This is a genomic window from Microlunatus aurantiacus (assembly GCF_039536605.1).
Classification (GTDB): domain Bacteria; phylum Actinomycetota; class Actinomycetes; order Propionibacteriales; family Propionibacteriaceae; genus Microlunatus; species Microlunatus aurantiacus.
The window spans coordinates 75,715-133,385 of the sequence record NZ_BAAAYX010000026.1; the positions used below are offsets into that span (position 1 = coordinate 75,715).

Consider the following 57,671-nt stretch of genomic DNA (forward strand, 5'->3'; position numbering starts at 1 on the left):
TTCCTCACCCCTGATCAACGGAGACCAGATGGTGTCAACGATCTCCGCACCCGCCACCTCGAGGGGCGTCTCCAAGCCCCGCCCCGGGCGGAAGCGGAAAAGCCCCTACCCGCTGTGGTTCTACCTGCCGGCCGCCATCATCTTCGGCGTGCTGTTCGCCGTGCCGACGTTCGCGTCGTTCTACTTCTCCCTCACCCGTTGGACGCTGTTCGACACCGAGTTCATCGGTCTGGACAACTTCCGCCAGTTCTTCAACGAGCCCTTCCTCGTCCGGGGGTTCATCAACACGTTCATCTACGGCTTCCTCACCTCGGCCGCCAAGGTGGTCCTGGGTCTGCTGCTGGGGGTGTTGCTCACCTCCCAGATCGTGGCTCGCGGCTACCTCCGGTCGGTGGTGTTCTTCCCGGTGCTGGTCTCCACGATCGGCATCGGCCTCACGTTCAAGATCTTGATGGATCCCTTCGACGGGGTGATCAACCAGGCTCTCGCGGTCTTCGGCATCGCCGGTCCGGCCTGGCTCACCGATCCTGCGCTGGCGCTCTACAGCGTCGCGCTGATCGACATCTGGAAAGGCGTCGGGATTGCCACCCTGATCTACATCGCGGGGCTCGTCGGGATCCCGCAGGAGTACTACGAGGCGGCCCGCGTCGACGGCGCCTCTGGTTGGCAGAACTTCTGGCACATCACCCTGCCGCTCGTGATGCCGGCGACCGCGACGGTGATCCTGCTGTCGCTCATCGGCGGGCTGCGGTCCTTCGAGCTCATCTGGGCCACGACCGGGGGCGGACCCGGCTTCAGCAGCGACGTGATCGGCTCGTTGATCTACAAGAACTACCAGGCCGGCTACTACGGTCTGTCCACCGCCGGCAACGTCATCTTGTTCGTGGTGGTGACGGCGATCGTGATCCCGGTTCAGTGGTTCCTGAGCCGGCGGGAGGTGCGGCGCTGATGAAGAGGAAGAAGCTCATCGGTTGGATCGTGGGCGTCGTGGCGGTGGTCGCGTCGGTGATCGTGTTCCTGGTCCCGTTCGCCTTCATCGTGCTCACCGCGGCCAAGACCGGTCCGGAGGCCGCCAAGTTCGACTTCAGCTGGCCCACCAGCTGGCACTTGTGGGAGAACATCCAGACGGTCCTGACCGTCCGCCAGTTCGTCGTGCTGCGGGCCTTCATCAACAGCACCACCCTGACCGTGGCCAGCGTGACGATCATGGTCGTGCTGGCCGCCATGGTCGGCTACGTGCTGCAGCGACGCCGCTCGCGGATCAACCCGCTGGTCAACCTGCTCGTGATGGCCGGCCTCATCGTGCCGCCGGCCATCGTGCCCACCATCTGGGTGCTGCAGGAGCTGGGCCTGTTCAAGCAGATGATCGGGATGATCCTGGTGAACGTGGCCTTCGGTCTGTCGTTCTGCATCCTGCTGTTCCGTGCCTTCGTCGCCTCGATCCCGAGGGAGCTGGACGAAGCGGCGACCGTGGACGGCGCGGGTCCGATCCGGCTGTTCTTCTCGGTCATCCTGCCGCTGCTCAAGCCGGTGGTGATCACCGTGATCGTGGTGCAGGCGGTGGCCATCTTCAACGACTTCACCGGACCGCTCTACTTCCTGCCCGGCAACGAGAACGTGACCGTGCAGCTCACCCTGTACAACTTCCAGGGCCAGATGCTGAGTCAGTGGCACCTGCTGTTCACCAACATCTTGTTGATCACGGTCCCGCCGCTGGTGATGTACATCTTCTTCAACCGCCAGATCGTGGCCGGCATGACGTCGGGAGCCGTCAAGGGCTGAGAAGCGCACCAACCCGCTTCCCGTTGCGAGCGGCCGTGCAGCGAAGCGCCCGGCCCGCCCGAACTCACCGACGCCCCCCTTCGCTCGTCCACGCACCCTCTGCACGGGTTGCGTGAGATAGCGAAAGGGGGCGTCACCGGTTACTGAGGGAAGCGGGGGAACTCGTCGTCGGGGAGCACCTGGCCGACGGTGAGGTCGAGGTCGTCGGTGCAGACGTGGCGGGCACCGCTGAAGCGGGTCTCGGCGTCGACGTAGATGTTCACCATCGCGTAGCGGAACTCGTCGGTGTCGTTGGGGTTCGCCGTGTGCGCGAGGTAGCCGTTGTGGAAGGTGCAGTCCCCCGCCCGCAGCGGCACGGTCACCCGCTGCTCGTAGGCCAGGTCCGGCGCCGCGGCGAACATGTCGTGGGCGTCGGTCAGGTCGATGGCCCGCAAGTCGTTGCGCTGGTGGCTGCCCGGGATGAACGTCATGCAGCCTCGCTCGACCGGCACGTCGACCAGCGCCACCCAGGCCGACAGCTGGTGCCGCCCGCCGGTGTGCGGCCAGTACGGCGAGTCCTGGTGGAACTCGGTGGCTGTGTGGTTGTGCGGCTTCTTGATCAACAGCTGGTCGTGCCACAGCCGGACGTCGGTCCCGGCCAGCTGGGCGGCGTAGTCGGCCAGACCCGGGTGCAGGGTCAGCTCGCGCAGGGTGACGTCGGACTTCCACACCTGGACGATCTGTCGGAACATCTGGTTGTCGGCGTCCAGCGAGCTGATCTCGTCGTACGCCCGGGCGGCCGCGGAGCGGTAGCGCTCGACCTCCTCGGGGCTGAGCACGCCCCTCAGGTGGATGAAGCCGTTGTCGCGGTAACCGGCGACCTCGTTTTCGGTGAGGGTGCGGGGGGCGACGCGGGTGGACTCGCCGATGAGCTGGGCCTGCATGCTGGGGTCTCCTTCGGGTCGAAGCGTGGACCGGCCGGGACCGGACAGGCCTTCATGCTCGCCCGCACCGGTCTCCGGCGACTAGGCTCAGGCCTCTCCACTCCTAGCACGATCCTGCTGAGGCCCTCATGGACCGTCTACGCCGCCGCCAGGTGTTCGGGCCGGACGGCTATCCGGTCGCCGCGGCTGTCATCGCCCTCGACGGACCCGTCGCCACCCACACCCACGACTTCCTGGAGCTGGCCGTGCTGCTGGAGGGTCGGGTCACGTACGCCACCCCGGACGGTGACCGGCCGCTGGAAGCCGGAGCGGTGATGGCGGTCCGCCCCGGCGACTGGCACGGCTACGCCGATCAGCACGACCCGGCGGTGATCGCCAACCTCTATCTCGGGCCGGAGCTGCTGCACGGCGAGCTGCGCTGGCTGCTCGAGGTCGGCGACCTCGGGCGGTTCCTGCTGCGCGGCGGGGTGGCTGTCGACGGCCTGGACGATCCCGGTCGCCACCGCGTACGGGAGCGCGTCGACGAGCTGAGCCGGGTGCGGGCGCAGCCGAGCCGAGCGAGCGCGGTGCTGGCAGTCGGTCTGACCTGCGCGGTCCTCGGCGAGCTCGGGGAGATCCGGTTGGACGAGGACCACCGGCCGGCACTCAGCCCGATAGTGCGTTCGGTGCTGCTGCTGATCGGACGCCGGCCTGCGCACCCGTGGACGATGGCGGAGCTCGCGACCGAGGTCGGTGCCTCGGTGTCCCACCTGCACCGCGAGTTCCGCGGTCAGCTCGGACTGACCCCGATGGCCTGGCTGGCCCGGAACCGGGCCGAGCTCGCCGCCTCGCTGCTGCTGCAGACCGACCGCCCGGTGGGGTGGGTGGGCGCCCAGGTGGGTTGGCCCGACCCCAACTACTTCAGCCGCTGCTTCCGCCGCGCGTACGGGATCAGTCCGTCGACGTACCGCCGGTGGAACACCATCAGCCCGGCCGCTCCCGGTGCCCTGACGCCCCCTTTCACTCACTGACGCACCCACTGCAGAGGGGGCGCGGGCACGCGAAGGGGGCGTCAGCGGGTGGGTGGGACGTGGCTGGTCACCAGAACTCGGGCGGGACCGTGCCGTTCAACCAGGCCAGCTCGTTGTCGGAGATGAACCGGGACAGCTGCAGGTCGAACTGCTCCGGGGGGCCGAGCCAGGCGTCGATGGCCTCCAGCAGGTGCTGACCGACTGCGGCGCTCGGCGCGTTCACCACGTGCCGCCAGGTCGTCTCGAAGCGGGGCGGGAGCTCCAGCTCCGCCAGCGCGGCCGTCAGGTACTTCTGACCGCTGAAGAACCGCCGGTGCTGGGCCAGGGCGATGCGGCCGGCGGCCAGGGCCAGGTGCACCCCCGCATGCTGCACCAGGAACCGGTCACCCAGCTGGTCGCCCTGCTTGAGGAAGTAGCCGCCGTACAGCCGCGCCTGCGCGCGGTAGGCGGTCACCCGACGGGACCAGACCTCGTCGGGCAGGGTGACCACGGCCGCCACCTGGTCGGCGATGCCGCCGATCTTGTCCAACATGACCCGGGCCCCGACGAAGGACGCCCGGGTCGGGTCATCGCCGTCCGCGACCGCGGCGGTCAGGTAGCCGGGGCTGGCCAGCTTGATGTCGACGTAGCCACCCGGGTAGGTGACCCCGTCCTGGCTGACGGCCGCGATCCTGCCGGCCGAGCGGGCCTGGGCGTACGCCTCGTCGGTGACGACCAGATAGAGGTCGACGTCGGAGTCCTCCCGCTCGGTGCCGCGCGCCACCGAACCGACGACCACCACCCCGAGCACCTCGGGACGGTCCCGAACCGTCTCCACGTAACCCTCGGCCGTCGCCTCGTGGTGCTGCACCGATCGCCTCCTCGTCCGCACGCTGAAACGTTCTACCCGGGGTCAAACTAGCGGCCCGTCCGGCAGCGTCAAAGGCCCCGCCGCCCGGCGACAGCGACGGACGGGTCCACTACCGTGGCCGGGTGACCAGCTACGTCGACGACTACTCCCCGGGCTCCGGCCGCCGCACTCCCGCCCGCGCCTGGCTGCACAGCGACGCTCCCGAGCTGAACCTGGACGGGGACTGGCGTTTCCGGCTGCTGCCGTCCCACCTGGGCCTGGACGACGCCGTCGCCGATCCACAGCTGGACGACGCCGACTGGTCCGAGCTGGCGGTGCCGTCGCACTGGGTGCTGGCCGGTGACGGGGCGTACGGCAAGCCGATCTACACCAACGTGATCTACCCGTTCCCGGTCGATCCTCCGCACATCCCCGACGAGAACCCGACGGGTGAGTACCGACGCCGGTTCGACCGGCCGGACTGGGCGCCGCGCGGCGACGGCGCTGCGCAGGTCCTGCTGCGGTTCGACGGCGTCGAGTCGGTCTACCGGGTCTGGCTGAACGGCACCGAGGTCGGGGTCGGCAAGGGCAGCCGGCTGGTCCAGGAGTTCGACGTCACCGAGCTGCTCGTCGACGGCGAGAACGTGCTGGTGGTGCGGGTGCACCAGTGGTCCTCGATGAGCTACATCGAGGACCAGGACCAGTGGTGGCTGCCCGGCATCTTCCGCTCGGTCACCCTGCTCTCTCGCCCGGTCGGCAGCCTGGACGACGTCTGGTTGCAGACCGCGTACGCCGACGGCACCGGCACCATCCGGCTGAGCGGACGCGCCACCGACGCCGCTTTCCCTGTGGTGGTGAGGATCCCCGAGCTGTCGTACGAGCAGTCGTTCGACTCACCCGACGCGCTCGGCGAGGTGATCACGATCGGCGGGGTCGAGCCGTGGAGCGCTGAGGTGCCGCGGTTGTACGACGTCGAGATCGCTGCCGCGGGCGAGACGATCCGGCTGCGGACCGGCTTCCGCACGGTGGAGATCGTCGGTGACCGGTTCCTGGTCAACGGCCGCCAGGTGATCTTCCGCGGGATGAACCGGCACGAGACCCACCCCGTACGCGGCCGGGTGTTCGACGCCGAGCACGCCCGGGCGGACATGATCATGATGAAGCAGCACAACGTGAACGCCATCCGGACCAGCCACTACCCACCGCACCCGGAGGTGCTGACCCTGGCCGACGAGCTCGGCTTCTGGGTGATCGACGAGTGCGACCTGGAGACCCACGGGTTCGTGTTCTCCGGCTGGGCGAAGAACCCGAGCGACGACGTGGCCTGGCGGGACGCGTACCTTGACCGGATCGAGCGGACCGTCGAGCGGGACAAGAACCACCCGAGCATCGTGATCTGGTCGCTGGGCAACGAGGCCGGCACCGGCGTCAACCTGGCGGCCATGGCGCAGTGGGTGCGAGGACGCGACCCGGAGCGTCCGGTGCACTACGAGGGCGACTACACCGGCGCCTACACCGACATCTACTCCCGCATGTACCCGAATCTGATGGAGACCGAGGCGATCGGTGGCGAGCACGGGGCGCTGCTGGAGTGCGGTCCGGCCGAGGCGCGCCGGGTGCGCAGCAAGCCGTTCCTGATGTGCGAGTACGTCCACGCGATGGGCAACGGCCCCGGCGCCATCGCCGAGTACGACGACCTCACCGAACGGTACGGCCGGCTGCACGGCGGTTTCGTCTGGGAGTGGCGTGATCATGGTCTGCTGACCCGCGCCGCCGACGGCACCCCGTACTACGGCTACGGCGGCGACTTCGGCGAGGTGGTGCACGACGGGAACTTCGTGATGGACGGCATGGTGCTGCCCGACGACTCCCCCACTCCCGGTCTCGCCGAGTTCGCCGCGGTCAGCCAGCCGGTGATCTTGACCCTGGACGGGTCGACCCTGGTGGTCCGCAGCCGGTTCCACTCCGCCGACACCCGTCACCTGCAGTTCGTGGCCCGGCGCGAGCTCGACGGCCGGATGGTCGAGGAGAGCGTGCTGGTGGTGCCGACGGTCCCGGCGGGTGGAGAGTCGTCGCTGGTGCTGCCGGACGAGCTGCTGGTCCCGGCCGGAGCGGGCGAGACCTGGCTGACGGTCGCCGCCGAGCTGGTGGCCGACACCGCCTGGGGACCCGCCGGGCACGTGGTGGCCTGCGCGCAGTTCGACCGCAGCCGACCGCCCTCGACCTCCACCCCCGTCGCGGCGACCGGCCGGGTCACCCGGACCGCGGACGAGCTGACGGTGGGTCCGAGTGTCTTCGCCGCCGCGACGGGGCGGCTCCGGCGGCTGCACGGGCTGCCGGTGGAGGGACCCCAGCTGGAGCTGTGGCGCGGTCCGACCGACAACGACCGGTCCGACCAGCGCGGGTCGTTCGAGCTCGGTGACCCGGACGCCACCGCCGGCGAGGGCGCTCCGGGTCCGTCGTCGGAGCAGCGGTGGCGGGACCGCGGACTGGACCGGCTGAGCCACCGGCTGCTGTCACTCAGCGACGACGACAGCTGTCTGGTCGTTCGGGTGCGGAGCGCCGCGGCCGCCGGCACGTTGTTCGTCGACACCACCTGCACCTGGACCGCCCTGACCGACGGCGGGCTCGCGCTCCGGGTCGAGATCAACCCGTCACCGGCCTGGGACTGCACCTGGCCCCGGGTAGGGGTCCGCTTCGACCTGCCGACCGACGTCGACCGGGCCGCCTGGTTCGGGACGGGACCGCACGAGTCCTATCCCGACACCGACCACGCCGCCCGGGTCAGCCGCTTCGCGGCCGGCATCGACGAGCTGAACGTGGCGTACTCCCGGCCGCAGGAGACCGGTCACCGGGCCGCGGTCCGCGAGCTCGAGCTGTTCGACGGCTCGGGCCCTCGACTCCGGCTGCGCTCGCTGGCCGGTCCGCACGGTCACCGGCCGGGCTTCACGCTCGCGCACCACACGCCGCAGGACCTCGACCGGAGCCCGCACCCGTACGAGCTGCCGACGCCGACGCACAGCCACCTGTTCCTGGACGCCGCCGTGCACGGTGTGGGTTCACGGGCCTGCGGCATCGACGTCCTGCCCGAGCACGCGCTCTGGCCGGGCGCCTTCCGCTTCGACGTCGTCTTCTCCGACCCGACCACCTGACTCACCTCGGTGGGTGGGGACCGCACCGCCGAGGCCGGGCTGGGTGGCCCGGGACGACCTGCCGCGCGAGCCGAGCGGGCAGACCGGAGACGGTGTGGTGAGGCAGAAGAGGCCGACTACCCGGTCTCGAAGTAGGAGGTGTCCAGGAACGCCTTGACCGCCGACTCCGGCACTCGGAAGCTGCGTCCGAAGCGGACGGCCTCCAGCTCGCCGGAGTGGATCAGGCGGTAGACCGACATCTTGGAGACGCGCATGACGGCCGCCACCTCGGCCACGGTGTAGAACCGCACACCGGTCAGTCGCCCCTGCAGCGAGGCCACTTCTTCTGGCTTGCCCTTGTCGACCATGGCCGGCCCCCATCCCCCTACGGTCGGCGCCGACGAGGGTCGGTGCACGTGATGGTGTGAGAGTAGTGGCAGTTGGTACTCGTGGGAAGATCTCACAGGAAATTCATCGCGACACGCCCCGCGCGTCTCGTTGACGAACCTCGATTCGCGACGCACACTACGCCGGCGGCGGGTCGCGAAGGACCGATTCGGACCGCCCTCCCCACCCGTCGTGCTAGAGACCCGGGTCGAGTCCGAGCTCGGGGAAGACCGCTCGACGGGTGGCCAGGATCGCCTGGTCGAGCCGGCTGGTGGGGCTGAAGCCGAGGTCGAAATCGGTGTAGTCGATCTCCACCCCGTCGGTCATGGCGACGGGCGCGTACGGCCCCAGGGGCTCGCGCCACGCCGGCGGTGTCTCCGTCTCCGGGGCGAGCGGCTGGCCCGCGACGATCGCGAGCAGGTGGGTCCAGGCGCGCGGCACCACGTTGGTGATCGCGTACCCGCCGCCACCGGTCGACACCCACCGACCCTCACAGAACCGGTCGGCCAGATCGGCCAGGGCGAGGTAGGAGGCCCTCTGCCCGTCCACGGTGAGCTCGAGATCGGCCAGCGGGTCGTGCTGGTGGGAGTCGCAGCCGTGCTGGGTGACCAGGATCTGCGGAGCGAAGGCCTCCAGCACCTGCGGGACCACCGCGTGGAAGGCCCGCAGCCAACCCGAGTCGCCCGTCCCGGCGGGGAGCGCGACGTTGACCGCCGAGCCGATCGCGTCCGGCCCGCCCGTCTCCGACGGGTAGCCGGTGCCGGGGAAGAGCACCGCCGGTGTCTCGTGCAGGCTCACCGTGAGCACCCGGGGGTCGTGGTAGAAGATCTGCTGCACCCCGTCGCCGTGGTGCACGTCCACGTCCACGTACGCGATCCGCTCGGCGCCGTTGGCCAGCAGCCAGCTGATGGCCACCGCGACGTCGTTGTAGACGCAGAACCCGCTGGTGGCCCGCGGCATGGCGTGGTGCAGCCCGCCGCTGATGTTGCAGGCCCGTCGCACCTCGCCCTGCCACACCCCGCGTGCGGCCTCGGTGGTCGCCATGGCGATCGTGCCCGACACCTCGTGCATCCGCGGGAAGATCGGGTTGTCGGTGGTGCCCAGCCCGTAGGCCAGGTTCTCCACGTTGGCCTTGACCGCGTCCACGTAGTCCCGGTCGTGGACCGCGAGGATGACGTCGTCGTCGACGGCCGGCGGCGGCACGACCTCGAGCAGGTCGAGCACACCCAGCTGCCGAGCCAGATCGATGGTGTGCCGGACCCGGCCCGGACCCATCGCGTGGTCGACGCCGAAGTCGTACCTGGTCAGCTCCTCGGAGTGGACCAGCCGCCCGCTCATCGCGGGGCCGCCGGGGTCCCGGCGGTCGATCGCGCCGCTTCGGCCAGCGACCGGCTGCGATCGCGCGCCGCCTCCATGGCACCGAGGAAGGCCGCCCGCACCTTGTGGTCCTCCAGCACCCTGATGGCGGCGGCGGTGGTCCCACCCGGAGAGGTGACGCGTTCGCGCAGCACGGTGGGGTGCTCGCCCGTCTCCCGCAGCATGGTGGCCGAACCGAGCATCGTCTGCACCACCAGCTCGGTGGAGATGTCCCGCGGCAGGCCCAGGTGCACGCCGGCCTCGATCATCGCCTCCACCACGAAGAAGAGATACGCCGGACCGGAGCCCGAGATGGCCGTGACCGCGTCCTGGTAGCGCTCGGGCACGGTGACGACACGACCTGTGGCCGAGAGGATCTCGGTCACGTGATCGAGGTGATGGGGTTGCGCGTAGGTGCCCGGGGAGATGGCCGCCATCCCCTGGTCGACCAGCGCGGGGGTGTTCGGCATCACGCGCACCACGGGGGTCTCTCCCCCCAGACCTGCTTCGATCGAGGCGGTGTCCACACCGGCGGCGAGCGAGACGACGAGGGTGCCGGCCCGCAGCGAGCCGCGGATCTCGCCCAGCAGCTCGCTCATGTCCTGGGGCTTGACCACCAGGATCACGGTGTCGGCCGACGCCGCCGCCTCGTCGTTCTCCAGCATGGTGATGCCGTAGCGCTCCGTCAGATCCGCCTGCCGCTCCGGTCGGCGGTCGGTGGCGACGATGCGCGCGACGTCCCAGCCGGCGCGAACGAGCCCGGAGAGCACGGTCTCCCCCATCACCCCGGCGCCGAGGATGGCCAGCACCGGTGCCCCGGTTGCGGCCGGGGACTGCTGCCGGTCGTCGCTGACCTGCTCGCCCATCGCGGTCAGGCCTGCCGGTCGCTGACCAGCTGCGAGATGACGAGCTCCGCGATCTGGACCGCGTTGAGGGCGGCGCCCTTGCGCAGGTTGTCGTTGCTGATGAACAGCACCAGCCCCCGACCGTCGGGCACGGACTGGTCGGTGCGGATCCGTCCGACGAAGCTGGGGTCCTGCCCGGCCGCGTCCAGCGGTGTGGGGACGTCGAGCAGCGCGACCCCGGGAGCCTCGGCGAGCAGCGCCGTGGCCTGCTCGGGGCTGATCGGCTCGGCGAACTCCGCGTGGATGGCCAGCGAGTGACCGGTGAAGACCGGCACCCGCACGCAGGTGCCGGCGACCAGCAGGTCGGGCAGGTGCAGGATCTTGCGCGACTCGTTGCGCAGCTTCTGCTCCTCGTCGGTTTCACCGCTGCCGTCGTCGACGACGGAGCCGGCGAGCGGCAGCACGTTGTAGGCGATGTTCTTGACGTACGTCACCGGCTCGGGGAACGCCACCGAACCACCGTCGAAGGCGAGCCCGGCAGCCTCGTCGACGACCGCCTTCACCTGGCTGTCGAGCTCCTCGACCCCGGCGCCGCCGGAGCCGGAGACGGCCTGGTAGGTGGCCACGGTGAGCCGGGTCAGTCGGGCCCGGTCGTGCAACGGCTTCAGCACCGGCATGGCCGCCATGGTCGTGCAGTTGGGGTTGGCGATGATGCCCTTGGGCGGCCGCAGCGCGTCGTCGGGGTTGACCTCGCTGACCACCAGCGGGACCTCGGGGTCCATCCGCCAGGCCGAGGAGTTGTCGATCACGATCGCCCCAGCGGCCGCCACCTGGGGCGCCGTGGCCAGCGAAGCGGTCTTGCCGTTGGAGAACAGGGCGAGGTCGAGTCCGGTGAAGTCCGCCGTGGCGGTGTCCTCGACCACGACCTCGGTGCCGGCGAACTCGATCGTCCGGCCGGCGGACCGGGCGGAGGCGAAGAACCTGATCTCGGTGAAGGGGAACGCACGCTCCGCCAGCAACGTCCGCATGACGCCGCCGACCTGACCGGTCGCTCCGAAAACTCCTACGCGCATGGGGTCAGACTACGGCCCCGCCGCCCGGCGCGGTTCCGACTTCCGCGCCCTGGGCCGGGCCCGGAAGGCGGTCGGCCAGAAGTGCGGAGAACTCGTCGGCCCAGGTGAGCTTGCGCACCAGCTCGGCCCGACCCTCGGCCGTGCGCCGTCGACAGTGCTCGACGAAGGCCAGCGCCGACGCGTCGCCGGGCTCCTCGGCGAGCACGCGGAACGCGTCGAGCAGCTGCCGCATCTCCTCCAGGCTGAAGTCCAGCGGCTTCATCCGCCGGATCAGCAGCAGCCGCTCGAGGTCGGTCTCCGTGTAGAGGCGGAAGCCGCCGCTGGAGCGGTGCGACGGGGTCACCAGACCCTTCTCCTCCCAGTGGTGCAGGGTGCGGACCGACAGCCCGAGCCGGTCGGCGACCACCCCGACCTGCATCCCCTCCGACGTCACTGCCCGGCTCCCAGCCGACCCGAGAGCCGATCGTGCCAGTCCTGGCTCGGCCCGTTCAGCCCGACGATGCTCACGCTCTTCCCGTGCTGCCGGTACTTCTGCTCGATGGCGTCCAGCGCGGCGACCGTCGACGAGTCGTAGATCTGCGACTGCGACAGGTCGATGATCACCTCGGCCGGGTCGCCGACGTAGTCGAACTGGTAGACGAGGTCGTTGCTGGAGGCGAAGAAGAGGGGGCCGCGGACCGCGTACACCCGGGTGTTCTCGTCGGGGTGCGCGATGTCGACCACCTCGGTGAAGTGGGCCACCCGACGGGCGAAGAACAGGGTCGCCACCAGGACGCCGACGATCACCCCGTACGCGAGGTTGTGGGTGACCACGGTGACCGCCACGGTGCACAGCATGATCATCGTGGCACTGAGCGGCATCCGCCGCAGGGTACGGGGATCGACGCTGTGCCAGTCGAACGTGCCCACCGACACCATGATCATCACCGCGACCAGGGCGGCCATCGGGATCAGCGCCACCACGTCACCCAGCCCGACGACCAGGATGAGCAGGAACAACCCGGCCAGGAAGGTGGAGATCCGGGTGCGGGCGCCGGAGACCTTCACGTTGATCATGGTCTGGCCGATCATGGCGCAGCCGCCCATGCCGCCGAACAGACCCGTGACCAGGTTCGCCACTCCCTGGCCCCAGCCCTCCCGGGTCTTGTCGGAGTGGGTGTCGGTGATGTCGTCGACCAGCTTGGCCGTCATCAGCGACTCCAGCAGCCCGACCAGGGCCATCGCGATCGCGTACGGTCCGACGATCCGCAGCGTCTCCACGGTCAGCGGCACCTGCGGCCAGAACAGGGTCGGGAGGCTGTCGGGCAGCGCACCCTGGTCGCCCACGGTCGGGACCGTCACCCCGACGACCAGGGCGAAGCCGGTGAGCAGCACGATCGCCACCAGCGGGGCGGGCACCACCGAGGTCAGCCGGGGCAGCAGCACGATCACCGCGAGGCCGACGGCCACCATCGGGTAGACCAACCAGGGCACGCCGATCAGGTGCGGGACCTGGCTGGTGAAGATCAGGATGGCCAGCGCGTTGACGAAGCCGACCATCACGCTGCGCGGGATGAACCGCATCAGCTTGGCCACCCCGAGCAGGCCGAGGGCGATCTGCACCAGTCCCGCCAGCAGCACCGCCGCCACCAGGTAGTCCACGCCGTGCGCGCGGGTGAGCGGCGCCACCACCAGCGCGATCGCCCCGGTGGCGGCGGAGATCATGGCCGGCCGGCCGCCGGTGAAGGCGATGGTGACCGCCATGGTGAAGGACGCGAACAGCCCCACCCGCGGGTCGACGCCCGCGATGATCGAGAAGGAGATGGCCTCCGGGATGAGGGCCAGGGCGACCACGAGTCCGGCGAGCACCTCGGTCCGCAGCCGACGCGGTGAGCGGAGGGCTGCCAGCACCGACGTGACCGGGGTGGCAGTCAGCGCAGCGGGACGGGTTTCGGACACGGGCATGAGCACCTGGCTTCGTGGTGGGGAAGGTAGCGGTCTGGCGGGTCAGCCGGGGCCGGTGAGCGAGACGTCGGCAGTGGCCCCTCCGCGCCGGTTGCAACTCTACCCTCACGTAAGGGTTGGGTTGAGACAGCGGTCGGTCGGCGAAGATGGGCCGGTGAACAGCTCCGACCCGGTCTCGCCGGTACGCCCTCGGCTGGGGCTCGAGGTGCTCGTGGTGCTGGCCATCTCGCTCGGCCAGTCCGGGGTCTACTCGGTGCTCCGGATCATCGAGCGGATGACCCGGGGGGTCCAGCTCAACCAGCAGACCTCGACGCTGAACGCCTCGGTCACCCCTGACCGCCCGTGGCTCGACCTGATCTACCAGGTCGTCGGCATCGGCTTCGCGGTGGTGCCCGCGCTGCTGGCCCTCTACCTGCTCGGACTGACCGATCGGCCGGCCGGCCGCCGGATCGGCTTCGACCTGACCCGACCGCGCTTCGACGCCTGGTTCGGCACGATGATCGCCGCCTGCATCGGCATCCCGGGGCTGGGGCTCTACCTGGTGGCCAAGGCGCTCGGGGTCAACACCCAGGTGCAGGCGTCGGGGCTGACCGACCACTGGTGGACCATCCCGGTGCTCGTCGTGGCCGCGGCCCAGAACGCGGTGCTCGAGGAGGTCGTGATGATCGGCTACCTGTTCACCCGACTCGACCGGCTGGGCTGGCGGCTGCCAGCTGTCGTGCTGGTCAGCGCGGTGGTGCGCGGTTCCTACCACCTCTACCAGGGCTGGGGCGGGTTCGCCGGGAACCTGATCATGGGCGTGATGTTCGGGCTGATCTACCTGCGCTGGAAGCGGGTGATGCCGCTGGTCGTGGCCCACACGCTGCTCGACGTCGCGGCCTTCGTGGGCTACGCGCTGCTGGCGCCCCACGTCTCGTGGCTGTGAGGCACGGATCGTGTGAGTTCAGGGTCTGAGACGAGCCCTGATCTCACACGTTGACGACCGGAGGGCGATCACTTTCTCGATATCAGGCTGTGGGCGAAGAACCGCATGTTCGAGGGCTTCTCGGCCAGCCGACGCACCAGGTAGCCGTACCAGTCGGTGCCGTAGGGGACGTAGACGCGGACCCGGTGCCCGAGCCAGGCCAGCCGGGCCTGCTCGCTGGGTCTGATCCCGTAGAGCATCTGCAGCTCGAAGCTGTCCTTGGCCCGGTGCTCCCGCTCGGCCAGGGCCACCGCGATCTCCACCAGCCGGGGATCGTGGGTGGCCACCATCGGGTAGCCGTCGCCGGACATCAGGATCTTCAGGCAGCGGACGTAGGCCCGGTCGATCTCGGCTGGATCGGTGTGCGCCACCGACTCCGGCTCGGCGTAGGCGCCCTTGCACAGCCGGACCCGGGAGCCCGCGCCGGCGAGCGCCTCGCAGTCGGCCTCGGTCCGGAAGAGGTAGGCCTGCAGGACCGCACCGACCCAGGGGTAGTCGCGCCGCAGCTCGGCGACGATGCCCAGAGTGGAGTCGGTGGTGGTGTGGTCCTCCATGTCGACGGTGACAGTGGTGCCGACCTCGAGAGCCGCCTCGCAGATCAGCTGCGCGTTCTCGGTGGCGATCTTCTCACCGTGCGCGCCCAGCAGCTGTCCGATCGCGGACAGCTTCACCGACACCTCTGCGGTGGCGGCCAGACCGGCCTCGGACAGGCGCGCGAGCAGGTCGAGGTAGGCGTCGGTCGTCGCGCCGGCCTGCTCCCGCTTGGTGGTGTCCTCACCCAGGTGGTCGATGGTGACGGTCAGTCCGGCGTCCGCCAGGGCGCGGGTCGCCCGCAAGGCGTCGTCGGTGGTCTCGCCGGCCACGTAGCGGTCGACGACCCGACGGGTCACCGGCGCGTGCGTGACCGTGGACTTCATCACCTTGCTGCGGGAGATCTTCAGCAGGGCCTCACGAAGGACCGGCACCTCGCGCTCCTCTCCCCCTGGCCGGGGCCGCCCCGGTGCACCTCGACCCTAGCCTCCGCCCCGCCGACCGGGTTCAGACCGTGTCGTCGCTCCCACCGGTCAGGGCGTCCGCCACACCCGCACCGTCGACCGCGTACGTCGGGTGCAGCGGCGTGGCGAGGTGCAGCCGGGTGAAGGCCAGCGACTCCGCCAGATCGGCTTCGCGCTGGGCCCGGGTGTCGGCCTTGCGGGTGTTCACCTCGAGCACGACGTGCCCGTCGAAGTCGGTCCGAGCCAGGTGCTCCAGCAGCTTGTCGGCCCGCTGGTCGCCACGGCCGGGCACCATGTGCTCGTCCTTGGCCGAGCCGCTGCCGTCGGTCAGGTGCACGTGGCGGAGTCGGTCCCCCCACGACCGGGCGAGGTCGAGCGACTGCTGGTTGGCCGTGGAGGCGTGCGAGAGGTCAAGGGTCAAGGTGTCGTAGTCGAGCTCGGTCGGGTCCCAGCCCGGCATGTACGCCTTGAGCTCCCCGCCGGGGGTCCGCCACGGGTACATGTTCTCCACGGCGAAGGTGATGCCGGTCTCCTCGGCCAGCCGCCGCACACCGGCCACGAAGCCGCGGGCGTACTCCCGCTGCCAGCGGAACGGCGGGTGCACCACGACGACGTCGCAGTCCAGCCGGCGGGCCGCCTCGGCCGAGCGCTCGAGCTTCGCCCACGGGTCGGTGCCCCAGACGCGCTGGGTGATCAGCAGACACGGCGAGTGCACCGACAGCACCGGGACCTGGTGGTAGTCGCGCAGCTTCTCGACCGCGTCGATGTCGGCGGCCACCGGGTCGATACCGACCATGAGCTCGACCCCGTCGTAGCCGAGCCGGCGGGCCAGCTCGAACGCACTGGAGGTGGTCTCGGGGTAGACCGAGGAGGTCGACAGACCGACCTTCGCGGCCGGCACCCTCACGGCGCGCTCGTCGGCATCGGACACGCCCCACAGCGTAGCCCCGAGACCCCACAGGACCCACGGACTCACGCGTAGGCTCTGCGCGTGCCCGAGGTGAAGCTGCCGTTCCCGCGTGCGTACGTGGAGTTCAGCGATCCTGGCGACGGCGAGACGGTGTACCGCTGCGACCTCACCTGGCTGACCTCCCGCTGGACCTGCATCTTCGGCAGCGGCTGCCAGGGCATCTACGCCGACCGGCCCGACGACGGGTGCTGCACCCTCGGCGCCCACTTCGCGGACGCCGACGACGAGAAGCGGGTCCGCAGGTCGGTCCGCCGCCTGACCGGCGAGCAGTGGCAGTACAAGAAGGCGGCCAAGAAGGACGGCTGGGTCGAGCTGGAGGGCCCCGACACCGTCGCCGAGGGCGAGGAGCCCGCCCGCAAGACCCGGGTGGTCGACGGGGCCTGCATCTTCTTGAACCGCCCGGACTTCCCCGCCGGCGGCGGCTGCGCGCTGCACCTGCTCGCCCTGCAGGAAGGTCGCAGCTTCGTGGAGACCAAGCCCGACGTCTGCTGGCAGCTGCCGCTGCGGCGTCAGTTCCGGACCGTGACCCGGGGCGACCAGACCACCTACACCGAGGTCACTCTCGGGGAGTACGTGCGCGAGGGCTGGGGTGCCGGGGGCCATGACCTCGACTGGTACTGCACCTCCAACACCGAAGCCCACATCGGCTCGCAGCCGGTCTACCTGGCCAACCGCGACGAGCTGGTGGAGCTGATGGGCGCCGGGGCGTACGCCACGTTGGCCGACCTGTGCGCGGAGTTCGACCAGACCCCCGGGACCCTGCTGCGTCATCCCGCGACGGTCCGGGCGTCCGCGACCCGCCGCTGACCTGCGGACGTGTCTGGTCCGGGGCAGGAGAAAAGGCCCCCGCCGGTGGCGCGCCCGTGAAGGGCACCACAATGGGGCCATGCGCCTGGACCACCTGTCGTACGCAGCCGGTCCCGACGGCGCCCGCAGCACCGCCGGGGAGCTGGGTCGGCTGCTGGGTTCGGAGTTCGTCGACGGCGGCTTCCACCCCCGGTTCGGCACCCGCAACTTCACGCTCGCGCTGGCCGGTGGCCGCTACCTGGAGGTGGTCGAGGTGCTCGATCACCCGGCGGCCGACAAGGCGGTCTTCGGTCAGGTCGTCCGGGCCCGCTCGGCCGAGGGCGGCGGCTGGCTCGGCTGGGTCGTCGCCACCGAGGACCTGGCCGAGGTCGAGACGAGGATCGGGCGTCAGGCGATCGAGGGACACCGGCACCTGCCCGACGGCACCCGGCTGGAGTGGCGCCAGCTCGGCGTGCGCGGCCTGCAGAGCGATCCCCAGCTGCCGTTCTTCGTCCAGTGGCGCAGTGACGCCGGCATCCACCCCTCGGTGGGCGGCGGCGACATCGACCTGCTCGGCGTGGAGATCGCCGGCTCCCAGCAGCGGGTGGAGGAGTGGCTGGGCGGGTCGGCGGACAAGGCGCTGGCCGACATCCCGATCCAGTGGGTCGCTCCACGAGGCCAGCCAGGGCTGATCGCGGCCACGTTCGGCACGCCCAACGGAGTCGTCCGGGTCTAGGCAACCTGCCCACCCGATCGACCCAGGCGACGGGCAATCTGCACAGGCTGCCCGGGCGGGTCGAGGGCGCGAGCCAGGAAGCGGTCCGGGACCTAGCCTCGGTGCATGGCGCTCCGCATCCGTCCTGAGGCCGCCGGTCTGCCGGTCTACCGACCCGGCCGTCGACCGCCGCTCGTCGACGGGCTGCCGGCCCACAAGCTCTCCAGCAACGAGAACCCCTATCCGCCGCTGCCGGGGGTCCTGGCCGCCGCGACGCAGGCCTGCACCGAGCTGAACCGCTACCCCGACATCGCCGCGACGACCCTGACCCGGGTGCTGGCCGAGCGACTGGGCGTCGACCCGGACCGGCTGGCCTTCGGGACCGGCTCGGTGGCCGTCCTCTTCCACCTGCTCAACGTGCTCGGCCGTCCGGGCGCCGAGGTGGTGTACGCGTTCCGCAGCTTCGAGGCCTACCCGATCGCCACCCAGCTCAGCGGCGCGACCGGCGTCCCGGTGCCGCTGACCGAGACGTACGAGCACGATCTGGAGGCGATGCTGAGGGCGATCGGACCGGCGACGGTGGCCGTGCTGCTCTGCACGCCGAACAACCCGACCGGTCCGGCGCTGCGGCAGAGCGACGTCGAGGCGTTCCTCGAGCGGGTGCCGGAGCACGTGGCGGTGGTCGTGGACGAGGCGTACGTGGAGTTCGTCGAGGACCCGGCCGCCGTGAACGGGCTGTCGCTGCTCGACCGACCCAACGTGGTCCTGCTGCGGACGTTCTCCAAGGCGTACGGGCTGGCCGGGCTGCGCATCGGCTACGCCGTGGCCGCGCCGGAGCTGGCCGCCGTGCTGCGCGCCGCGGCGAACCCGTTCGGGGTGACGACCATCGCCCAGGCCGCCGCCCTGGCCTCGCTGGCGGCGGAGGACGCCCTGCGGGAGCGGGTCGATGAGCTGGTGCTGCGCCGAACGGCGATGGTGAAGACCCTCCGCGACCACGGCCACGACGTCCCGGACGCCCAGGGCAACTTCGTCTGGCTGCCTGCGGGTCCCCAGACGCAGGCCTGGACCGACACGTTCGCCGACGCCGGGGTGATGGTCCGCCCGTACGCCACCCCCGGTCCGCACGGGGAACCGGGCCGCTTCGACGGCCTCCGCATCACCGTCGGCGATCCGGAGGCCAACAACCTCGCGCTCGAGATCGCCACACAGCTGACCTGACGTTCCTCACCCCCGGCGGCACGCTGCTCGGGTTTGTCGGCTCTGCTTGGTCTATAGATCGAGCAGAACCCACGAACCCGAGCAGTCTCGATAGTCGTCCGCTGGGAGCAGCGAACGAGGAGAACACTGTCGGTGGGGGGTCGTACGGTTCCGGTCATGGCCAAGACGCAGACCCGACCCTCGCACCGGTGCACCGAGTGCGGCTGGACCACCGTCCGCTGGGTCGGCCGCTGCGGGGAGTGCCAGGCCTGGGGCAGCGTGGTCGAGGTCGGCGCCCCGCGGTTGGCCGAGGTCAAGGCCGCCACCCCGACCCGGCGGGCCACCCGGATCAAGGACGTCGACGCCGATGCGGCGGCACGGGTCCGGACCGGGGTCGGTGAGCTGGACCGGGTGCTCGGCGACGGCCTGGTGCCCGGAGCGGTCGTGCTGCTGGCCGGGGAGCCCGGGGTCGGCAAGTCGACCCTGCTGCTGGAGGTGGCGGCGCAGTGGGCCAAGGTCGGCCGCACCACGCTGTACGTGACCGGCGAGGAGTCGGCCGCCCAGGTGCGGCTGCGCGCCGGCCGGACCGATGCGCTGGCCGACGACCTGTTCCTGGCCGCCGAGACCGATCTGGGCACCGTCCTCGGACACGTCGAGGAGGTGCGACCGTCGCTGCTGGTGGTGGACTCGGTGCAGACCATCGGCACCGCTGAGGCGGACGGCTCCCCCGGCGGGGTGACCCAGATCCGCGAGGTGACCGCTGCCCTGGTCCGGGTGGCCAAGCAGCGGGGCATGGCGGTGATCATCATCGGTCACGTGACCAAGGACGGGAGCATCGCCGGCCCCCGGCTGCTCGAGCACCTGGTCGACGTGGTGCTCGCCTTCGAGGGCGACCGGCACTCGGGTTTCCGGCTGATCCGGGCGACGAAGAACCGGTTCGGCCCGGCCGACGAGGTCGGCTGCTTCGAGATGGGCGAGGACGGCATCGTCGAGGTCTCGGACCCCTCCGGGCTGTTCACGTCCCGGCACGAGGAACCGGTTCCCGGCACCTGCGTGACCGTCACCATGGAGGGCCGTCGACCGCTGCTCGCCGAGCTGCAGGCGCTGGCCGGGAAGTCGCCGCTGCAGGTCCCGCGCCGCACGATGCACGGCGTCGACTCGGGGCGGCTGGCGATGGTGCTGGCCGTGCTGGAGCGGCGGGCGCGGGTCCGGCTGCACGACAGCGACGTCTACGTGTCGACAGTGGGTGGGGCCCGGGTGGTGGACCCCTCGGCCGACCTGGCCGCGGCGGTCGCCGTCGCGTCCAGCGCCCTGGACGTCCGCCTCACCCAGCGCTGCGTGGCCATCGGCGAGGTCGGGTTGGCCGGCGAGCTCCGCCGCGTCCCCGGTCTGGAGCGCCGCCTCGCGGAGGCGGCCCGGCTCGGGTTCACCGAGGCGGTCATCCCCTCCGACGCCCGGCAGTCGGAGCAGATCTCGATGAGTCGCCACGGGCTGCTGATCCACGCCGTCCCCACCGTGGCGGACGCCCTCGACCGCCTGGGCATCCGCCGGGCCCCGGGCCGACCGGCGGCCGATCGCTGAGCCGTCCGGACCGTCCACGACGGCGGTGAATGTGGCACCGGCTTAAGATGTCCAGCGGAGAACGGGCCGTGAACCGGCCGCGGACGAGGGACGGATCGAAGCGTGGCGCAGGACGGGACTGAGCGGAGCCGGATCCTCGGCTACCTGGCGCTGGTGGCGCCCGGGACGCCGCTGCGGGACGGGTTCGAGCGGATCCTCCGTGGTCGTACGGGTGCTCTCGTGGTGCTCGGGCACAGCCGCGAGGTGCAGGACCTGTGCACCGGCGGCTTCGAGCTGGATGTCCCCTTCACCCCGACGGCGCTGCGCGAGCTGGCCAAGATGGACGGCGCGATCGTGCTGGACGCCGGTGCCCTCCGGATCGTCCGGGCCGGGGTGCACCTGATGCCCGACGCCGCCATCGCCACCGCCGAGACCGGCACCCGGCACCGGACGGCCGACCGGGTGGCACGCCAGACCGGCGTGCCGGTGATCGCGGTGTCCGCCTCGATGGCCACCATCTCGTTGTACGTCGACACCTACCGGCAGTTCGTCGAGAACCCCGACCAGATCCTGGCCAGGGCCAACCAGGCTCTGCAGACGCTGGAGCGCTACCGCTCGCGCCTCGGCGAGGCCACCACCCGACTGTCGGCGCTGGAGGTCGAGGACCAGGTCACCGTACGTGACGTCGCCGCGGTCGCGCAGCGGCTGGAGATGGTGCGCCGGCTGGATCTCGAGCTGTCGGAGTACACCGCCGAGCTCGGCACCGAGGGCCGGCTGCTCGCCCTGCAGATGCACGAGCTGACCACCGGACTGACCGAGCTCGGGAGTCTGCTGGAGAAGGACTACCGGCCCGACAGCGCCGGCGGAGCGGCCCCTGCCGGTTCCGGCGGCGGCGGTGTGCCCGACCCGCCCTTCGGCTTCGCGCTGCTGGCAGCGCTGGACACCACCCAGCTGCTCGACCTGCTGCTGGTGGCCCGGACGATCGGCTTCGCCTCCTCCGACCAGCTGGACACCAAGGTGACCACGCGGGGCTATCGCCAGGTGGCCCAGATCAACCGGCTGCCCGGGGCCCTCGGTGAGCGGCTGATCGAGCACTTCGGCAGTCTGCAGGCGCTGTTCGCGGCCAGCCGCGCCGATCTGCAGGAGGTCGAGGGGGTCGGGGAACAGCGGGCCCGGGCCATCCGCGACGGGCTCGTGCGGGTGGCTGAGTCGGCGTACGCGGACCCCCTGGCCTGAACCCGCGACGCGCCCAGAGCCGGGCCGCCGCTCTGGTCCCGGCGGGCATCGGGGTGGGTCAGCCGATGATCATGCGGACCTGCACCGGATCGGCACCCTTCAGCTGGGCCGTCGCCCAGTAGGTCCCTCCGCGCAGCTTGTCCGTGCCGCGCCGGCAGCTCGTGCCCGCCACCGAGCGCTCGCCGTCCCACGTCATCTTCCAGGCGACGACACCCTTCGCCGCCAGCTTCTTGTCGAACGGCGCCAGCGTCTTGGCACAGTCCCGGCTGCTCCAGATCCGGTCCTTGCCGGAGTAGACCTTGAGCTCGAAGTTCGCCGCCGTCACCGAGGTCAGGCAGGTCAGCCGGCCCGCGTTGACCAGGGACACGGTGAAGGTGGTGTTCTCCCCCACCGACAGCCGGCGATCACCCGCGAGCTTCACCTGCAGCTCGGCCGGCCGGCAGTCAGGTGTCCCGACCACTGTGGCACTGGGGCCGGGCTGGGCCGAAGCGGACGCCGAGGGCGAGGCGGCGGCCGGCGGTGAGCTGACCGGGGTCGAGGACGCCCGGGACGTCGACGGACCCGGGGTCGGCGCAGCCGAAGCCGGGGTGGAGGCGCCGCTCGCTGTCGGCGTCGGCGACGCCGCCGGGTTGCCGGCGGGCAACGGGGGCGGCGGTGCCGTGGCCACGGCCGCCTTGGTCAGGTTGGCCACAGCGAGGACGACTCCGACGGCGAGCAACAAGATCACGGCGACCAGGACGCCCCGCCGGACCCAGTAGGTTCGGGCCGGCTCCGGACCCGTCGGGTGGAGCACGCCACTCATGCGGCACAGGCTACGGAGCCGGAGGGGACCCGGCAGACTCAACACGCCGGGGCGGCGGGACCCGTCCGGGTACGGTGTCCCGCATGCCCGCCACCGACAGCACCGAGGTGGTCGAGAGGGTCCTGCGGTGGTACGACGAGCACGCCCGCGACCTGCCGTGGCGCCGACCCGGAGCCGGCGCGTGGGGGGTGATGGTGAGCGAGTTCATGCTCCAGCAGACCCCGGTGGCCCGCGTCCTCGAGCCGTGGCGCGTCTGGCTGGAGCGCTGGCCGACACCGACGGCACTGGCCGCCGCCCCGGCCGGCGACGCCGTCCGGGCCTGGGGCCGGCTGGGCTACCCGCGCCGAGCCCTGCGGTTGCACCGGGCCGCTGAGGCGATCACCGAGCAGCACGGTGGCGTGGTGCCCGACGACCTGGCCGCCCTGCTGGCCCTGCCCGGCGTCGGCTCCTACACGGCGGCGGCGATCGCCTCCTTCGCGTACGGGCGTCGGCACGTCGTCCTGGACACCAACGTCCGCCGGGTGCTGGCCCGGGTGGCCGCCGGTATGGCGGCGCCGCCGGTCGCGGCGACGGTGGCCGAGAGCCGGCTGGCCGAGGAGTTCCTGCCCGCGGAACCGGCGCGTGCCGCCCGCTGGGCGGTGGCGTCGATGGAGCTCGGGGCGCTGATCTGCACCGCCCGCTCCCCCGCTTGCGAGCGCTGCCCGGTGGAGGACGTGTGCGCCTGGCGCCGGGCCGGTCGCCCGGCCGCCGAGGGCCCGCGGCGGCGGCAGGCGTACGAGGGCACCGACCGTCAGTGCCGCGGGGCGTTGCTGGCCGTGCTGCGCTCCAGCGACGTCTCGGTCGCCCGCGACGAGCTGGACGCGGTCTGGCCCGACCCGGTTCAGCGCGAGCGGTCGCTGACCTCGCTGGTGCTGGACGGCCTGGTGGTCGGCGACGACCTGGTCGGCTACGCCCTGCCCGGCTGACCGGCTGACCGGCCGACCTGTCAGCCGCTGGGGTTGCTCCGGCCACCGCGGGCGCTGACGCCTCGGGCTACTAGGGTCGAACGGTGACCACTGCATTCGCCCCGACCCTGCCCCTGCTGCACGGCGCCACCATCCCCACCCTCGGTCTCGGCACCTGGCCGCTGCGCGGTGCCGACGCGGCGGCCGCGGTCCGCACCGCCATCGAGGCCGGCTACCGCCTCGTCGACACCGCCGAGAACTACCGCAACGAGGACGGCGTCGGCCAGGGCATCCGCGACGCCGGCATCGACCGGTCCGAGGTCTTCCTCACCACCAAGCTCAACCGCGAGTGGCACAGCGTCGACGGCGTGCGTCGGGCGTACGAGGCGAGTCTGCAGCGGCTCGGCGTGGACTACATCGACCTGCTGATGATCCACTGGCCCAACCCGGACCAGGGCACCTTCCCCGACGCGGTCCGCGGTCTCGCGGCGCTGCTGGAGGAGGGGTCGATCCGGGCCATCGGCGTGTCCAACTTCAAGCCGACCCACCTGCGGCGGGTGATCGAGGAGACCGGTGTGACCCCGGACGTCAACCAGATCCAGCTGAGCCCGTACAGCACCCGCGACACCAGCCGCGCCTTCGACACCGAGCACGGCATCATCACCGAGTCCTGGAGCCCGATCGGCGGCTCCGGCGACGACCTGCGCTCCGACCCGCTGCTGGTCGGACTCGGGGAGAAGTACGTCAAGTCGGCCACCCAGGTCGTGCTGCGCTGGCACCTCCAGCTCGGACTGGTGGCCATCCCGAAGTCGGCCGACCCCGGCCGGATCGCGGAGAACATCGCCGTCTTCGACTTCGAGCTCACTCCCGACGAGGTGGCGGCCGTCTCCGCCCTCGACCAGGGTGAGGCCGGCGTCGCCGACTCCGACACCTTCGGCCACTGACCGCCCACCTCCGCTGACGCCCCCTTTCGCACGCTCAGTCCGGAAGGGGCTGGTCCAGGGGCGGCGGTGAGGTGCGGGTGGCTCCGACCGAGGCCGCGACCACGCAGACCAGCGCGAGCCACTGGGTCATGGTGAGCAGCTCGCGGAGCACGATCAGCGCGGCCAGGGCGGCGGCTGCGGGTTCCAGACTCATCAGGATGCCGAAGACCCGCGGGCTGATCCGGCGCAACGCGGTCAGCTCCAGGCTGTACGGGATGACCGACGACAGCAGTCCGATGGCCACGCCGAGCAGCAGCACCTCCGGACGCAGCAGCACCGACCCGGCCTCCGCGATCGCCGGCGCGGCCAGCACCAGGAACCCGACCAGGCTCGCGATCGCCAGTCCACTCAGCCCGGGCCAACGGGCACCGGTCTGCTTGCTGAGCAGGATGTACGCCGCCCAGGCCGCGGCGGCCAGCAGGGCGAAGAGAGCGCCGCGCAGCGTGAGCGCGGCCGGGCTGAACCCGAGCAGAGCGACCCCCAGTCCCGCCAGAGCCACCCAGACGAGGTCGCGCGGACGCCGGGACCCGACCACGGCCACGGCCAGCGGCCCGAGGAACTCGATGGTCACCGCCACCCCCAGCGGGATCTCGGCGAACGACTGGTAGATCGCCCAGTTCATCGTCATCAGCGACACACCGAAGGACAGGGCGATCACCCAGTCGCGACGGCTGCGGCCCCGGAACGACGGGCGCACCACGGCCAGCAGGATCAGCGCCGACGTGGCCAGCCGGAGCCACACCATCGCGGTCGGCGGCACCAGACCGAAGAGGTCCTTGGCGATCGCGGCCCCGAACTGGACCGAGAAGATCCCCCCGACCACCAGCCAGACGGCCGGGATCCGCTGCAGCCGCGCAGCCGGTGTCGGCGGCGACGACGAGGGCGGGGACGGCACGAGCGTCACTGTGTCACGCACGGTCGGCACTACCGTGGGTCCCTCAGCATCCGAGCGCGGAGGTCCAGTGCGGAGAAGTCTCACCCGACGACTGTTGTCGATCGGTCACGGCGACGTCGGCGGTGGGCGGCGCAGCGCCACCGAGGTCACGGTCCGCCGGGTCCACTGGCAGACGACCTACGCCCGGGTGAGCACCGTCGGGCGGACGGGCGACCGCGCCTTCGTGCTGGTCCCCGGCATCGGGGTGTCGTCGAACTACTTCGAGCGACTGGCCGGGCTGCTCAACGAGTACGGACCGGTGCACGCCCTCGACCTGCCCGGCTTCGGTGGCGTGCCGCACCCCAAGAGCCGCCGGATGACCATCAGCGAGTACGCCGACCTGGTCGGCACGGTGATCGACGAGCTCGAGCTGGACGACCCGATCGTGGTGGGGCACTCGATGGGCACCCAGGTGGTCGCGGAGCTGGCCTCGCGCTACCCCGCCGGGTTCGCCGGCCACAAGGCCCTGTCCACCGTGATCCTGCTCGGACCGGTCCTCTACCCGGCGGAGCGTCACCTCGGGGTGGCCGGTCGCCGGTTCCTGCAGGCCGCGCGCAAGGAGCCACCGCGCGTCGCGGTGCTGGCGCTCCAGGCGTACGCGTTGTGCGGGGTGCGGTGGTTCTCCCGGGTGCTGCCGGAGATGCTGCAGTACCCGATCGAGGACGTGCTGCCCGAGGTCACCGCCAACACGCTGGTGATCAGCGGCTCCGAGGACGACCTGTGCCCGCGGGTGTGGATCGACCAGGTGGCCGGCCTGCTCCCCAGCTGCCGGGTCTCGATCATCCCCGGCGCGGCGCACTCGATCATGCACGCGCACGCGGACGTGGTCGCCCAGCTGTCCGTCCAGCACGTCCGCCGCCCGGGAACCGAGCCGCTCTCGCTGCCGGACGGCGGTTCCGACGCCGAGGAGTACCCGGCCGGACTCGGCCAGGTCAGCGGTCAGCTCACCGAGCTGGTCGGCATCGTCACCGACGACGACACCTTGATCGCCGAGGGCAAGACGGCGCAGGCCGAGGCCGTCGAAGAACACAGCGACGACGCGGGCCAGCCGGCCCCAGAGGACCCCCAGCCGGACCCCCACGCGGACGCCCGCGCGGGGAGCGACGACCCCCACCCGGACGCCGGCGGGGAAGGGCCGGCTCCGAGCGACGGAGAGCGCGCCGAGGTCAGCTGACGCCGTCGGCCATCACGGCAGCGAGCCGGTCCAGCGTCGCCTCGCTGCCGGACACCGTGAGCTCGCCCACCGGAGGTCGCCGCCACAGCCAGCAGTCCAGGTCGGCGGCAGTCGCGCTGACCGAGGCGGTGGGCGGCACGTCGTCGGCCACCCAGTCCAGGCAGTCCGTCTCGTGCGCGGCCCCGCCCCCCGGTTCCAGGCCGACGAACCGAGCGACCGTCACCGACCAGGTGTCCCCCGTGTCGGTGGCGTCGAACCGGACGACGTGGTCGTGGTCGGCGGTGAAGGCGCCCCAGGCGGGCGGCTCCCCGTACATCACTCCGAGCACCTCATCGACCCCGTCGGCGGCCAGCGTGGGATCGAGAGCGCTCCGTTCGCCCGCCGTGAGCTCGGCGTCCAGCCGGTGGATCAGCGCCTCGTGCGCCTGGCGGCGGGCGCAGAAGCCGGCGGTCTGCTCACTCGCCCAGGTCCACACCGGGGTCTCCGCCGGGGTGTCGCGGAGCGCCTCCTGCAGGGCGGCGGTCCGGTCGGCGAACAACGCGGCCAGCTCTGCGTCGCCGGGTCGAACCGTCTCCAGCTCGTCGACCTGATCGCCGGTGGTCAGCCGACGAGCGACGATCCGGGCCCAGAACGCCTGCACCTCCGCCAGGTGGAAGAGCAGGTCGGCCGCGTCCCAGCCCGGGCAGGTCGGGACGGCGGTCTCGTACGGGGTCCGGCTGAGCACCTCGGCGAACCGGGCGCTGTCCTCGGCCAGGTGGGTGAGGTAGCGGGAGTAGTCGAGTCGTCTCGGCATGACGCAGGAGCCTACGCGGACCGGCCCGGTGACGCCGAAGAGGACCGCCCCGGCTGGGGCGGTCCTCTCAGGTGGTCAGGCGGTTCGTGCTCGGTCGACCCCGAACGGAGCGGGTGGCCGAGCCACGGACGTGCGGCTCAGCGGTCGCCGGCCGCCTCTCCCGGCTCGCCGGGCTCGATCAGACCCTCGATGACCCCGCCGAACTCGACCGGCGGCGTGTCGGGGGCCGTCGACCGCGGCACACCGGTGAAGGTGAACGCCGACTCCGAACCCGGGTCGTTCACGTCGACGACCACGATCTCACCGGACTTCAGTTCGGAGAACAGGATCTTCTCCGCCATGTGGTCCTCGATGTCGCGCTGGATCGCCCGGCGCAGCGGCCGAGCCCCCAGCACCGGGTCGAACCCGCGCTGGGCGATCAGGGCCTTGGCCGCGGGCGTGAGCTCGATGCCCATGTCCTTGTCCTTCAGCCGCAGCTCGATCTGGGCCACCATCAGGTCGACGATGCGCTCGATGTCGACCTGGGTCAGCTGACGGAACACCACGATCTCGTCGACGCGGTTGAGGAACTCGGGCCGGAAGTGCTGCTTGAGCTCGTCGGCGACCTTGGCCTTCATCTTGTCGTAGCTGCCCTCGGCGTCACCGGCCTGGCTGAAGCCCAGCGACACGCTCTTGGCGATGTCCCGGGTGCCCAGGTTGGTGGTCATCACGATGACGGTGTTCTTGAAGTCGACCACCCGACCCTGCGCGTCGGTCAGGCGACCTTCGTCCAGGATCTGCAGCAGCGAGTTGAAGATGTCCGGGTGGGCCTTCTCGACCTCGTCGAACAGCACCACGCTGAACGGCTTGCGCCGCACCTTCTCGGTGAGCTGGCCGCCTTCCTCGTACCCGACGTACCCGGGCGGGGAACCGAACAGCCGCGACGCCGTGTGCTTCTCGCTGTACTCGCTCATGTCGAGCTGGATCAGCGCGTTCTCGTCGCCGAACAGGAACTCGGTCAGCGCCTTGGTCAGCTCCGTCTTACCGACACCGGACGGACCGGCGAAGATGAACGAGCCGCTCGGCCGCTTCGGGTCCTTCAGACCGGCGCGGGTGCGCCGGATCGAGCGGGACAGCGCCCGGACCGCTTCGTGCTGACCGATGTAGCGCTTGCCGAGCTCGTCCTCCATCCGCAGCAGACGGGCCGACTCCTCCTCGGTGAGCTGGAAGACCGGGATGCCGGTGGCCGTGGACAGCACCTCGGCGATGATCTCCTCGTCCACCTCCGCGACCACGTCGAGGTCGCCGGACTTCCACTGCACCTCACGCTCGGAGCGGGCCCCGAGCAGCTTCTTCTCGTCGTCCCGCAGGCTGGCGGCGCGCTCGAAATCCTGCGCGTCGATGGCGGCTTCCTTCTCCAGCCGGACGGCGGCGATCTTCTCGTCGAACTCCCGCAGGTCCGGCGGCGCGGTCATCCGGCGGATCCGCAACCGGGCGCCGGCTTCGTCGATCAGGTCGATCGCCTTGTCCGGCAGGAAGCGGTCGGAGATGTAGCGGTCGGCCATCTGCGCCGCCGCCACCAGGGCCTGGTCGGTGATGGTCACCCGGTGGTGGGCCTCGTAGCGGTCGCGCAGACCGCGCAGGATGTCGATGGTGTGAGCGATGGTCGGCTCGGAGACCTGGATCGGCTGGAAGCGGCGCTCCAGCGCCGCGTCCTTCTCGACGTACTTGCGGTACTCGTCGAGGGTGGTGGCGCCGATCGTCTGCAGCTCGCCGCGGGCCAGCATCGGCTTCAGGATGCTGGCCGCATCGATAGCGCCCTCGGCGGCACCGGCCCCGACCAGGGTGTGGATCTCGTCGATGAACAGCACGACGTCGCCACGGGTCTTGATCTCCTTGAGGACCTTCTTCAGCCGCTCCTCGAAGTCACCGCGGTAGCGGGAGCCGGCGACCAGGGAACCCAGGTCGAGGGAGTAGATCTGCTTCTCCCGCAGGGTCTCCGGCACGTCGCCGCGGACGATGGCCTGGGACAGGCCCTCGACCACGGCGGTCTTGCCGACCCCCGGCTCGCCGATCAGCACCGGGTTGTTCTTGGTTCTTCGGGACAGCACGGTCATCACGCGTTCGATCTCCGCCTCGCGACCGATGACGGGGTCGAGCTTGTTCTCCCGCGCCGCCTGGGTGTAGTTGCGGCCGAACTGGTCGAGCACCATCGACGACGACGGCGCATTTCCCTGCTCGGGCGCACCGGAGGTCGCCGCCTCTTTGCCCTGGAATCCACTGAGCAGCTGCAGAACCTGATTCCGTACGCGGTTCAGGTCCGCCCCCAGCTTCACCAGCACCTGGGCGGCGACGCCCTCACCCTCGCGAATCAGGCCGAGCAGGATGTGCTCGGTGCCGATGTAGGAGTGATTGATCTGGAGCGCCTCGCGCAGGCTCAATTCGAGCACTTTCTTTGCACGCGGCGTGAAAGGAATGTGTCCACTCGGTGACTGCTGGCCGTGCCCGATGATCTCCTCGACCTTCTGGCGGACGGCCTCGAGCGAAATGCCCAGGGACTCCAGGGCCTTGGCGGCGACCCCTTCACCCTCGTGGATCAACCCGAGCAGGATGTGCTCGGTCCCGATGTAGTTGTGGTTCAGCATGCGAGCCTCTTCTTGCGCCAACACGACGACGCGTCGGGCCCGATCCGTAAATCGCTCGAACATGGCTTCTCCTCGTTGGTGGTGCCTGCAGCGGTGGTCTCTCGCAAGAGGTGGCACCGGCTGGCACAACTCTAGTCCGCAGCGTCCGGCGGTGATCCGCAGCGCGGGAAGCCGAGGGGGTGGAGCCTCTGCGCGGGCGGCGCTCACCCGCCCGAGCCGGCGGGCCGGGCACCCGGCAGGCCCGGGTCGACACCGGCCGCCGACACCCGTCGCCGCTGGTCGGGCAGGCAATCCCGCTGCCCGTGGTCGAGAACGGGGAGACCCCGCTGTCCGCTACCGGCAGCGGACAGCAGCGCGCCCCGGGCGAACCAGTGTTCGCCCAGGGCGCAACCACGACCCTGCTGAAGGAGCCTCGACTCAGGCGTGCGCCTGCTCGTACGCCGACCGCACCTCTGAGGAGATCCGGCCGCGGCTCGAGACCTCCATGCCGTTCTCCAGGGCCCAGGAGCGGATGTCGCTGGTGGAACCCGGACCGTCGGTCGCCGACGGCCGCGCCGCCGCGGGAGCAGCCGCCCGGGAGCGCCGGCGCCCACCGACCTTGCGGGCGTGCGACAGCCACGGGGCCAGGGCGTCGCGCAGCTGCGAGGCGTTCGCCGAGGAGAGGTCGATCTCGTACTCGGCTCCGTCCAGGCCGAAGGACACGGTCTCGTCCGCGTCGCCCCCGTCGTAGTCGTCTTCCAAAATGATTTGGACGCGCTGCGCCACTTCACCCTCCGTTATCAAAGAAATACGTCGAAAAGAACGCTACCCCACGGACCCCTCATCACGAAACCGAAACGTCTGCATCGTTTCTTTTGCTTTTCGGTATTCCTCGGCTTTTACCGAGGGACCGGAAGCGGGCGACTTGTCCATTGGGCTCTCCGAGCATGGTGCTGGGTGAGCTGAGCGTTCGCAGCAGTTGGCCCCCGGGACGCCGGTGGCCGCGAATCGGGAGAAGGCGACCGGGTGATGGCGCTCGGGTGAAGGCGACCGAATCGGGAAGGCGATCAGCCGCGAATCGGACGGCGGTCGATCAGACGATCCGGGTGCCGACCGCGTCTCCGCCAGCGCCGGACCCGCGACCGCGCGCCGGGATCGGCCGGGACGTCGCCACCCGGAGCTACGCGTGGCGGCCACAGGCCGCCACGGCGGCGTGGACTCCGTCAGGCTCGGCGGCGGTCGGCCTCGAAGTTCGGCATCGCGGGCTCGGTGCCGTCGAGCTCGATCACCGTCCGGTCTCCGGGCCCGGCCGGGCCCGCCGCACCGGCCCGGTCGAGCCGGCCGCGCCGCGGCAACCGGTGCACATCGGCCCCGGCGTCCGCCGTCGACGACCCCGGGTCCGACGCCGTCGGCGCCGACGGCGCGGCGGCGCGGACCAGGGCCAGCTCGAGATCCCGCTCGCGGACGGTCTCCCGCAGACCGGCGATGGTGCCGTCGGCCCGGACCAGCTGCCGCCGGACCGAAGCGAGGTCGGTGCGCAGGGCGGAGGTCTCCACCCGCAGCCCGGCGATCTGCGTCTGCTGGCGGTCCACCTCCCGGCGCCACCGCTCGGCCCGTCCGGTCACCGTGTCGAGCACGTCCGCGTTGTGCTGCCGCTCGGACCGGAGGTCCTGGGTGTGCCGCCGACCGACGGCGAGCAGGTCCTGGGCGTGGCGGCGCTTGGTCGCGTAGAGCTCGCGCCAGGCGAGAGCGCACGAGCCGGCCGCCGAGGCCAGCGCGACCACGACGCCGACCCGAAGCGCCCACTCCGGACCGAACAGCGAGGCCAACGACACCACCGTGCCCACCACCAGGACGGCGGTGGACAGCCGCTCACGGGCCGGTGCCGCCTGTGGGCGCGCAGGACCGGAGACCCGGGCGAACGAGGCGGGGGCGGTCACCGGAGCAGTCGTCACGGCGATCACCCTATGTAGGGCGACCCTGGCGGTCCGGGAGGTCGACCACCCGTGTCCCGCCCGCCGACCCGCGGGGCCGCCGGGCCGGCCGGTCGATCAGCGAGCGGTCTGCTCCACCCCGTCATCGCGGTCGTCGTCGTCCCCGTCGGGGACCCGGCAGGCGCGTTCCAGCAGCAGCCCGGCGACGCACAGCCCGACCGCGGCGACCACCGACACCAGTGCCCGGATCACCCGCTCCCGCGGCGCTGCCGCGTCGAAGCGGTCCACGAACATCAGGGCGAAGACCAGGTAGCCGCCGGCGATCACGGCACCGGCCAGCGCCGACGCCTTGCCGAGGACGAGGAACGCCACCGCCCGCTCCGGGGCGATCCGTTCCTTGCGCACCTGGATGCGTTGGTGGGTGGACCAGGCGAGCGCCCCGACCAGCGCCGCGATGACCACCAAGGCGGCGGGCGCGGTCCACGGCACGTACGGGGCGACCAGGTCGAGGGCGTTGGCCACCACCACGACGAGCCACCCGGCCAGGGCACCGAACACGGCAGCCACGGCCAACGACTTCGCCGAGGTCGTCTTCATCGAGCCGCCACCACGGGGATCCTGCGGGCCGACCCGACCGGGGTCGGTCACGGCCCGACCGGTCCGGTGCGCCGCGCCGGTGTCGCGTACCGGCTCGGTCGGGTGGAAAGGCTCGGTCGGGTGGACAGGGTCAGTCGGCTTCGATCAGCAGGTCGTCGCGGCGGACGACCCCGTCACCGGGCACCCGGCCGGCGAGATCGGCGACCTCGCCGACACCAGGGATCTCACCCTTGGCGTCGATCTCCAGCCAGGGCAGCAGCACGAAGGCACGCTCGCCGGCCAACGGGTGCGGCAGCCGCAGGTCCGCAGCGTCGGACGAGGTGTTCCCGACCATGATCAGGTCAACGTCCAGGGTGCGCGGAGCCCACTTCTCGCCCCGCTCGCGACCGTACGCGTCCTCGATGGCCAGGGCGCGCTCGAGCAGCGTCCGCGGCTCCAGCGTGGTCTCGGCCACGACGACCAGGTTGAGGAAGCTCGGGCTGTCCTCGGGCCCGCCGACAGGTTCGGTCTCGTAGACCGAGGACACGTCCACGACGATCACGTCGGGGGTGTCGCGCAGGGCGTCCACCGCACCCTGCAGGTTGTTCAGGCGGTCGCCCAGATTGGATCCGAGGGAGTAGACGACCTTGCGGAGCGGCTTCATCCCGCTGAGGGTGTCCGCGTCGATGGCGTAGGGATTGGGACTGCTCATGGGGCGGTACTCCTGGTCAGGGTGACGGCTACGTCGCCGACCCGTACGGGCATGGGCGCCTGCGGTTTGTGGACGGTGACGGTCGCGGCGGTGATGCGGGGGTTGCGCAGGCACGTCCGGGCGATCCGGTCGGCCAGCTTCTCGATCAGGTTCACCGGGTCGCGCTCGATGTCGGCCACCACCGCGGTGGCCAACGCTGAGTAGTCGATGGTGTCGGCGAGATCGTCGCTGCGGGCAGCCACGCCGAGGTCCATCGTGCAGGCGACGTCGACGACGAAGTCCTGGCCCTGGTCCCGCTCGAACGCGTACACACCGTGGTGGCCGCGTCCGACGATGCCGGTGAGCACCACCTGATCCGCCGTCATCATCACCTCCTTGCACGGACCCTATCGGACCGGACAAAGGCCCCTGACGGGGAGCGAGTCAGCCCCGACGCCACCGCTCGACCACCGCGACGGCGTCCACGCTCGGACGTACGCGGTGCACGCGGACGCCCCAGACGCGGAGCTGCGCGAGCAGCGTCGTGAGGGCCAGTGACGCGTCGTCGCGCTCCCGTGCCGGCCGCGAAGAGCCGTCGGGACCCGCGAGCAGCGACCCGAGGAAGGCCTTGCGGGAGAGGCCGTAGAGGATCGGGAGACCGAGGGCGTCCAGCTCGTCCAGCCGGTTCAGCAGCTCCCAGTTGTGCTCCCCGGTCTTGGCGAAACCGAAGCCCGGGTCGAGCACCAGCCGATCGCGCCGGATCCCGGCGGCCAGGGCCGCCTCCACCTGCTCGGCCAGCTCGGCGGCCACCTCGCCGGCCAGGTCGTGGTAGTGCGCCCGGCTCTGCATGTCGGCCGCGTGCCCCCGCCAGTGCATGCACACGTACGGGACGCCGAGTCGCGCGACGGTCGGGAGCATCTCGGTCTCCGCCCGCCCGCCGGACACGTCGTTGACCAGCCGCGCACCGGCCCGGACCGCCCGCTCGGCGACCTCGGGCCGCATGGTGTCGACGCTGACGACGCCCCCGGCCGCCGCCAGAGCGGAGATGACCGGCAGCACCCGGGCCAGCTCCACCTCCTGGGTCGGCCGCACCGCCCCGGGGCGGGTGGACTCCCCGCCCACGTCCACCAGGTCCGCGCCCTCGGCCAGCAGATCCAGACCGTGGGCGATCGCCTCATCCGGATCCAGCCACTCGCCGCCGTCGGAGAACGAGTCGGGGGTGACGTTGACGACCCCCATCACCAGGGTCCGGCCCGGACTCGGGATCCCGTCCACCACCAGGTCGGCCGTCATGGGATCAACCTACTGAGATCGGAGAGCTACGCGTGATCGAGCGAGCGTCAGCGAGCGAGCCCGTCGCGAGCGACCGCGAACGAAGCGCCGACTCGGTCTGGACCGACGAACGAGCAGACACGCTCCTCCGTCTGCGAGAGAGAAGGGAAGACCGAGTCCTCAGCGCGAAGTGAGTACCGAGTGACGACTGACACCGCTACTTACCCGCCATGATCAGGCTGAGGGCCTCGGCCCTGGTGGCCGGGTTGCGGAGCTGGCCGCGGACGGCGCTGGTGACGGTGCGTGAGCCGGGTTTGCGCACGCCGCGCATGGTCATGCAGAGGTGCTCGCACTCCATCACCACGATCACGCCGCGCGGGGTGAGGATCCGCTGCAGGGCGTCCGCCACCTGGGTGGTCAGCCGCTCCTGCACCTGCGGGCGCTTGGCGTAGACGTCCACGAGTCGGGCCAGCTTGCTCAGACCGGTGATCCGGCCGTCGGCGCTCGGGATGTAGCCCACGTGGGCGACGCCGGTGAAGGGCACCAGGTGGTGCTCGCAGCACGACCACAGCTCGATGTCCTTGACCAGGACGAACTCGTCGTGCCCGAGGTCGAAGGTGGTGGTCAGCATCTCCTCCGGCGTCTGCCGGAGACCGACGAACATCTCCGCGTACGCGCGGGCGACCCGCTCGGGGGTGTCCTTGAGACCGTCACGGTCGGGGTCCTCGCCGATCCCGGCGAGGATCTCGCGGACCGCGGCCACGACGCGGGGGTGGTCGTACGGGCGCTGGGTCTGCTCGGGCACGTCCGCGCCCGCGTCGACGACCGGGTCGCTCGGCCCGGTCACCGGAAGTCCGGACCGGCCGGTGGCCAGCCCTCACTCGGCGGACCGGCGGGCCCGTCGGTGACCCCGGGTCCCTGCGGACCGGCGCTCCCCCCGGGCCCCTGCTGTCCGGGTCCGGAACCCGGCCCGGTGGCCGGTGGAGCGGTCGGCGGGACAGGTGAGTGCCCGGGCGGCAGCGCGGCACCGCCGGCCGGGTGGTCACCCGGCGCCGGGGGCAGCTGACCCTGACCGTTGTCACGGTGACCGTTCGCGCTCTGACCGTTCTGGCTGTTCTGCCCGTTGAGCGCCGGCGGCGGCGGGGTGACGGGCGGGATGCTCGACGGCACCCGGCTGTCGGACCCGGTCCAGGCCGGCCGGCGGGGTCGCAGCCGCAGCGGCTGGAACACCTCGGCCACGGCGGCCCGGTCCAGCGTCTCCCGCTCGAACAGCGCGTTGACCAGGGCGTCCAGGACGTCCCGGTTCTCGTTCAGGATGTCGAACGCCTCCTGGTGGGCGTTGCTGATCAGCTTGGAGACCTCCTGGTCCACCACCGCGGCGATGTCCTCGGAGTAGTCCCGCTGGTGACCGAAGTCGCGGCCCAGGAACGGCTCGGACCCGTCGGAGCCCAGCTTGATGGCGCCCAGCCGCTCGGTCATGCCGTACTGGGTGACCATCGCCCGGGCCACGCTGGTGGCCTTCTCGATGTCGTTGCTGGCCCCGGTGGTCGGGTCGTGGAAGACGAGCTCCTCGGCCGCCCGGCCGCCCATCATGTAGGCGAGCTGGTCCAGCAGCTCGGCCCGGGTGTTCGCGTACTTGTCCTGCTCCGGCAGCACCATCGTGTAGCCCAGCGCCCGCCCGCGCGGCAGGATCGTCACCTTCTGCACCGGGTCGGTGCCGGGCAACGCCGCCGCGACCAGGGCGTGACCGCCCTCGTGGTAGGCGGTGATCAGCTTCTCGCGCTCGTTCATCAGGCGGCTGCGACGCTGGGGACCGGCGATGACCCGGTCGATGGCCTCGTCCAGGTCCACGTTGGTGATCATGCGCTCGTTCTTGCGCGCAGTCAGCAGCGCGGCCTCGTTGAGCACGTTGGCCAGGTCGGCGCCGGTGAAGCCGGGCGTCCGGCGGGCCACGCTCTGCAGGTCGACGTCGGGGCCCATCGGCTTGCCCTCGGCGTGCACCCGCAAGATCTGGAACCGGCCGTTCATGTCGGGAGCGTCGACGGCGATCTGCCGGTCGAACCGGCCCGGGCGCAGCAGCGCCGGGTCGAGCACGTCGGGCCGGTTGGTGGCCGCGATCAAGATCACGCCGCCGCGGACGTCGAAGCCGTCCATCTCGACCAGGAGCTGGTTCAGCGTCTGCTCCCGCTCGTCGTGGCCACCGCCCATGCCGGCGCCGCGGTGCCGGCCCACGGCGTCGATCTCGTCGATGAAGACGATGGCGGGGGCGTTCTCCTTGGCCTGCTCGAACAGGTCCCGCACCCGGCTGGCCCCGACGCCGACGAACATCTCGACGAAGTCCGAGCCCGAGATCGAGTAGAACGGCACCCCGGCCTCGCCGGCGACCGCACGGGCCAGCAGCGTCTTGCCGGTGCCGGGCGGACCGTAGAGCAGCACGCCCTTGGGGATCTTGGCCCCGACGGCCTGGAACTTCGCCGGCTCGGCCAGGAACTCCTTGATCTCCTCGAGCTCCTCGATCGCCTCCTCGCAGCCCGCGACGTCACGGAAGGTGGTCTTCGGCGTGTCCTTGTTGGCGACCTTGGCCTTGGACTTGCCGAACTGCATGACCCGGCTGCCGCCGCCCTGCACCGAGTTGAGCAGGAAGAAGAAGAGGACGCCGATGATGATGAACGGGATCAGCGTCCCGAGCAGGGTCTGGAAGAAGCCGGGGGTGGGGTTCTTCCCGACCCAGGACTCCAGCGAGCCGGCGGCCACCCGCTCGTTCAGCCGGTCGATCAGCTGCTCGCTCTGGTTCCCGACCCACACCGCCTTGTACTTGGCGGGGTTGTCACCCCCCATCGTGACCTGGATCTCCTGCTCACCGTCGACCAGGACGACCTCTTTGAGAGGCTCGTTGCCGTTGATGATGGAGACGACCTTGGAGGTGGGTTCCTCGGAGTAGCCGCCGGTCAGGTTGCCGGTCAGGTCGACCAGCAGGCCGATGGCGATCACGGCGAGGACGATCCACAGGATGGGGCCGCGGAAGATGCGCTTGGCGTTCATGACCTACCTAGTCGGGAGGGTCGTGGCGACCCGGGTACCGAGCAAGGCTATCGTCCGGACCGAAACGCCCCTAGTCGTGCTGACCCGCGTGCGCGGGGACGGTCAGTCCTTCGGCGTCGACGACGCGTCCTCGTCCTCGTGCACCAGCGCGTCGAACCGTGCCGGATCGGCCAGCCGGGCGTGGGTCCGGCCGTACGCGACGTAGACGACCAGACCGATGACGAGCCAGATGAGGAAGCGCAGCCAGGTCTCCACGGCCAGGTTCGACATCAGCAGCACGCAGCAGATGCCGGACACGATCGGCAGCACCGGACTGAGCGGAGCCCGGAAGGGTCGGCGCATGTCGGGGCGCTTGACCCGCAGCACCGGGACCGCGATGGAGACGACCAGGAACGCGAACAGGGTGCCGATGCTGACCATCTCGGCCAGCTCCGCGAGCGGCACGAAGGCCGCCAGCAGGGCGACCACCGCGACGGTCAGCGAGGTCATCAGCACCGGGGTGTTCCAGGTCGGGTGGATCTTGCGGAACACCGGCGGCAGCAGTCCGTCGCGGGACAGGGCGAAGCCGATCCGGCCCATGGCCACCATGTCGACCAGGATCACCGAGCTCAGACCGGCCACCGCGGCCAGACCGATGAGCACCCCGGCCCAGCCCAGCCCGACCTCGCGGAACACCTGCGCGACGGCGTCGCCCTCGCTGAGGTCGGTGTACTTGACCATGCCGGTGATGACCAGGCAGACACCCATGTAGAGCAGGGTGCAGATGCCGAGGGTGCCGAGCAGCCCCAGCGGCATGTCCTTCTTCGGGTTCTTGGTCTCCTCGCCCAGGTTGGCCACGGCCTCGAAGCCGCTGTAGGCGAAGAAGACCACGGCCGCGGCGACGAAGACGCCGACCATCCCGAAGGCGGTCGGGGTGGTTCCGGTCAGCACCTGCCAGAGCGGCGCGGTCAGGGTGCTGGTGGTCTGGTCGGCCGGCACCGGCTGGCTCGGCGGGACGAACGGGACCAGATTGGCCTTCTGGATGAAGAACAACCCGACCAGGATGACGAACAGGCAAACCGAGACCTTGATGATGACCAGGGTGTTGGTCACCCAGGCCGACTCCTTGACGCCCTTGATGGCCACCGCACCCAGGACCAGCACGATGAACACCGCACCGAGGTTGACCACCGAGTCCTCGCCGAAGACGGAGCTCGGCAGGAACGGGAACACCCCGAGCAGGTAGCCCGACCAGCCGCGGGCCACCACCGCCGCCCCGAGCGCGAACTCCAGGATCAGATCCCAGGCGATGATCCAGGCGAAGATCTCCCCGATGGTGGTGTACGCGTAGGTGTAGGAGCTACCGGCGGCCGGCACGGCGGCGGCCAGCTCGGCGTAGCAGAGCGCGGCCAGCAGGCTGACGAAGCCGGCGATCAGGAACGAGATCATGATGGCCGGCCCGGCGCTGTTCTTGGCCTGCAGACCGGTCAGGGTGAAGATGCCGGTGCCGATCACGATGCCGATCCCGAACCCCATCAGATCCCAGGCGGTCAGGTTCCTGGCCAGGTGGCCCTTCCCCGGCACCGGGTCGCCGTGGGTGTCGATGTTGCTGTTGGCCAGCACGTCGTCGACGCTCTTGGTGCGGAAGATGCTCATGAGACAACCCTAAGGATGTCTCAGGATCCCGCGGACACCGGCCCTCTGATTCCCGGCAGGGAGACTTCGGTTCGCGTACCCGGTGGTCGGCCCAGGCAGTGGCGGTCGGCCTAGCATCGGGTTTTCCGACCGCGGGCGGGTTTCCCGGGGCGAACGCCGGCCGACCACCCGGGTTATCCGACCGCGGGCGGGTGTCCCGGGGCGCACGCCGGCCGCGGCAGCCCGCGGGGCCGAGTGAACCTCAGCTGTAGACGTGCGGCGCGAGGGTGCCGACCGAGGTCAGGTTGCGGTAGTGCCCGTCGTAGTCGAGGCCGTAGCCCACCACGAACTCGTTCGGGATGTCGAAGCCGACGTACGCGACGTCCACGGTGTTCTTGGCCGCCTCCGGCTTCCGGAACGCCGTCATGATCTTGAGGCTGGCCGGGTTGCGGGACATCAGGTTGCCGATCAGGTACGACAGGGTCAGCCCGGTGTCGATGATGTCCTCCACCACCAGCACGTGCAGGCCGCTGATGTCGGTGGTCAGGTCCTTGAGGATGCGGACGACACCTGACGACTGGGTGCCCGAGCCGTACGAGGAGATGGCCATCCAGTCCATCCGGCAGTGGCTCTTGAGCGCGCGGGAGAGATCGGCCATCACCATGACGGCCCCGTTCAGGACGCCCACGAGAAGGATCTCCTCCCCCTCGTAGTCGCTGTCGATCTGCGCGGCGACCTCGGCGATCCGCCCGGCGATCTGGTCGGAGGTGAAGAGCACCCGAGAGAGGTCACCGCTGATCTGCGCGTCATCCACGGGGCCAGCCTGCCACAGCGGAACGCGATAGCTACCTCGCCGCCGGAGCCTCGACCGGCAGAGACCGGATCCTGACCAGGGGCCGGCGGGATCCAGACCTCGGTGGGCACGATCTCGGGTCAGCGGTCGGGTCGGACCAGCTCGAGCCGTCCGTCCGTCCGGCGCACGCGCAGACCCCCGGGCAGGTCCACGCCTGCCTGACCGTGCCAGTCGGTGACCAGTGCCTCGACCGCGTAGAGGTGACCGGCGTTCAGGTCGGGGGCGCCGTGCTCGAGTCGCAGCCACCGCCCCAGCAGCCGCCGACCCAGCGCCGGCGGCAGACCCTCGACGACCTGGCAGGCCAGGGTGGAGGTGCCTGGATCCGCCTCCGCAGCCAGGGCGTCCAGCAGGTCCGCGTCGTCCCGGGCCAGCACGGCGGTACGGGCCAGCGCCTCGGCGATCCCGGGACCGAGCTCGCGCTCCAGCGTGGGCAGCACCGTCTGCCGCACCCGGACCCGGGCGTAGCCGGGGTCGGTGTTGTACGGGTCGCTCCACCAGACGAGGTCGTTCTCCCGACAGACCTGCTCCGTGACGGACCGCGGCAGCGCCAGGAACGGCCGCAGGCGACGGGCGCCCGGTCCGCTGCGCAGCGCCATGCCGGCCAGGGACCGGGTGCCGGAGCCGCGGGCCAGACCCAGCAGCACGGTCTCCGCCTGGTCGTCGCGGGTGTGGCCGAGCAGCAGCGTCGCGTCCCGGGTGGCGGCCGCCTCGTCCAGCGCGCGGTAGCGGGCCAGCCGGGCGTCGGCCTCCGGCCCGGCACCGGTGCTGCGGACCGTCACCGTCCGTACGGTGACGTCGCCGAAGCCCAGGGTGGTCAGCGTGGTCGCGGTCTCGGTGGCCCGGTCGGCCGAGAACTGCTGCAGCCCGTGGTCCACCACCACCGCGGCGATGGGCAGCGTGCGCCGGGCCCCCACGGTGACGACGGCCCGGGCCAGGGCCAGCGAGTCCGGTCCTCCCGAACAGGCGACGAGCAGACAGCCGTCGGAGGGGTCGAGGCTGCTCTCGACGGCCCGGACGGCCGCCAGGGTGGCCGGCCCGAGCGCGCGCCGCGCCATCGTCGCGTCGTCAGGCGGTCGGTGGCGGGGTCGCGTCGGACCCGTCCGCCGGACCGGAGCCGTCGGGATCGCCCGCCGGGTCGTGCCCGCCCTCGAGCGGGGGGTGCCCCGTCTTCGCGTCCATCCGGTCCAGCCAGAGCTGCGGGTCGGCGATCTCGGCCTTGGTCGGCAGCGTCTCGGGTGAGGTCCAGACCCGGTTGAGTCCGTCCATCCCGCCGGCCGCGATGACGGCCTTGCAGAAAGCTCCCCCGTCCCGGTACTGCCGCATCTTGGCGTCCAGCCCGAGCAGCTTGCGGATGATCTTGTCGAAGCCCTGACCCTGACGGCGGACGTCGAAGCGGCGGCGGATCTCGACGATGCTGCCGATCACGTCCGGGCCGACGCCGTCCATCACCACGTCCGCATGGCCCTCCAGGAGCGACATGACGGCGGTGATGCGATCCACGATCTCCCGCTGCCCCGGGGTCTGCACGAGGTCGACGATGGAGAGCTCCGCGTCGCCGCGGGCGGCCTCGGAGATCCGCTTGACCGCCTCCCGCAGCATCCCGGCCAGCGCGGCGCCGTCGACGTCCGCGGTGGCCACGATCTCGCCGATCTGGGTGTTCAGGTAGCCGCGGAGCCAGGGCACCGCGGTGAACTGGACGCGGTGGGTCTCCTCGTGCAGGCAGACCCAGAGGCGGAAGTCGCCGGGAGCGAGGTCGAGCTCGCGCTCCACCGCGACGATGTTCGGGGCGACCAGCAGCAGCCGTCCCCCGGGCGGGAGCTCTCCGCCCGCGCCGTCCGCGACGCCGTCCACCCCGGGGTAGAAGGGGTCGAACTGACCGAGCACCTTGGGCGCCAGGTAGCTGAGCAGCGCCCCGACCTCGACCCCGGTGATCCGGGCGCCGATGCTGACCAGGGCGGGGTTGGAGTTCTTCGCCCGCTCCGCGGTCTTGGTGGTGAGCGGCGCCAGCACCTGCCGGAAACCGTCGAGGTTGGCCTCGATCCACCGTGGCCGGTCGACGACGAGCACCGGCGCGGTGCCGCTCGGCGCGGTCAGCCCGGTCACCTCGCGGACGTACGCCTCGGCCCGGACGGCGCACCGACGGAGGTCGGCGACGGCCTCGGCGGCCCCCTCCCGGGAGATGTCGGGACCGGGCTTGACCAGCCGGCTGGCCGTGCTGAGGGCGACGGTCCAGTCGACCATGGAGGACGAGGTCATGGGCGCAGCCTATGCGCGATCCTCCCTCGATGGGTGTCTGGTGCTCGTACCTCATCGGGTCCCAGGCACGAGCGGCCACGATCCGTGGGTCGGCAGGACGGTTCCCTCACCGAGGGCCCGGAGGTTCTCCCCCTCGGACCCGCAGATCAGGTGGCGAGATGCACCTCGACGGCTCCCGACGTGTCCGCCGGATGCAGGTTCCCGCTGGCGTAGGACCTGTCGCCGCCCAGGGCGCGGACCTTGCGCGCGGGACTCCCGACGTACAGAGAGTCCCGGTCGCAGTCGCCGATGACGAGCGACCCCGCGCCGACGACACAGCCGGCCTGGATATGGACCCCGGGCAGGACTGTCGACCTGGCCCCGAGCCACGTGCCTTCGCCGATGACGATCGGCAGCGCGACATCGCGCCCGGCACGCCGACCGGGATGCTCGGAGATCTCGTGGGTAGCCGTGGCCAGCACCGACCACATCCCGATCTGGGCGCCGGCCCCGACGTGGATGGTGGTATTCCCGTCGAAGAAGCACCCGACGTTGGCGAACGAGTCAGCCTCGAAGATGACCTCGCGAGAGCCGATGTAGCAGAGTTCGGCGATGCAAGCCGTCCGGTCGATCGGATACCCGAGGGCTCGCAGGACGGCGCGACGGATGGGCCGGGGAACCAAGGGAGACGCCAGCGGACCGTTGACGAAGCCCCGGTCGAGCTGCGTGACGATCTTGCGCAATACACCCATCAGACATCCCCCTCAGCAACCACCCGACCCCCGTCATCGGATGGTGACGAGCACCCGACTCCATCATCGGACGGTGACGATGATCCCCGGTCAGGCACGAACTCCCGCGAAACCATAGCCTGCCGATGAAGAGTTCGCCTAGGTCGCCGTTTCGGCACCCGAGGCTGGAGGACCGCACTACGATATGTCGCGGATGAGTGCTGATCGGCGCGGATCGTGTGACTCACCGTGATTTCTGCCTCCGCTTCCCGGGGACATGAACCGGTCCAGACAGGCATGAGGAACACAGTGAACAGCAGGCGTCGTCGAGTCACGTTCGCGTTGTCGGTCGCGGTGGCGATCGCAGCGGCCGTGGCGGTCTTGCTCGCGTCAGGAGTGCTCGCCCCGACGCCGGTCCAGTCCTCCAGCCAGGTCATCGGCGGACCGATCGCCGCGGTGGGTGACAGCATCACCTTCGGGGAAGGCGTCGGTCAGGCCCGGCGGGAGCAGGACTCCTACCCCGGTCAGCTCCAAGCCCTCCTCGGACCTGGTTACCAGGTGTCGAACTTCGGTTGGATCGGGGCGACGGCGCAGGACACCGGGGACATCCCCTACAAGAAGACCGGCGCCTACGAGGCGTCGCTGGAATCGAACCCGAACATCGTCGTCATCATGCTCGGCGCCAACGACTCCAAAGCCGTCAACTGGGATGCCAACGGCTACGAAGCGCAGCTGGCCGAACTGATCTCGCTCTATCGGGTCCTCCCGAGCCGGCCGACTGTCTACGTCGCCACCCCGCCCGTCGCCTTCGAGAACGCGGCCGGCATCCGGCCCACCGTCATAGCTCGGGAGATCGTCCCCATCGTCCGCACGGTCGGTGCACGCACGTCGACCCCCGTCATCGACGTGCACACGGCGACGAAGCCTTTTCCTGACTACTTCCCGGACGGGGTCCACCCCGATCGAGACGGCGCAGCCCTGATCGCGTCGACAGTCAGGTCCGCGATCGTCGGTTGACGGCTTGCCGCAATCCGTCAGCCACTGCAGCCGCACCCGGCGACGGAGGCAGCCACCCGGTCCAGCCAGGTCTTGGCCGCGAACTCTCCGGTGGCGCCGTTGGTGATGAACGCGTACGCCACGAGCGTTCCGTCCGTGGTCCGGAGGAACCCGGCCAGCGAGTGGACCTGACGCAGGGTCCCGGTCTTGCCGCGGACCATCCCGCGGGCGGCCACGGTGTCGTCGGCGGAGAACCTCCCTTTCAGACTCCCCTCGACCCCGGCCACCGGGAGCCCGGTGATCAGGGCTCGGAGCTGGGCGTGGTCGCCCGTGGCTGCCAACCGGAGCAGGCGGGAGAGGGTGTTCGCACCGATCCGGTTGTCCCTGGACAGTCCGCTGCCGTCCCGGACGACGGTGTCGGGGTGCCAGGCTCCGAGCTCGGTGAGCGTCACCTTGATCTGCCGGCGGCCCTCGATGATCGAGCCGGACCGGCCCCCGGCCAGGGCCACCTGCCGGAACAGCACCTCCGCGCCGTCGTTGTCGCTGCTCATCAGCACCTGCTCGACGATCCGTTCCAGCGGCATGGACGAGACCGCGGCGATCCGGGGGTCGCCCTTGGCGGCGTCGGCCTCGGCGACATCGGTGACCTTGATGCCCTGCCGGCGCAGGGCGGCGGCGAAGGCCTTGGCCGCCTGCCCGGCCGGATCGCTGGTCCGCGGACCCGGCGAGCCGCCGGCGAGGCGACCCTCGTCCACCCACAACGCCGAGGTCGGGGTGACCTGGTCGCCGTAGCCGGACGGCCAGGTGGGGTTCCAGGCGGGCCCGGCGAACAGGCCCGCGTCGTAGCCGAGGGTGACCGAGGTCCGCTTCGCCTTCTTCAGCGCGGCGGCGGTCTTCTTCGCCAGGTCGGCGACCGAGGCCCGGGCCGGGTAGGTCGAAGCGGTGGTCCGGGTGGCCAGGTAGGGGTCGCCGCCGCCGACCAGGATGATCTGCTTCTTGCCGGACGCGACCACCGAGGTGGTGAAGCGATGCTCGGGGCCGAGCATCGACAGCACCGCGGCGGAGGTGAGCAGTTTGTTCACCGACGCCGGGATCTCGGCCGCCTCGGCCCGGTGCGCGAAGAGCGTCTTGCCGGTGCCCACGTCGACCACCGAACCCGAGTAGACCCCGCCGACGCCGGCGCGGCTGACGGACCGGATGCGGGCGGCCACCGTGGCCGCCTCCGGCCGGTCCCCCGGTGGGGCGGGCTGCAGCACCGAACGCGGCAGCTCGGTCGGGAAGGGCGCCGGTGTGGTGTTGCTGACACCGGGCGATGGTGCATCAGAGTCGGGCGAGGGTGGCGGCGAGTCGGTCGCCGCGCCCGAGGGGGGACCGCCGGGAGTCCCGGAAGGGCCATTTTCCCTGCCCACAGACGAATCCGCGGAGAACCCGGTGCCGAGGGCGCCGCTGATCAGACCGAGCGCGGCCGCCGAGATGACGACCAGGGCCACGACAGCCACCACCAGCCGCTTCAGACTCACGTTCGCCCGCACCTCTCCCACCCGTTAGGCTCCACGAGGCAGCCCATCCACCGACCCCGTGGCACCGTGACGGTGCGCCGAGACCACCCGGGGGTACGACCATCCTAAGGAGCCTCGATGACGTCGCCGAACACTGAAGAGAACCCGCGCGAGTTGAGCGGACTCACCTTCGACGTGACCGTGGAGATCGCCAAGGGCGGCAAGAACAAGTACGAGGTCGACCACCACAGTGGCCGGATCCGCTTGGACCGGACCCTGTTCACCGCGACCGCGTACCCGGCCGACTACGGGTTCATCGAGGGGACCCTCGGTCAGGACGGCGACCCGCTGGACGCGCTGGTGCTCGTCTCGGAGCCCACGTTCCCCGGCTGCCTGATCGAGTGCCGGGCCATCGGCATGTTCCGGATGCGCGATGAAGCCGGCGGCGACGACAAGGTGCTGTGCGTGCCTGCCTCCGACGTCCGCCGCGACCACCTCCGCGACCTCGAGAACGTGCGGGAGTACCTGCTGCTCGAGATCGAGCACTTCTTCACCGTCTACAAGGACCTGGAGCCCGGCAAGTCGGTCGAGGGCGCGACGTGGACCGGAGCCGAAGAGGCCGAGGCCGAGGTCCGGGCCAGTTTCGACCGGGCCAAAGAGGCGAACTTCTGACGGTCGGCTCCTGAGCTGACCGGGGCGACTCGGACACCGAGTCGCCCGTGCACCCACCGTCGGGCGGGCGAGTCAGTGGGGATTCCCACGACCCGAGCGGTATCTGAGATCCGACGAACGAGGCCCCCCGATGTCTCCTACTATCCCGACATGAGCACCCGGGAACCGAGGCCGGACGCGCTGGTGATCGGCGCACCCAAGGCGGGCACCAGCGCCCTGCATGCCGCGCTCGCCCGCCACGACCAGGTCCACGCGTCCGCCGTGAAGGAACCCAAGTACTACCTGTGCGGCGACGCTCCCCCACCGGCGTACTGCGGGCCGGGCGACGCGCACAGCCAGCAGGAGTGGGTCTGGCGGCGCCAGGACTACCTGTCCCTCTTCGCCCCCGCACCGGACGGGACCGTACGGCTGGAGAGCACACCCTTCTACCTGTACCTGCCGGACGCCCGACGGCGGATCGCCGAGGACTCCGACGACGTACGGCTGGTGGCCATCATCCGGGACCCGGTCGACCGGGCGTACTCGAACTGGATGCACCTGTGGGTCGACGGCCTTGAGCCGAAGGCCGACTTCTGCGAGGCCTGGCGGGCCGAGGAGGAGCGGATCGACGCCGGCTGGGCGCCCTTCTGGCACTACCAGCGGATGGGCCGCTACGGCGAGCAGCTGGCCGACCTGTTCACCCGGGTGGACCGGGACCGGGTGCTGGTGCTCCGCTACCGGGAGCTGGTCGCCGAGCCCGCCCGGACCCTGGACCGGGTCTCGACCTTCCTCGGCATCGAGACCGGCCGGGTCGGTGTCGTGCCGCCGGACAACTCCCGCCCCTTCGTCGAGCCCGGACTCAAGGCCGCCGTGCTGGGACGGGTGGTGCGCGCCGGTGCGGTCGCGGGGTCGTACGTGCGGCCGGAGCTCTGGCGGGAGGCGGTCAAGCCCCTCTACCGCGCCCTGCAGCACGGCGGACCCGAGGGTCGGCCGAAGCTGGCGCTGCAGGTGCGGGCCGAGCTGGTCAAGGAGTGCCTGGACGACATCGGTCTGCTGGAGGAGGTCCTGAAGGAGTCGTTCGAGGACTGGCGCTCGAGTGCGGGACGCGGGTCGTTCAAGGAGCGGACGAGCTGAGGTCAGCCGATCGAGGTCATCAGGTCGTGCGAGCCGTCACTCCGAGCAGCCTCGAAGTAGAACCTGGTGCGCCCGTCCTCGAGGGGAACAGCGCTGACGTAACGGAACGCCCCGTCGCCCTCCGGTGAGACCACGGCCGGCCCGACCCCGACCGGTGTCAACCGTCCGTCCCGCTCGACGGCGATCCCCGTCCTCTCGAACCAGTTGTCCTCCGCCGTCGCCCGGCCGTCGTAGAGCACCGTCAGCGGACTCTCCCCCAGCACTGTCGTCACTCGCGCGCCGCGCGCGTCCCAGCCACCAGGGGTCGGGCCCAGAGCCTCACCCTCCACGGTCCAGACCAGCCCGTCTGTACTCGTGGCGTAGGCCGTCCACATCCGGTCCTCCGCCCCGACCACGTCCAGAGGGTGGCAGCAGACCCACATCCGCCAACCGCCGCGCCGCGCATCGAGGACGATCACCGGGTCCTTCACTGCCACTCGTTCGTCGCCGGGCAGGACCACAGTGCGTCGCCCGCCCGGCAGCTCCGCCGGCGTCGCCGCGTCGACGGCCTCGATCCACCAGTGCTTCGACCCCGGCGTCGCACAGCTGACGTAGAGGCGCCAGCCGCCGGACGGCAGCGGTGCCAGCACCGGCCGCTCGAACGAGTCAGCGCCGAAGACCTCGCGCTGGATCTCGCAGACGGTCTCGAAGCGGACCCCGTCCGCCGACCGAGCCACGACGACGCTCACTCCACGCCCCGCCGTGATCGGCCGCCGCACGCGGTAGCTCAGCCAGAAGACGCCCTCGTGCAGCACCGCGCTGGCTCCACCAGCCCAGTTCCCGGCCCCGACATCCGGTGCGGGAACGACGAGCTCGGCGCCGTCGAACCGAGGGAGGACGAGATCGACGAATGTGGCCACCTGCGCACCTTAAGGGTGACTTCTCGGCGGTTTGTGGCTCGTATCACCCACCAGTCGAGGTCGCCCGTCCTCCGCACGAAGGTGCAGGCGTCACAGGAGAGTGCGTCGACGGGTTCTGGCGACGACGAGCCAGCCGAGTCCGACGAGGACCATGGCACCGCCGGCGAAGACCACCAGAGGGCGGGGCGAGCGTCGGCCCGCATCATCCGGCGATGTCGACGCCGACACCGACTGCGGCGGCGCGGTTTCGTCGACCGGTGCCCAACCGATCAGGGTTCCGTCACGCGATTGGAGGCTGACCCGCGTCGTCTGTGCCCCCGTCATACCGAGGTCCGCGACATCGACGACCACCGCCCGCTCGCCGTCGAGCTGCACCCAGGACAACGGTGTGGCGCGCGGATCCTGTCGACCGCCGAAGGCGTAAGGGAACACCCAGTCGCCGGGCTCCAGGTCCGGAGCCTCGATCCGCACCGTCGAACCCGACCTGGAGATGGTCACGCCCCCGGCCTTGGCGCCGACGAGGGCGATCTTCGGGTCGACCGCCTCGGGTGACCTCGTGGGCTCCGGCAGCACCGCGATGGTGCCTTCCGTCACCACGAACTCCCCGGTGTCCACTGTGCGGAGGGCGTCGCCGGGATCCGAGCCCGTCATCAACCGGAAGCGATGGAGGCCCGGGGTCAGCGCCGGATCCGTGTCCGTGGCGCCGGGAAGCCGGAGGCCGACCACGAATGACCCGTCCCGCTCAGCCTGCACGATCGTCCAGATCGTCGGATCCGCCCGCGGGTCCGAACTCCGCCGCAGGTAGCGCCCGTCGTCGATCTGGACACGTACCCGCGAACCACCGCCCCCGCCCGCCCGACAGAACCCGACTCCGCTCACGGTCAGGGTGTCGCCCCGTTCCACCGTCGGCACCCCGCGGACTGTTCGTGGGGCGGACAGCGCTGTCGCCGGCTCGGCGCCGCACTCTGCGGTATCGGGCTCGCCCCCCGAGCCTGCTCGCGCCAGTGGCGCCGACGACGTCGGTGACGGAGACGTCGGCGACGGAGACGTCGGCGACGGAGACGGATGGTCGAGCGGCTGGGTCCCGGTCCGCGCTCCTGGATCGGGACCGTCGGGGGGCGCCTTGCTGGAGGTCGGTCCACCGACGGTGTCGGGGGAAGCGGACTGGACGACGGCACCGGGACCTGCCGCCGCGCTCCGATCGGCCGTACGCGGGCTGGCCGCCGTGGCAACACTTCGCAACGGGGCGGAAGGTTCCTGCGTCGCCATCTGCCGAGACCCCGGAGACGAAGCCGACGGAGTCGGCTCGTCGGCGCCGATGGTCTCGCTCGGTGTGGGACGCTCGCTCGCGGTCGGCAACTGCTCCGGCTTTGATGTCCTGCGAGGCTCGGTTCTGGGCGCCGAGGTCGTGGTCGGCTCGGACGGGGGGCGCGGACGTTTCGAGGAGGTGCCGGACGCAGCGACGATGTCGAAGGTGAGCGCCACCGATCTGGTCGCGTCGTTGCCGACGAGTCGCCCGCTCAAGAGGCGCACGGAGTGCCTCGTGCCGGCGCCCCAGGTGGGACCGTGCGGTAGGGGAACCGCCACCGTGAAACGCCCTTGCCTGTTGGCCTTGACTGCTGCGACGACCGTGGTGTCGCCGATGGCCTCGCCGGTCGCCGGATTGGCCACCGCCCCTGCGGTGAGCACTCGACCCTCGTCCAGCTTGACCGCGACCACCGAGCCACCGCCGCCCGGGGCCGTCCAGCCGGTCCCGCTGATCTGGAGCTTCTCGGTGAGCTTCACCTGATCGGGAGCAGTCGTGGTCGAGCCGTCGCTGATCCGCTGGCTGTCCGCCGAGGCGGGGGCAGAGGATGTCGACACCAGGGTCACCCCCAGTGCGATCAGACCGACAAGGCACCGAAGCGTCGAACCCGTCAGCCCGTCGTGGTGACGGCTACTCATCAGCGAGCTCCCGGCGCGTGCAGCGGAACCGGAAGTGGACCCGCGAGGACGACTGACCTACACCGCAGCGGGCATGGGGCCCCCACGGTTGGAGTGAGTGTACGCCGGCTGAACCTATTCGCGCCGACATTGCCGTGCCCCAGCCGCCCCGACGACCGTCATGTGATCACCGTCTCATTCTGGAGCGTCGTCGAGGCTGGACGCCCGAGCGAGATCTGGTGGAATCCGCGCAAGCCGGGACGGCGGCCGAATCGATGAACTATGCTGAGCGGCGTTCTGATGACTCCGGTGCCACTGGGGAGTGGCGCGGGTCCCGACGGGCTGATCCCGTCTCGGAACATCCTTGGGGGAGGAATTCATGAAGGTCTTGATGGTGACGAACGCCATCGCTCCGGACAAGCTCGGTGGGCTCGAACGCTACGTCCGCGAACTCGCGGCGGCTCTGGTTCGCAAGGGTCACGACGTGACCACGCTGTCCAAGCGCACTGCACCTGATCAGGCGTCGGCCGAGACCGGGGACGACGGCGTCCGGCTGCTTCGCTTCACGACGCCGGCGAAGTCGGACCCGCTGTTCGTGGCGAAGTACCCGCTCAGCGTCGCCAGCGCCGTGCGGCGGACGGTGCTGGGTGCCGACTACGACGTGCTGCACGGCCATTACCCGATCTCGATGCTTCCGGTGACGACGACTCGGATCCCCTACATCTACACGTTCCACGCACCGGTGTACAAGGAGGTCCTCGGCGAGCGGCAGGGTGAGTACCGCGCTCCCGGACCCGTCTCGGGGGCCACTGTGCGGGCCATGAAGGGCATCGAACGAAGGGTCCTCGAGCACGCCGAGGTCGTGGTGACCCTCAGTGACTTCGTCGCCTCCGAGATGCGAGCGAACACCCGCCCCGGGTCCACCTCCTGGCAGAAGATCCCAGGTGGACTCCAGACCGACTACTTCACCCCCGTGCGGGACGCCGACACCCCTGTACCGGTGGATCGGCCGCTCATCGTGACCGCGCGACGACTCGTCGAGCGCACCGGCGTGGAGCTGCTGGTCGCAGCCATGGCCGAAGTGCTGCGCACCCATCCCACCGCCCAGCTGGTGATCACCGGAGACGGCCCACGACGTGCCCCCATCGAGAAGCAGCTGGCCGACCTCGGCATAGCGGAGTCGGTGCACCTGCTGGGGCGCGTGTCGGACTCCGACCTCCTCGCCTGGTACCGGACCGCGGACCTCGTCGTCACCCCGACCCTGGAGCTGGAGGGCTTCGGGCTGTCGACGGCGGAGGCGATGTCGTGCGGTACCCCCGTCGTCGTGACACCGGTCGGGGCGAACACCGAGGTCGTCGCCGGCCTCGGACCCCGCTTCGTCGCCCGTTCGACCGATCCGGCGGACATCGCAGCCACGCTCAAGGACGTGCTCGGGGACCCCGAGCTGTTGAGGCAGAAGCGTGGAGAGGCTCGAGATCTCGTGCACCCACGCTTCGGCTGGGACCACGTCGCAGATGCCTACCTCGAGACCTACGCACGTCTGCCGAGGCGACGTTGACGGCGGACGACGACCAGCCTGCCGGATCCGCCAGGTCAGGTCTGCTCTCCCGTCGCAACCTCATCGTCGGCGGAACCGCCGCCGCGATGGCAGCCGCGGGCGCAACGGGAGTGCTGATGTACAACCCGCCGAGCGGTACGCCACGGCCGGCTCCGGACCCGTCGCGACCAGCGAAGACCACCGTGAAGCCGGCGGGTGAGTACCTCGGCGCCATGGTCGGCGCCCCGATCGACCAGGCGGCCCTCCCGCGGTGGCGGGCCGATGTGGACACACTCGTCTCGCACGGTCAGAACCTGATCCGGACGAGTGTCTACGCGTGGTTGGTGGCCCCCGCGAAGTTCGAGTGGAACCCGGAGGCGTCGGCGTTCTACCGCGATGCCCTCGGTTACGCCCGCGATCGGGGACTGGCCATCAACATGGTGGTTCCCGGCTCGCCGGACTGGTCCCAGGACTACCCGTTCGAGGACTACGCCGAAGCGTGCTCCTGGTTCTGGACGACCATGCGAGACAACTTCGACGACATGGTCGATCTGTGGCAGCCCTACAACGAAGCCGACCACTCGCACTACCAGAAGTTCACCGGAGCCCCCCGAGAGGACTCTGACGAGTACGCGCGCTATCTGGGCGAGTTCGGTTACATGCTCGGAGTCGCCAGAGAGGTGCTCGGGCGGAACGGGACTCCGGTCACCACGAACCTCACGGGCTGGCCGATGAACGACGCGCGCGAGCAGGAGTGGTACACGGTACTCGACGCCATCCAACCGGCTCTGGACGTGCTCAGCCTCGATCTGTACCCCGCCGACAGCGAGTCCGAGATCGCCCGCCTCGCCGAACGCGTCGAGCGAGTACGACAGCGGTACGACAAGCCCGTGTTCATCGCGGAGATCGGTCTCCAGACGACTCCCGGCTCGTGGACCGAGGCCGATCAACGTGCCTACGTGCCGGCGGCGATCAAGACTCTGCGCACCGGCAAGGTCTGGGGCATCTGCCTGTACGAGCTGAGAGACAACGAGTCTCCCGCCGGCTTCGGCATCATCCGTCAGGACGGATCGCAGAAGCCGGGCTTCGCTACGGTGATGTCAGCCATGGCCCCGAAGTGACGACCGTCTGAGCGCCTGTGCGTCACCGATCACGCCCGACCTGACCCGTAGCGGATCGTCTGACAAGACCTGACATCGTCCCGCATACTGGCTGTACCGCAGGGGGCGGACCACACGTTGCTGGAAACCCAGCACCACCCACGACACGGAAAGGGGTTGACTTGATCGTCCGCCGACTGGACCTGGCTCCCGCACGCGCTCTCGCCGGAGCCACGAGCCGCTGCGTAGCACTGTGGATCACACTAGCCCCTTCACTCGCATGAGCCCGGCCGACACCCGCGCCCGGTCGCGGCGCGTCACGCAGCCGCCGATCGATCGTTGGGGCACGTTCTGCCAGCTCTACCTCCTGGCCCTGGCCGGGTTGGCGGTGGCGATCGCGAGCCGTTTCCGGACCCAGCTGCACGAGCGCTTCACCTTCGACGGGAACTACATCGAGGACACGCTCAAGATCCCCGACGCGAGCCTCAACCCCGACGACCCGTTCCGCAACATCGCGCTGGTCTACCGCGTCCTGGGCCTGAGCGGTTCGCCGGACGTCGCCGCGATGGTGGCGATCGCCGTCTTCGGCGTTTCCGTCTTCGCCGCCATCCGCTGGCGCGAGATGATCCACCTGACACCCACCGGTCTCGGGGTCATCACGGGCTGCTACCTGCTGGCCCTCATCTACCTGGCGCAGTACAGCAAGGAGTTCGTCAGCCTGGTCCTGGTCGCTCTGGTGCTGCTGCTGCCCGCCGGTTGGCTGTCCGAGCTCGCGCTGGTGGGCGGGATGATCGCGTACGCGGCGACGATCCGTCCCTACTGGGGTGCAGTCGTCGGTCTGTACGTTCTCGGGAGGATCCTGCTGCCCCGCCTGCGAGGCCTGTTTCCCGTGCTGATCCTCATCCTGCTCACGTACGTCGGGCTGCAGCTGGCGTTCAACGGCATCCTGGGCGAGTCGCTCTCCTACCCGAGGGTGTCGGTGAACGACACCCGCGCCGGAGTCAACGTCTCGGTCGGTTCGCTCATCCAGGACTTCCTGCCCGATACCGTTCCCCTGCAGTGGCTCAACGCCTTCCTCGTCTTCCTCAGCCTCGTCGTCCCGTGGCCACTCGTGCTCGGTGGCTCCCTGACCTACCTGGTCATGGCGGCCATGCTGTGCTTCCTCTGGGCGATGTTGATGTGGAGTCTGCACCTGGTTCAACGCGAGCGCGCGACGGGCATCGAGACCCCCTTGATGAGCTCGCTCGGTCACGCCCCGCTCCGCGACCGGTACCCGCGCCCGGAGCGCGCGATCGCGTTGTTGCTGAGCCTGGTGATCGTCCAGGCGATCTTCGAGCCCGACTACGGCTCCTACGTGAAGCACCTCTCCCCCATGCTGCCGCTCTTCGTGGCACTCCTGCCTCTGTCTCCGACCGCCGGCTGGTCGCGCAGGAGTTCACGGGTCCGAGCCGCTCGGTCATCCGACCCGTCCGCCCCGCCGACCCAGAAGTTGCCGACATGATGCCCCCCCTCTCGGTGCTGCACGTGACCGACGCCAGCTCGTCCGGCGTCCTCACGGCTGTCACCACGATCGCCCGGCAACAGAGCGAGGACTCCCGCTTCGAGCGAGTGGTCTTCGCGTACGTGCTGCGCCCGGACTCACCCGCACATGACGAGATCGAGCGTCTCGCCGGACCGCTCGTGGAGGTGCAGCGGTGGTCGGACTCCCTGGGATGGCGACGGCTGGCGGATCTGACCCGAAACCTGAGGGAACGGCTTCGCGCCGACCACTACGACGTCGTGCACCTTCACTCCTCGCGAACCGGGCTGCTCGGCCGGTGGGTCACGCTGCTCTCACCGCATCGCGGCCGCTCGGTCTACAGCCCGCACGCGTTCGCCTTCGCCTACGCGCAATGGTCCCGACCGAAGCGGTTCATCCTGTGGTCACTCGAGCTGATGGGCACCCTCGGCGGGCGGCGCTTGGTGCTCAACTCGGAGTCCGAGGAACGGGTCGCGAAGCGGTCATTCCCGTGGTCGCGTACCGCGGTGCTGGCCAACGCCGTGGATGTGGCTCACCTGCGCACGTTCGATCGGTCACCGGACCCCGATCACCCGGCCTTCGCGCACATCGGGCGAATCGCCCCGGCCAAGGCACCCGAGGTGTTCGGGGCCGTGGCGGCCAGGGTCAGCCAGGAGCTGCCACACGCACGGGCGCTGTGGTTCGGCGAGGGTGACCGGGCGCTCTTCGGCGAGCACGAGGACCTGGTCGAGATCTCCGGATGGCTCAGACCGGCCGAGCTCCACCGCCGCCTCCGATCGGTGTCCGTTCTGTTGTTCACCAGCCGCGGTGAGGGCATGCCGATGGCGGTGCTCGAAGCCCAGGCGATGGGTATCCCGGTGGTCGCCTCACGAGTCACCGGCGTCATCGACCTGGTCAAGGACGGCGAGACCGGTCTGCTCGCCGACTCCGTCGAGGATCTCGCCGATTCCCTCGTCGCGGTGCTGACGGAGCCCGAACTAGCGGCTCGCCTGAGCGAAGGCACAGCCCTTGCGGCGGAACGCTTCGACCAGGCGTCCTTGGCCCAGCGCTCGCTGACCGCCTACGACGTGCTCGCGGGCAGACCGTCGGCAGCGAGGAGCACTCCATGAGAGCCAGAGGGTTCTTGAGGGACCTGCGACGCCTGACCGGTGATGCGAGCCTGGTGAGCTTCGGCCAGATCGTCTCCTACGCCTACCCCCTCGTCTCCATCCCGTTGCTGAGCCGCGTCCTGGGGATCGAAGGACTGGGCATGTTCATCGCGACCCTCGCTGTGCTCCAGATGCTGGTGGCGTGGACGGACTTCGGCTTCGGTTTCAGCGCGTTGCGACGGATGGCAGTGGCCAAGGACGACGCCGGTCGAGAGTCCGTGGCGGCGGCGACCCTGACGGCCAAGCTCGGCCTCTGGGCGATCGGTTCCGTGTTCTTGATGATCATCGTCTTCAGCGTTCCGAGCCTGCGACCGCACTGGGGGCTCTTCCTGATCGGGGTCCTCACCACCATCGGGGTGGCTCTGTACCCCATGTGGTATCTGCAGGCCGTGGGCAGACTCAAGCTGCTCGCGTTCCTGACCGCCGGCGCCCGTCTGGTCGCCTTGGCCGGCCTGGTGCTGACCGTTCACGGAGTGGATCAGGTGGGACTGGCCGTGTTCTGGCAGTTCCTGCCGTATCCGCTCTCCGCGCTGGTCTGTTGGTTCGTGATCAGACGCGCTCCTGACATCCGGCTGAGACTGACGCGTCCGGCGCCGGCCCGCGAAGCGCTGCGGGACAGCGTTCCGCTCTTCGTGAACATGATCAGCGGACAGCTCATCGTCAACAGCTCGGCGATCCTGCTGGCTCAGCTCGGCAGCTACCGGCAGGTGGGACTGTTCGGGCCGGCCGACCGGCTGACGAGCGCCATCCACGGTGTCCTGGTGTCTGTTGAGCAGGCGATGCTGCCGCGCGTCTCGGACGCGCACGAGCGGCCCGATCAACCCAACCAGCGGAGGCTGATCCTGATCGGTCTGGTCCTGTGCTACTCGATCTCCGGACTCACTCTGACGGTCACCGCCCCGGTGATCATCCCCTGGTACCTCGGAGACCAGTTCGTCGAAGCGGTTCCCATCGTCCAGGTGATGGGTGTCGCCACGGTCCTCTCCGGAGTCGCGCGCACGCTCGTCCTGGACCTGGTCTCGGCGGGACGGACCAAGCCGCCCTCCGTCGTCACCTCCCTCGCCGTCGGCTGGCACATCATCACCGCCGGCATCGCCGCCTGGCTCTGGGGCGCGATCGGCGTGGCATTCGCTGTGTGCGGAACACAGCTCTTCATGGCCACCGGGTTGTGGATCGCCACAGCTCGGGGCCGTCGCCGGCAGGGCCAGGGCGACACAGCAGCTCCAGCGTCTGAGCGACCGAGAGTCGGAAAGGAAATCCAGTGACACTGCCGTTCTTCTTCGAGGCGTTGCGACGACGCATCGCCCTCATCCTGATCGTGATCATGGTCATGACCGCCGCCGGGCTCACCGCCGGGGCGACGTGGCCGAAGACGTACACCTCCAGCGCGCAGATCCTGCTCGGTCTCGAGGTCGATGACGACATCGACGCACAGAGCGGCAACCTGTACCTGAAGGAGCGAGTTGCCACCTACGCCCAGACGGTCAAGGCGGACGAGATCGTCGAGCCGGTCGCGACGGCCGCGAACATCAGTCCTGACGTCCTCCGCCGGCACATCTCGGTCTCGATCGTCCCGGAGACCGTGGTGCTCGAGATCAGCGTCTCCGCCGACTCGCCGGAGCAGGCGGTTCAGCTCACCAACGCGGTGAGCCGGCGGTTCCAGAGTCAGGTCTCTGCGCTGAACGTGGAGACCGGTGGCCCCAAGCTCGTGGCCGCTCAGTTCAGCAGCCCTCAGCCGGCGACCGAGCCCGACCAGCTGCACGGAGCGCTCCTGGTCGGCGTCTCCGTCTTGGTCGGACTGCTCCTCGGGATCCTCCTGTCGCTCACCCTGGCTGCCTTGGAGGCGATCCGCCAGTCCTCGCAGCGGGAGGTCAGTGGTGCCGGTTCCGCGGCGGTCGCGAGTGACGAGCGCCTCGCCGACGACGGCACCACCTGGTGGGCCGATGCTGAAGACGAAGCACCACAGCAGCGCGGAGACACCACCGGGACGACGCCGGACTCGAGCGTCGAGACAGTCACTCATCCGTCGCCACTGGCCGAACCGGCGCCGCCCTCGACCGATGCCGACGCCAGGCAGGATCAGGACCAGGCGGCGGCGAGGGCCTGACGTCTGATCCTCTCCACGGCAGCAGCTGACCACACCACGCACAGAACAGCATCGACACGTGACCGATCCGAACTCACACACAGCGTCCGAGCCCAGCATCGACGACCTCGAGGTTGTCCTCGTCTCCTACCGAAGCAGGCATCACGTCGAGGAGCTGCTGAACGGCTGGCCGCCAGGACTCGCCGTCGCCGTGGTGGACAACTCGGCGAACTCGGACGGACTCGCCGACTTCGTGACCACTCGATCACAGGTCCGCTACCTCTCGGGCAACGGC

General features: G+C 70.5%; 53 protein-coding genes (1 of these 53 running past the window's edge). 23 read left to right on the plus strand and 30 right to left on the minus strand.

The annotated features are described in order from the left end of the window. On the plus strand, window positions 1–949 hold a 949-nt coding region (locus tag ABD714_RS21370), incomplete at its 5' end, for a carbohydrate ABC transporter permease (protein ID WP_344814482.1). After that, window positions 949–1,782 carry a carbohydrate ABC transporter permease gene (locus tag ABD714_RS21375; RefSeq protein WP_344814483.1) on the plus strand — a complete coding sequence of 278 codons (834 nt, stop codon included), beginning with the start codon at window positions 949–951 and terminating at the stop codon, window positions 1,780–1,782. The genes ABD714_RS21370 and ABD714_RS21375, both read left to right, overlap by 1 nt. 140 nt (window positions 1,783–1,922) lie before the next feature. On the opposite strand, the gene ABD714_RS21380 is transcribed toward ABD714_RS21375, so the two are convergent. After that, window positions 1,923–2,705, minus strand: coding sequence for a phytanoyl-CoA dioxygenase family protein (locus ABD714_RS21380; RefSeq protein WP_344814484.1), 783 nt, complete (start codon window positions 2,703–2,705; stop codon window positions 1,923–1,925). Between the two features lie 128 nt (window positions 2,706–2,833). On the opposite strand from ABD714_RS21380, the gene ABD714_RS21385 reads away from it, so the two are divergent. Beyond that, the gene (locus ABD714_RS21385) at window positions 2,834–3,715 is read left to right on the plus strand and encodes a helix-turn-helix transcriptional regulator (protein ID WP_344814485.1); all 882 of its coding nucleotides are present in this window, start codon (window positions 2,834–2,836) and stop codon (window positions 3,713–3,715) included. Window positions 3,716–3,782: 67 nt separating this feature from the next. Here ABD714_RS21385 and ABD714_RS21390 read toward each other — a convergent pair whose 3' ends face one another. Beyond that, on the minus strand, window positions 3,783–4,565 hold the full coding sequence (locus ABD714_RS21390) for a nucleotidyltransferase domain-containing protein (RefSeq protein ID WP_344814486.1): 783 nt from the start codon (window positions 4,563–4,565) through the stop codon (window positions 3,783–3,785). 122 nt (window positions 4,566–4,687) lie between these two features. Here ABD714_RS21390 and ABD714_RS21395 point away from each other — a divergent pair, with 122 nt between their 5' ends. Continuing rightward, a complete protein-coding gene (locus ABD714_RS21395) occupies window positions 4,688–7,696 on the plus strand; it encodes a glycoside hydrolase family 2 TIM barrel-domain containing protein (RefSeq protein ID WP_344814487.1) in 3,009 nt (1,002 codons plus the stop codon). A gap of 116 nt (window positions 7,697–7,812) precedes the next feature. Here the strand turns inward: ABD714_RS21395 and ABD714_RS21400 are convergent, their stop codons facing one another. The 6 genes from ABD714_RS21400 to ABD714_RS21425 form a co-directional block, all read right to left on the minus strand. Beyond that, window positions 7,813–8,043, minus strand: coding sequence for a helix-turn-helix domain-containing protein (locus tag ABD714_RS21400; protein WP_344814488.1), 231 nt, complete (start codon window positions 8,041–8,043; stop codon window positions 7,813–7,815). A gap of 214 nt (window positions 8,044–8,257) precedes the next feature. Further along, a complete protein-coding gene (locus tag ABD714_RS21405; protein WP_344814489.1) occupies window positions 8,258–9,400 on the minus strand; it encodes an acetoin utilization protein AcuC in 1,143 nt (380 codons plus the stop codon). Further along, entirely contained in the window at window positions 9,397–10,284 is an 888-nt protein-coding gene (gene proC / locus ABD714_RS21410; RefSeq protein WP_344814490.1) for a pyrroline-5-carboxylate reductase, read from the minus strand. Before proC ends, ABD714_RS21405 begins: the two co-directional genes overlap by 4 nt. 5 nt (window positions 10,285–10,289) lie before the next feature. Then, window positions 10,290–11,336: an aspartate-semialdehyde dehydrogenase gene (locus ABD714_RS21415; RefSeq protein WP_344814491.1), complete on the minus strand. Its 1,047-nt coding sequence runs from the start codon at window positions 11,334–11,336 to the stop codon at window positions 10,290–10,292. A gap of 4 nt (window positions 11,337–11,340) precedes the next feature. Continuing rightward, window positions 11,341–11,769, minus strand: coding sequence for a MerR family transcriptional regulator (locus ABD714_RS21420; protein WP_344814492.1), 429 nt, complete (start codon window positions 11,767–11,769; stop codon window positions 11,341–11,343). Beyond that, the gene (locus tag ABD714_RS21425; RefSeq protein ID WP_344814493.1) at window positions 11,766–13,274 is read right to left on the minus strand and encodes a SulP family inorganic anion transporter; all 1,509 of its coding nucleotides are present in this window, start codon (window positions 13,272–13,274) and stop codon (window positions 11,766–11,768) included. Before ABD714_RS21425 ends, ABD714_RS21420 begins: the two co-directional genes overlap by 4 nt. A 160-nt stretch (window positions 13,275–13,434) precedes the next feature. Here ABD714_RS21425 and ABD714_RS21430 point away from each other — a divergent pair, with 160 nt between their 5' ends. After that, the gene (locus ABD714_RS21430) at window positions 13,435–14,205 is read left to right on the plus strand and encodes a CPBP family intramembrane glutamic endopeptidase (RefSeq protein ID WP_344814494.1); all 771 of its coding nucleotides are present in this window, start codon (window positions 13,435–13,437) and stop codon (window positions 14,203–14,205) included. A gap of 68 nt (window positions 14,206–14,273) precedes the next feature. On the opposite strand, the gene ABD714_RS21435 is transcribed toward ABD714_RS21430, so the two are convergent. Continuing rightward, on the minus strand, window positions 14,274–15,209 hold the full coding sequence (locus ABD714_RS21435; protein ID WP_344814495.1) for a proline dehydrogenase family protein: 936 nt from the start codon (window positions 15,207–15,209) through the stop codon (window positions 14,274–14,276). Window positions 15,210–15,282: 73 nt separating this feature from the next. After that, window positions 15,283–16,170 carry a sugar phosphate isomerase/epimerase family protein gene (locus ABD714_RS21440; RefSeq protein WP_344814496.1) on the minus strand — a complete coding sequence of 296 codons (888 nt, stop codon included), beginning with the start codon at window positions 16,168–16,170 and terminating at the stop codon, window positions 15,283–15,285. Window positions 16,171–16,230: 60 nt separating this feature from the next. On the opposite strand from ABD714_RS21440, the gene ABD714_RS21445 reads away from it, so the two are divergent. From ABD714_RS21445 to disA, 5 genes are all read left to right on the plus strand, one after another. Further along, window positions 16,231–17,016 (plus strand): DUF3109 family protein, encoded by a 786-nt coding sequence (locus ABD714_RS21445; protein WP_344814497.1) that lies wholly within the window; start codon window positions 16,231–16,233, stop codon window positions 17,014–17,016. Window positions 17,017–17,095: 79 nt separating this feature from the next. Then, a complete protein-coding gene (locus tag ABD714_RS21450; protein WP_344814498.1) occupies window positions 17,096–17,731 on the plus strand; it encodes a VOC family protein in 636 nt (211 codons plus the stop codon). Window positions 17,732–17,836: 105 nt separating this feature from the next. Next, window positions 17,837–18,928 (plus strand): histidinol-phosphate transaminase, encoded by a 1,092-nt coding sequence (locus tag ABD714_RS21455; protein ID WP_344814499.1) that lies wholly within the window; start codon window positions 17,837–17,839, stop codon window positions 18,926–18,928. 156 nt (window positions 18,929–19,084) lie between these two features. Continuing rightward, the gene (gene radA / locus ABD714_RS21460; protein ID WP_344814500.1) at window positions 19,085–20,488 is read left to right on the plus strand and encodes a DNA repair protein RadA; all 1,404 of its coding nucleotides are present in this window, start codon (window positions 19,085–19,087) and stop codon (window positions 20,486–20,488) included. Window positions 20,489–20,590: 102 nt separating this feature from the next. Beyond that, entirely contained in the window at window positions 20,591–21,703 is a 1,113-nt protein-coding gene (gene disA / locus ABD714_RS21465; RefSeq protein WP_344814501.1) for a DNA integrity scanning diadenylate cyclase DisA, read from the plus strand. Window positions 21,704–21,761: 58 nt separating this feature from the next. Here the strand turns inward: disA and ABD714_RS21470 are convergent, their stop codons facing one another. Continuing rightward, window positions 21,762–22,505, minus strand: a complete 744-nt coding sequence (locus ABD714_RS21470) for a hypothetical protein (protein WP_344814502.1) — start codon at window positions 22,503–22,505, stop codon at window positions 21,762–21,764. An 83-nt stretch (window positions 22,506–22,588) separates the two neighbouring features. Here ABD714_RS21470 and ABD714_RS21475 point away from each other — a divergent pair, with 83 nt between their 5' ends. Together ABD714_RS21475 and ABD714_RS21480 are read left to right on the plus strand one after the other, a co-directional pair. Next, window positions 22,589–23,470: an HhH-GPD family protein gene (locus ABD714_RS21475; RefSeq protein WP_344814503.1), complete on the plus strand. Its 882-nt coding sequence runs from the start codon at window positions 22,589–22,591 to the stop codon at window positions 23,468–23,470. A gap of 83 nt (window positions 23,471–23,553) precedes the next feature. Then, window positions 23,554–24,393 (plus strand): aldo/keto reductase, encoded by an 840-nt coding sequence (locus ABD714_RS21480; RefSeq protein WP_344814504.1) that lies wholly within the window; start codon window positions 23,554–23,556, stop codon window positions 24,391–24,393. A 34-nt stretch (window positions 24,394–24,427) separates the two neighbouring features. On the opposite strand, the gene ABD714_RS21485 is transcribed toward ABD714_RS21480, so the two are convergent. Next, window positions 24,428–25,327, minus strand: coding sequence for an EamA family transporter (locus ABD714_RS21485; protein WP_344814505.1), 900 nt, complete (start codon window positions 25,325–25,327; stop codon window positions 24,428–24,430). A 94-nt stretch (window positions 25,328–25,421) separates the two neighbouring features. Here ABD714_RS21485 and ABD714_RS21490 point away from each other — a divergent pair, with 94 nt between their 5' ends. Continuing rightward, window positions 25,422–26,540: an alpha/beta fold hydrolase gene (locus tag ABD714_RS21490; protein WP_344814506.1), complete on the plus strand. Its 1,119-nt coding sequence runs from the start codon at window positions 25,422–25,424 to the stop codon at window positions 26,538–26,540. Here ABD714_RS21490 and ABD714_RS21495 read toward each other — a convergent pair. From ABD714_RS21495 to ABD714_RS21565, 15 genes are all read right to left on the minus strand, one after another. After that, entirely contained in the window at window positions 26,533–27,333 is an 801-nt protein-coding gene (locus tag ABD714_RS21495; protein ID WP_344814507.1) for a maleylpyruvate isomerase family mycothiol-dependent enzyme, read from the minus strand. The two genes, ABD714_RS21490 and ABD714_RS21495, sit on opposite strands and share 8 nt — an antisense overlap. A 137-nt stretch (window positions 27,334–27,470) precedes the next feature. After that, complete coding sequence (locus ABD714_RS21500) at window positions 27,471–30,020, minus strand: ATP-dependent Clp protease ATP-binding subunit (protein WP_344814508.1); 2,550 nt, start codon at window positions 30,018–30,020, stop codon at window positions 27,471–27,473. A gap of 354 nt (window positions 30,021–30,374) precedes the next feature. Further along, a complete protein-coding gene (locus ABD714_RS21505) occupies window positions 30,375–30,722 on the minus strand; it encodes a histone-like nucleoid-structuring protein Lsr2 (protein WP_344814509.1) in 348 nt (115 codons plus the stop codon). A 437-nt stretch (window positions 30,723–31,159) separates the two neighbouring features. Then, entirely contained in the window at window positions 31,160–31,891 is a 732-nt protein-coding gene (locus tag ABD714_RS21510; protein WP_344814510.1) for a hypothetical protein, read from the minus strand. Between the two features lie 96 nt (window positions 31,892–31,987). Then, the gene (locus ABD714_RS21515) at window positions 31,988–32,518 is read right to left on the minus strand and encodes a DUF3180 domain-containing protein (protein ID WP_344814511.1); all 531 of its coding nucleotides are present in this window, start codon (window positions 32,516–32,518) and stop codon (window positions 31,988–31,990) included. 79 nt (window positions 32,519–32,597) lie between these two features. Continuing rightward, complete coding sequence (gene folK, locus ABD714_RS21520) at window positions 32,598–33,158, minus strand: 2-amino-4-hydroxy-6-hydroxymethyldihydropteridine diphosphokinase (protein WP_344814512.1); 561 nt, start codon at window positions 33,156–33,158, stop codon at window positions 32,598–32,600. Then, window positions 33,155–33,523 carry a dihydroneopterin aldolase gene (gene folB, locus ABD714_RS21525; RefSeq protein WP_344814513.1) on the minus strand — a complete coding sequence of 123 codons (369 nt, stop codon included), beginning with the start codon at window positions 33,521–33,523 and terminating at the stop codon, window positions 33,155–33,157. The genes folK and folB overlap by 4 nt, the downstream gene beginning before the upstream one ends. 58 nt (window positions 33,524–33,581) lie before the next feature. After that, complete coding sequence (folP, locus tag ABD714_RS21530) at window positions 33,582–34,430, minus strand: dihydropteroate synthase (protein ID WP_344814514.1); 849 nt, start codon at window positions 34,428–34,430, stop codon at window positions 33,582–33,584. Window positions 34,431–34,626: 196 nt separating this feature from the next. Beyond that, window positions 34,627–35,214, minus strand: a complete 588-nt coding sequence (gene folE, locus ABD714_RS21535; RefSeq protein WP_344814551.1) for a GTP cyclohydrolase I FolE — start codon at window positions 35,212–35,214, stop codon at window positions 34,627–34,629. Between the two features lie 38 nt (window positions 35,215–35,252). Continuing rightward, a complete protein-coding gene (gene ftsH / locus ABD714_RS21540; protein WP_344814515.1) occupies window positions 35,253–37,451 on the minus strand; it encodes an ATP-dependent zinc metalloprotease FtsH in 2,199 nt (732 codons plus the stop codon). A 102-nt stretch (window positions 37,452–37,553) separates the two neighbouring features. Next, a complete protein-coding gene (locus ABD714_RS21545) occupies window positions 37,554–39,086 on the minus strand; it encodes an APC family permease (RefSeq protein WP_344814516.1) in 1,533 nt (510 codons plus the stop codon). Between the two features lie 241 nt (window positions 39,087–39,327). After that, on the minus strand, window positions 39,328–39,879 hold the full coding sequence (gene hpt / locus ABD714_RS21550) for a hypoxanthine phosphoribosyltransferase (protein ID WP_344814517.1): 552 nt from the start codon (window positions 39,877–39,879) through the stop codon (window positions 39,328–39,330). Between the two features lie 119 nt (window positions 39,880–39,998). Then, a complete protein-coding gene (gene tilS / locus ABD714_RS21555; RefSeq protein ID WP_344814518.1) occupies window positions 39,999–40,973 on the minus strand; it encodes a tRNA lysidine(34) synthetase TilS in 975 nt (324 codons plus the stop codon). A gap of 10 nt (window positions 40,974–40,983) precedes the next feature. Then, window positions 40,984–42,174 (minus strand): zinc-dependent metalloprotease, encoded by a 1,191-nt coding sequence (locus tag ABD714_RS21560; RefSeq protein ID WP_344814519.1) that lies wholly within the window; start codon window positions 42,172–42,174, stop codon window positions 40,984–40,986. Window positions 42,175–42,320: 146 nt separating this feature from the next. Beyond that, window positions 42,321–42,905: an acyltransferase gene (locus ABD714_RS21565; RefSeq protein ID WP_344814520.1), complete on the minus strand. Its 585-nt coding sequence runs from the start codon at window positions 42,903–42,905 to the stop codon at window positions 42,321–42,323. A gap of 351 nt (window positions 42,906–43,256) precedes the next feature. Between ABD714_RS21565 and ABD714_RS21570 the strand changes: the two genes are divergently transcribed. Next, window positions 43,257–43,901: a GDSL-type esterase/lipase family protein gene (locus ABD714_RS21570; protein ID WP_344814521.1), complete on the plus strand. Its 645-nt coding sequence runs from the start codon at window positions 43,257–43,259 to the stop codon at window positions 43,899–43,901. Window positions 43,902–43,918: 17 nt separating this feature from the next. On the opposite strand, the gene dacB is transcribed toward ABD714_RS21570, so the two are convergent. After that, complete coding sequence (dacB, locus tag ABD714_RS21575) at window positions 43,919–45,400, minus strand: D-alanyl-D-alanine carboxypeptidase/D-alanyl-D-alanine endopeptidase (protein ID WP_344814522.1); 1,482 nt, start codon at window positions 45,398–45,400, stop codon at window positions 43,919–43,921. 117 nt (window positions 45,401–45,517) lie between these two features. Here dacB and ABD714_RS21580 point away from each other — a divergent pair, with 117 nt between their 5' ends. Together ABD714_RS21580 and ABD714_RS21585 are read left to right on the plus strand one after the other, a co-directional pair. Next, complete coding sequence (locus tag ABD714_RS21580; protein WP_344814523.1) at window positions 45,518–46,051, plus strand: inorganic diphosphatase; 534 nt, start codon at window positions 45,518–45,520, stop codon at window positions 46,049–46,051. A gap of 150 nt (window positions 46,052–46,201) precedes the next feature. Continuing rightward, window positions 46,202–47,164, plus strand: a complete 963-nt coding sequence (locus ABD714_RS21585; RefSeq protein WP_344814524.1) for a sulfotransferase family protein — start codon at window positions 46,202–46,204, stop codon at window positions 47,162–47,164. A 2-nt stretch (window positions 47,165–47,166) separates the two neighbouring features. On the opposite strand, the gene ABD714_RS21590 is transcribed toward ABD714_RS21585, so the two are convergent. After that, window positions 47,167–48,063: a hypothetical protein gene (locus ABD714_RS21590; protein ID WP_344814525.1), complete on the minus strand. Its 897-nt coding sequence runs from the start codon at window positions 48,061–48,063 to the stop codon at window positions 47,167–47,169. A gap of 90 nt (window positions 48,064–48,153) precedes the next feature. Further along, window positions 48,154–48,975, minus strand: a complete 822-nt coding sequence (locus ABD714_RS21595) for a hypothetical protein (RefSeq protein WP_344814526.1) — start codon at window positions 48,973–48,975, stop codon at window positions 48,154–48,156. Window positions 48,976–50,365: 1,390 nt separating this feature from the next. Here ABD714_RS21595 and ABD714_RS21600 point away from each other — a divergent pair. The 7 genes from ABD714_RS21600 to ABD714_RS21630 all read left to right on the plus strand — a co-directional run. Next, a complete protein-coding gene (locus tag ABD714_RS21600; protein WP_344814527.1) occupies window positions 50,366–51,544 on the plus strand; it encodes a glycosyltransferase family 4 protein in 1,179 nt (392 codons plus the stop codon). Between the two features lie 182 nt (window positions 51,545–51,726). Beyond that, on the plus strand, window positions 51,727–52,644 hold the full coding sequence (locus ABD714_RS21605; RefSeq protein WP_344814528.1) for a glycoside hydrolase family 2 protein: 918 nt from the start codon (window positions 51,727–51,729) through the stop codon (window positions 52,642–52,644). A 259-nt stretch (window positions 52,645–52,903) separates the two neighbouring features. Beyond that, a complete protein-coding gene (locus tag ABD714_RS21610) occupies window positions 52,904–54,124 on the plus strand; it encodes a hypothetical protein (protein WP_344814529.1) in 1,221 nt (406 codons plus the stop codon). Further along, window positions 54,121–55,251 (plus strand): glycosyltransferase, encoded by a 1,131-nt coding sequence (locus ABD714_RS21615; protein WP_344814530.1) that lies wholly within the window; start codon window positions 54,121–54,123, stop codon window positions 55,249–55,251. Before ABD714_RS21610 ends, ABD714_RS21615 begins: the two co-directional genes overlap by 4 nt. Next, window positions 55,248–56,555: a lipopolysaccharide biosynthesis protein gene (locus ABD714_RS21620; RefSeq protein WP_344814531.1), complete on the plus strand. Its 1,308-nt coding sequence runs from the start codon at window positions 55,248–55,250 to the stop codon at window positions 56,553–56,555. The genes ABD714_RS21615 and ABD714_RS21620 overlap by 4 nt, the downstream gene beginning before the upstream one ends. Continuing rightward, a complete protein-coding gene (locus tag ABD714_RS21625; RefSeq protein ID WP_344814532.1) occupies window positions 56,552–57,397 on the plus strand; it encodes a YveK family protein in 846 nt (281 codons plus the stop codon). The genes ABD714_RS21620 and ABD714_RS21625 overlap by 4 nt, the downstream gene beginning before the upstream one ends. A 58-nt stretch (window positions 57,398–57,455) precedes the next feature. After that, on the plus strand, window positions 57,456–57,671 hold the start of the coding sequence (locus tag ABD714_RS21630; RefSeq protein WP_344814533.1) for a glycosyltransferase family 2 protein. Its footprint extends 756 nt past the window's final position; 216 of the gene's 972 nt are visible here — the first part of the coding sequence; the start codon lies at window positions 57,456–57,458; its stop codon lies beyond the right edge, outside the window.

What these genes read in the sequence shown, in the direction of transcription:
- ABD714_RS21375 (WP_344814483.1), top strand. Translation starts at nt 949, where the DNA reads ATGAAGAGGAAGAAGCTCATCGGTTGGATCGTGGGCGTCGTGGCGGTG.
- ABD714_RS21380 (WP_344814484.1), bottom strand. Translation starts at nt 2,705, where the DNA reads ATGCAGGCCCAGCTCATCGGCGAGTCCACCCGCGTCGCCCCCCGCACC.
- ABD714_RS21385 (WP_344814485.1), top strand. Translation starts at nt 2,834, where the DNA reads ATGGACCGTCTACGCCGCCGCCAGGTGTTCGGGCCGGACGGCTATCCG.
- ABD714_RS21400 (WP_344814488.1), bottom strand. Translation starts at nt 8,043, where the DNA reads ATGGTCGACAAGGGCAAGCCAGAAGAAGTGGCCTCGCTGCAGGGGCGA.
- ABD714_RS21405 (WP_344814489.1), bottom strand. Translation starts at nt 9,400, where the DNA reads ATGAGCGGGCGGCTGGTCCACTCCGAGGAGCTGACCAGGTACGACTTC.
- proC (WP_344814490.1), bottom strand. Translation starts at nt 10,284, where the DNA reads ATGGGCGAGCAGGTCAGCGACGACCGGCAGCAGTCCCCGGCCGCAACC.
- ABD714_RS21415 (WP_344814491.1), bottom strand. Translation starts at nt 11,336, where the DNA reads ATGCGCGTAGGAGTTTTCGGAGCGACCGGTCAGGTCGGCGGCGTCATG.
- ABD714_RS21450 (WP_344814498.1), top strand. Translation starts at nt 17,096, where the DNA reads ATGCGCCTGGACCACCTGTCGTACGCAGCCGGTCCCGACGGCGCCCGC.
- ABD714_RS21455 (WP_344814499.1), top strand. Translation starts at nt 17,837, where the DNA reads ATGGCGCTCCGCATCCGTCCTGAGGCCGCCGGTCTGCCGGTCTACCGA.
- radA (WP_344814500.1), top strand. Translation starts at nt 19,085, where the DNA reads ATGGCCAAGACGCAGACCCGACCCTCGCACCGGTGCACCGAGTGCGGC.
- ABD714_RS21470 (WP_344814502.1), bottom strand. Translation starts at nt 22,505, where the DNA reads ATGAGTGGCGTGCTCCACCCGACGGGTCCGGAGCCGGCCCGAACCTAC.
- ABD714_RS21475 (WP_344814503.1), top strand. Translation starts at nt 22,589, where the DNA reads ATGCCCGCCACCGACAGCACCGAGGTGGTCGAGAGGGTCCTGCGGTGG.
- ABD714_RS21495 (WP_344814507.1), bottom strand. Translation starts at nt 27,333, where the DNA reads ATGCCGAGACGACTCGACTACTCCCGCTACCTCACCCACCTGGCCGAG.
- ABD714_RS21500 (WP_344814508.1), bottom strand. Translation starts at nt 30,020, where the DNA reads ATGTTCGAGCGATTTACGGATCGGGCCCGACGCGTCGTCGTGTTGGCG.
- folK (WP_344814512.1), bottom strand. Translation starts at nt 33,158, where the DNA reads ATGAGCAGTCCCAATCCCTACGCCATCGACGCGGACACCCTCAGCGGG.
- folB (WP_344814513.1), bottom strand. Translation starts at nt 33,523, where the DNA reads ATGACGGCGGATCAGGTGGTGCTCACCGGCATCGTCGGACGCGGCCAC.
- folP (WP_344814514.1), bottom strand. Translation starts at nt 34,430, where the DNA reads ATGACGGCCGACCTGGTGGTGGACGGGATCCCGAGTCCGGGCCGGACC.
- ftsH (WP_344814515.1), bottom strand. Translation starts at nt 37,451, where the DNA reads ATGAACGCCAAGCGCATCTTCCGCGGCCCCATCCTGTGGATCGTCCTC.
- ABD714_RS21545 (WP_344814516.1), bottom strand. Translation starts at nt 39,086, where the DNA reads ATGAGCATCTTCCGCACCAAGAGCGTCGACGACGTGCTGGCCAACAGC.
- tilS (WP_344814518.1), bottom strand. Translation starts at nt 40,973, where the DNA reads ATGGCGCGGCGCGCGCTCGGGCCGGCCACCCTGGCGGCCGTCCGGGCC.
- ABD714_RS21560 (WP_344814519.1), bottom strand. Translation starts at nt 42,174, where the DNA reads ATGACCTCGTCCTCCATGGTCGACTGGACCGTCGCCCTCAGCACGGCC.
- ABD714_RS21565 (WP_344814520.1), bottom strand. Translation starts at nt 42,905, where the DNA reads ATGGGTGTATTGCGCAAGATCGTCACGCAGCTCGACCGGGGCTTCGTC.
- ABD714_RS21580 (WP_344814523.1), top strand. Translation starts at nt 45,518, where the DNA reads ATGACGTCGCCGAACACTGAAGAGAACCCGCGCGAGTTGAGCGGACTC.
- ABD714_RS21585 (WP_344814524.1), top strand. Translation starts at nt 46,202, where the DNA reads ATGAGCACCCGGGAACCGAGGCCGGACGCGCTGGTGATCGGCGCACCC.
- ABD714_RS21600 (WP_344814527.1), top strand. Translation starts at nt 50,366, where the DNA reads ATGAAGGTCTTGATGGTGACGAACGCCATCGCTCCGGACAAGCTCGGT.
- ABD714_RS21610 (WP_344814529.1), top strand. Translation starts at nt 52,904, where the DNA reads ATGAGCCCGGCCGACACCCGCGCCCGGTCGCGGCGCGTCACGCAGCCG.
- ABD714_RS21615 (WP_344814530.1), top strand. Translation starts at nt 54,121, where the DNA reads ATGATGCCCCCCCTCTCGGTGCTGCACGTGACCGACGCCAGCTCGTCC.
- ABD714_RS21620 (WP_344814531.1), top strand. Translation starts at nt 55,248, where the DNA reads ATGAGAGCCAGAGGGTTCTTGAGGGACCTGCGACGCCTGACCGGTGAT.